At 60.9% G+C, this 57,270-nt stretch carries 54 protein-coding genes (2 of these 54 only partly in view); 21 read left to right on the top strand and 33 right to left on the bottom strand.

The window, feature by feature from the left end; all coding sequences use genetic code 11:
- The 8 genes from ACO07N_RS04490 to ACO07N_RS04525 form a co-directional block, all read right to left on the bottom strand.
- Positions 1-360, bottom strand: partial view of a GntR family transcriptional regulator gene (locus ACO07N_RS04490; RefSeq protein ID WP_421979870.1) — the 5' portion only. It extends 330 nt beyond the left edge of the window; only the first 360 of its 690 coding nucleotides appear in the window; it begins with the start codon at positions 358-360; its stop codon lies beyond the left edge, outside the window.
- A gap of 60 nt (positions 361-420) precedes the next feature.
- Positions 421-1,329, bottom strand: coding sequence for an aminotransferase class IV (locus ACO07N_RS04495; protein WP_421979871.1), 909 nt, complete (start codon positions 1,327-1,329; stop codon positions 421-423).
- A gap of 24 nt (positions 1,330-1,353) precedes the next feature.
- Positions 1,354-2,127, bottom strand: a complete 774-nt coding sequence (locus ACO07N_RS04500; RefSeq protein WP_421979872.1) for an amino acid ABC transporter ATP-binding protein — start codon at positions 2,125-2,127, stop codon at positions 1,354-1,356.
- 2 nt (positions 2,128-2,129) lie between these two features.
- Complete coding sequence (locus ACO07N_RS04505; protein ID WP_421979873.1) at positions 2,130-2,795, bottom strand: amino acid ABC transporter permease; 666 nt, start codon at positions 2,793-2,795, stop codon at positions 2,130-2,132.
- Positions 2,792-3,466: an amino acid ABC transporter permease gene (locus ACO07N_RS04510; RefSeq protein ID WP_421979874.1), complete on the bottom strand. Its 675-nt coding sequence runs from the start codon at positions 3,464-3,466 to the stop codon at positions 2,792-2,794. The genes ACO07N_RS04505 and ACO07N_RS04510 overlap by 4 nt, the downstream gene beginning before the upstream one ends.
- A 16-nt stretch (positions 3,467-3,482) precedes the next feature.
- Positions 3,483-4,319, bottom strand: a complete 837-nt coding sequence (locus ACO07N_RS04515; protein ID WP_421979875.1) for a transporter substrate-binding domain-containing protein — start codon at positions 4,317-4,319, stop codon at positions 3,483-3,485.
- A gap of 2,310 nt (positions 4,320-6,629) precedes the next feature.
- Positions 6,630-7,013: an antibiotic biosynthesis monooxygenase family protein gene (locus ACO07N_RS04520; RefSeq protein WP_421979876.1), complete on the bottom strand. Its 384-nt coding sequence runs from the start codon at positions 7,011-7,013 to the stop codon at positions 6,630-6,632.
- Positions 7,014-7,353: 340 nt separating this feature from the next.
- Positions 7,354-8,274: a hypothetical protein gene (locus ACO07N_RS04525; protein WP_421979877.1), complete on the bottom strand. Its 921-nt coding sequence runs from the start codon at positions 8,272-8,274 to the stop codon at positions 7,354-7,356.
- A 211-nt stretch (positions 8,275-8,485) separates the two neighbouring features.
- On the opposite strand from ACO07N_RS04525, the gene ACO07N_RS04530 reads away from it, so the two are divergent.
- The 4 genes from ACO07N_RS04530 (at position 8,486) to ACO07N_RS04545 (ending at position 13,232) form a co-directional block, all read left to right on the top strand.
- Positions 8,486-8,794, top strand: a complete 309-nt coding sequence (locus tag ACO07N_RS04530; RefSeq protein ID WP_421979878.1) for a hypothetical protein — start codon at positions 8,486-8,488, stop codon at positions 8,792-8,794.
- Positions 8,779-10,629: an ATP-binding cassette domain-containing protein gene (locus ACO07N_RS04535; RefSeq protein WP_421979879.1), complete on the top strand. Its 1,851-nt coding sequence runs from the start codon at positions 8,779-8,781 to the stop codon at positions 10,627-10,629. The genes ACO07N_RS04530 and ACO07N_RS04535 overlap by 16 nt, the downstream gene beginning before the upstream one ends.
- Positions 10,629-12,029, top strand: coding sequence for an HlyD family type I secretion periplasmic adaptor subunit (locus ACO07N_RS04540; protein WP_421979880.1), 1,401 nt, complete (start codon positions 10,629-10,631; stop codon positions 12,027-12,029). Before ACO07N_RS04535 ends, ACO07N_RS04540 begins: the two co-directional genes overlap by 1 nt.
- Positions 12,030-12,161: 132 nt before the next feature.
- The gene (locus tag ACO07N_RS04545; RefSeq protein WP_421979881.1) at positions 12,162-13,232 is read left to right on the top strand and encodes a hypothetical protein; all 1,071 of its coding nucleotides are present in this window, start codon (positions 12,162-12,164) and stop codon (positions 13,230-13,232) included.
- Between the two features lie 12 nt (positions 13,233-13,244).
- Here ACO07N_RS04545 and ACO07N_RS04550 read toward each other — a convergent pair whose 3' ends face one another.
- Genes ACO07N_RS04550 through ACO07N_RS04560 form a run of 3 tightly spaced genes read right to left on the bottom strand, consistent with a single transcriptional unit; the run spans position 13,245 to position 16,131 of the window.
- On the bottom strand, positions 13,245-14,432 hold the full coding sequence (locus tag ACO07N_RS04550) for a GNAT family N-acetyltransferase (RefSeq protein WP_421979882.1): 1,188 nt from the start codon (positions 14,430-14,432) through the stop codon (positions 13,245-13,247).
- Between the two features lie 43 nt (positions 14,433-14,475).
- Positions 14,476-15,411, bottom strand: a complete 936-nt coding sequence (locus ACO07N_RS04555) for an aldo/keto reductase family protein (protein ID WP_421979883.1) — start codon at positions 15,409-15,411, stop codon at positions 14,476-14,478.
- 48 nt (positions 15,412-15,459) lie between these two features.
- Positions 15,460-16,131 (bottom strand): hypothetical protein, encoded by a 672-nt coding sequence (locus ACO07N_RS04560; RefSeq protein ID WP_421979884.1) that lies wholly within the window; start codon positions 16,129-16,131, stop codon positions 15,460-15,462.
- A gap of 323 nt (positions 16,132-16,454) precedes the next feature.
- Here ACO07N_RS04560 and ACO07N_RS04565 point away from each other — a divergent pair, with 323 nt between their 5' ends.
- Positions 16,455-17,222 carry a GGDEF domain-containing protein gene (locus ACO07N_RS04565; protein WP_421979885.1) on the top strand — a complete coding sequence of 256 codons (768 nt, stop codon included), beginning with the start codon at positions 16,455-16,457 and terminating at the stop codon, positions 17,220-17,222.
- Here ACO07N_RS04565 and ACO07N_RS04570 read toward each other — a convergent pair.
- On the bottom strand, positions 17,219-18,121 hold the full coding sequence (locus ACO07N_RS04570; protein ID WP_421979886.1) for a LysR family transcriptional regulator: 903 nt from the start codon (positions 18,119-18,121) through the stop codon (positions 17,219-17,221). The genes ACO07N_RS04565 and ACO07N_RS04570 overlap by 4 nt on opposite strands.
- 81 nt (positions 18,122-18,202) lie before the next feature.
- Here ACO07N_RS04570 and ACO07N_RS04575 point away from each other — a divergent pair, with 81 nt between their 5' ends.
- The 3 genes from ACO07N_RS04575 (at position 18,203) to ACO07N_RS04585 (ending at position 20,224) form a co-directional block, all read left to right on the top strand.
- Complete coding sequence (locus tag ACO07N_RS04575; protein ID WP_421979887.1) at positions 18,203-18,691, top strand: phospholipase; 489 nt, start codon at positions 18,203-18,205, stop codon at positions 18,689-18,691.
- Positions 18,692-18,849: 158 nt separating this feature from the next.
- The gene (locus ACO07N_RS04580; RefSeq protein WP_421979888.1) at positions 18,850-19,263 is read left to right on the top strand and encodes a hypothetical protein; all 414 of its coding nucleotides are present in this window, start codon (positions 18,850-18,852) and stop codon (positions 19,261-19,263) included.
- Between the two features lie 208 nt (positions 19,264-19,471).
- Positions 19,472-20,224 carry an SDR family NAD(P)-dependent oxidoreductase gene (locus tag ACO07N_RS04585; RefSeq protein ID WP_421979889.1) on the top strand — a complete coding sequence of 251 codons (753 nt, stop codon included), beginning with the start codon at positions 19,472-19,474 and terminating at the stop codon, positions 20,222-20,224.
- 94 nt (positions 20,225-20,318) lie between these two features.
- Here ACO07N_RS04585 and ACO07N_RS04590 read toward each other — a convergent pair whose 3' ends face one another.
- Positions 20,319-21,260: an SDR family oxidoreductase gene (locus ACO07N_RS04590; RefSeq protein ID WP_421979890.1), complete on the bottom strand. Its 942-nt coding sequence runs from the start codon at positions 21,258-21,260 to the stop codon at positions 20,319-20,321.
- Between the two features lie 114 nt (positions 21,261-21,374).
- Between ACO07N_RS04590 and ACO07N_RS04595 the strand changes: the two genes are divergently transcribed.
- Positions 21,375-22,010 (top strand): TetR/AcrR family transcriptional regulator, encoded by a 636-nt coding sequence (locus ACO07N_RS04595; protein ID WP_421979891.1) that lies wholly within the window; start codon positions 21,375-21,377, stop codon positions 22,008-22,010.
- A 343-nt stretch (positions 22,011-22,353) separates the two neighbouring features.
- On the opposite strand, the gene ACO07N_RS04600 is transcribed toward ACO07N_RS04595, so the two are convergent.
- The gene (locus tag ACO07N_RS04600; protein ID WP_421979892.1) at positions 22,354-22,638 is read right to left on the bottom strand and encodes a hypothetical protein; all 285 of its coding nucleotides are present in this window, start codon (positions 22,636-22,638) and stop codon (positions 22,354-22,356) included.
- 357 nt (positions 22,639-22,995) lie between these two features.
- Here ACO07N_RS04600 and ACO07N_RS04605 point away from each other — a divergent pair, with 357 nt between their 5' ends.
- Together ACO07N_RS04605 and ACO07N_RS04610 are read left to right on the top strand one after the other, a co-directional pair.
- Complete coding sequence (locus ACO07N_RS04605) at positions 22,996-25,005, top strand: PAS-domain containing protein (RefSeq protein WP_421979893.1); 2,010 nt, start codon at positions 22,996-22,998, stop codon at positions 25,003-25,005.
- A 5-nt stretch (positions 25,006-25,010) separates the two neighbouring features.
- Complete coding sequence (locus ACO07N_RS04610; RefSeq protein ID WP_421979894.1) at positions 25,011-25,733, top strand: response regulator transcription factor; 723 nt, start codon at positions 25,011-25,013, stop codon at positions 25,731-25,733.
- A gap of 278 nt (positions 25,734-26,011) precedes the next feature.
- On the opposite strand, the gene ACO07N_RS04615 is transcribed toward ACO07N_RS04610, so the two are convergent.
- The 4 genes from ACO07N_RS04615 to ACO07N_RS04630 form a co-directional block, all read right to left on the bottom strand.
- Entirely contained in the window at positions 26,012-26,410 is a 399-nt protein-coding gene (locus ACO07N_RS04615; RefSeq protein WP_421979895.1) for a GFA family protein, read from the bottom strand.
- Positions 26,411-26,540: 130 nt separating this feature from the next.
- Entirely contained in the window at positions 26,541-29,207 is a 2,667-nt protein-coding gene (locus ACO07N_RS04620) for a TRAP transporter large permease subunit (protein ID WP_421979896.1), read from the bottom strand.
- Positions 29,208-29,228: 21 nt separating this feature from the next.
- Entirely contained in the window at positions 29,229-30,266 is a 1,038-nt protein-coding gene (locus ACO07N_RS04625) for a TRAP transporter small permease subunit (protein WP_421979897.1), read from the bottom strand.
- Positions 30,267-30,349: 83 nt separating this feature from the next.
- Complete coding sequence (locus ACO07N_RS04630; RefSeq protein ID WP_421979898.1) at positions 30,350-31,450, bottom strand: TRAP transporter substrate-binding protein; 1,101 nt, start codon at positions 31,448-31,450, stop codon at positions 30,350-30,352.
- A gap of 191 nt (positions 31,451-31,641) precedes the next feature.
- Here ACO07N_RS04630 and ACO07N_RS04635 point away from each other — a divergent pair, with 191 nt between their 5' ends.
- The 3 genes from ACO07N_RS04635 to ACO07N_RS04645 all read left to right on the top strand — a co-directional run bounded on the left by ACO07N_RS04635 (position 31,642) and on the right by ACO07N_RS04645 (position 34,507).
- Positions 31,642-33,003, top strand: coding sequence for a cache domain-containing protein (locus tag ACO07N_RS04635; RefSeq protein ID WP_421979899.1), 1,362 nt, complete (start codon positions 31,642-31,644; stop codon positions 33,001-33,003).
- 7 nt (positions 33,004-33,010) lie between these two features.
- Entirely contained in the window at positions 33,011-33,679 is a 669-nt protein-coding gene (locus ACO07N_RS04640; protein WP_421979900.1) for a response regulator, read from the top strand.
- Between the two features lie 69 nt (positions 33,680-33,748).
- Positions 33,749-34,507 (top strand): gamma-glutamyl-gamma-aminobutyrate hydrolase family protein, encoded by a 759-nt coding sequence (locus tag ACO07N_RS04645; RefSeq protein WP_421979901.1) that lies wholly within the window; start codon positions 33,749-33,751, stop codon positions 34,505-34,507.
- Positions 34,508-34,545: 38 nt separating this feature from the next.
- Here the strand turns inward: ACO07N_RS04645 and ACO07N_RS04650 are convergent, their stop codons facing one another.
- Positions 34,546-36,543 carry a DUF1007 family protein gene (locus ACO07N_RS04650; protein WP_421979902.1) on the bottom strand — a complete coding sequence of 666 codons (1,998 nt, stop codon included), beginning with the start codon at positions 36,541-36,543 and terminating at the stop codon, positions 34,546-34,548.
- 207 nt (positions 36,544-36,750) lie between these two features.
- Here ACO07N_RS04650 and ACO07N_RS04655 point away from each other — a divergent pair, with 207 nt between their 5' ends.
- Positions 36,751-37,821, top strand: coding sequence for a Glu/Leu/Phe/Val dehydrogenase dimerization domain-containing protein (locus ACO07N_RS04655; protein ID WP_421979903.1), 1,071 nt, complete (start codon positions 36,751-36,753; stop codon positions 37,819-37,821).
- A 78-nt stretch (positions 37,822-37,899) separates the two neighbouring features.
- On the opposite strand, the gene ACO07N_RS04660 is transcribed toward ACO07N_RS04655, so the two are convergent.
- From ACO07N_RS04660 to ACO07N_RS04680, 5 genes are all read right to left on the bottom strand, one after another.
- Positions 37,900-38,439, bottom strand: coding sequence for a TetR/AcrR family transcriptional regulator (locus ACO07N_RS04660; RefSeq protein WP_421979904.1), 540 nt, complete (start codon positions 38,437-38,439; stop codon positions 37,900-37,902).
- A 149-nt stretch (positions 38,440-38,588) separates the two neighbouring features.
- Positions 38,589-39,485: a LysR family transcriptional regulator gene (locus ACO07N_RS04665; protein ID WP_421979905.1), complete on the bottom strand. Its 897-nt coding sequence runs from the start codon at positions 39,483-39,485 to the stop codon at positions 38,589-38,591.
- A 337-nt stretch (positions 39,486-39,822) separates the two neighbouring features.
- Positions 39,823-40,323: a DUF2937 family protein gene (locus ACO07N_RS04670; RefSeq protein ID WP_421979906.1), complete on the bottom strand. Its 501-nt coding sequence runs from the start codon at positions 40,321-40,323 to the stop codon at positions 39,823-39,825.
- Positions 40,324-40,349: 26 nt separating this feature from the next.
- Positions 40,350-41,327, bottom strand: a complete 978-nt coding sequence (locus ACO07N_RS04675; protein ID WP_421979907.1) for a WD40 repeat domain-containing protein — start codon at positions 41,325-41,327, stop codon at positions 40,350-40,352.
- Between the two features lie 13 nt (positions 41,328-41,340).
- Positions 41,341-42,405: a CobW family GTP-binding protein gene (locus ACO07N_RS04680; protein WP_421979908.1), complete on the bottom strand. Its 1,065-nt coding sequence runs from the start codon at positions 42,403-42,405 to the stop codon at positions 41,341-41,343.
- A 242-nt stretch (positions 42,406-42,647) separates the two neighbouring features.
- Here ACO07N_RS04680 and ACO07N_RS04685 point away from each other — a divergent pair, with 242 nt between their 5' ends.
- Together ACO07N_RS04685 and ACO07N_RS04690 are read left to right on the top strand one after the other, a co-directional pair.
- Positions 42,648-43,817 carry a pyridoxal phosphate-dependent aminotransferase gene (locus ACO07N_RS04685; RefSeq protein WP_421979909.1) on the top strand — a complete coding sequence of 390 codons (1,170 nt, stop codon included), beginning with the start codon at positions 42,648-42,650 and terminating at the stop codon, positions 43,815-43,817.
- 168 nt (positions 43,818-43,985) lie between these two features.
- Positions 43,986-46,148, top strand: a complete 2,163-nt coding sequence (locus tag ACO07N_RS04690) for a diguanylate cyclase (protein WP_421979910.1) — start codon at positions 43,986-43,988, stop codon at positions 46,146-46,148.
- A gap of 19 nt (positions 46,149-46,167) precedes the next feature.
- On the opposite strand, the gene ACO07N_RS04695 is transcribed toward ACO07N_RS04690, so the two are convergent.
- The 3 genes from ACO07N_RS04695 to ACO07N_RS04705 form a co-directional block, all read right to left on the bottom strand.
- Positions 46,168-47,259 (bottom strand): LacI family DNA-binding transcriptional regulator, encoded by a 1,092-nt coding sequence (locus tag ACO07N_RS04695; RefSeq protein ID WP_421979911.1) that lies wholly within the window; start codon positions 47,257-47,259, stop codon positions 46,168-46,170.
- Between the two features lie 142 nt (positions 47,260-47,401).
- Positions 47,402-47,935 (bottom strand): OmpA family protein, encoded by a 534-nt coding sequence (locus tag ACO07N_RS04700; protein ID WP_421979912.1) that lies wholly within the window; start codon positions 47,933-47,935, stop codon positions 47,402-47,404.
- A 42-nt stretch (positions 47,936-47,977) separates the two neighbouring features.
- On the bottom strand, positions 47,978-48,622 hold the full coding sequence (locus ACO07N_RS04705; RefSeq protein WP_421979913.1) for a L,D-transpeptidase: 645 nt from the start codon (positions 48,620-48,622) through the stop codon (positions 47,978-47,980).
- Between the two features lie 624 nt (positions 48,623-49,246).
- Here ACO07N_RS04705 and ACO07N_RS04710 point away from each other — a divergent pair.
- On the top strand, positions 49,247-49,702 hold the full coding sequence (locus ACO07N_RS04710) for a methylated-DNA--[protein]-cysteine S-methyltransferase (RefSeq protein ID WP_421979914.1): 456 nt from the start codon (positions 49,247-49,249) through the stop codon (positions 49,700-49,702).
- A 205-nt stretch (positions 49,703-49,907) separates the two neighbouring features.
- Positions 49,908-50,885 carry a DUF808 domain-containing protein gene (locus tag ACO07N_RS04715; protein ID WP_421979915.1) on the top strand — a complete coding sequence of 326 codons (978 nt, stop codon included), beginning with the start codon at positions 49,908-49,910 and terminating at the stop codon, positions 50,883-50,885.
- Between the two features lie 39 nt (positions 50,886-50,924).
- Here ACO07N_RS04715 and tmpT read toward each other — a convergent pair whose 3' ends face one another.
- Both tmpT and ACO07N_RS04725 read right to left on the bottom strand, forming a co-directional pair.
- Entirely contained in the window at positions 50,925-51,569 is a 645-nt protein-coding gene (gene tmpT / locus ACO07N_RS04720) for a thiopurine S-methyltransferase (RefSeq protein ID WP_421979916.1), read from the bottom strand.
- Between the two features lie 38 nt (positions 51,570-51,607).
- Positions 51,608-52,378 carry a sulfite exporter TauE/SafE family protein gene (locus ACO07N_RS04725; RefSeq protein WP_421979917.1) on the bottom strand — a complete coding sequence of 257 codons (771 nt, stop codon included), beginning with the start codon at positions 52,376-52,378 and terminating at the stop codon, positions 51,608-51,610.
- A 76-nt stretch (positions 52,379-52,454) separates the two neighbouring features.
- Between ACO07N_RS04725 and ACO07N_RS04730 the strand changes: the two genes are divergently transcribed.
- Complete coding sequence (locus ACO07N_RS04730) at positions 52,455-53,330, top strand: LysR family transcriptional regulator (protein ID WP_421979918.1); 876 nt, start codon at positions 52,455-52,457, stop codon at positions 53,328-53,330.
- 27 nt (positions 53,331-53,357) lie between these two features.
- On the opposite strand, the gene ACO07N_RS04735 is transcribed toward ACO07N_RS04730, so the two are convergent.
- On the bottom strand, positions 53,358-53,606 hold the full coding sequence (locus tag ACO07N_RS04735) for a hypothetical protein (protein ID WP_421979919.1): 249 nt from the start codon (positions 53,604-53,606) through the stop codon (positions 53,358-53,360).
- Positions 53,607-53,752: 146 nt separating this feature from the next.
- Between ACO07N_RS04735 and chrA the strand changes: the two genes are divergently transcribed.
- Positions 53,753-55,099 carry a chromate efflux transporter gene (gene chrA, locus ACO07N_RS04740; RefSeq protein ID WP_421979920.1) on the top strand — a complete coding sequence of 449 codons (1,347 nt, stop codon included), beginning with the start codon at positions 53,753-53,755 and terminating at the stop codon, positions 55,097-55,099.
- 62 nt (positions 55,100-55,161) lie between these two features.
- On the opposite strand, the gene ACO07N_RS04745 is transcribed toward chrA, so the two are convergent.
- The 3 genes from ACO07N_RS04745 to ACO07N_RS04755 all read right to left on the bottom strand — a co-directional run.
- On the bottom strand, positions 55,162-55,701 hold the full coding sequence (locus ACO07N_RS04745; RefSeq protein WP_421979921.1) for a MarR family winged helix-turn-helix transcriptional regulator: 540 nt from the start codon (positions 55,699-55,701) through the stop codon (positions 55,162-55,164).
- 153 nt (positions 55,702-55,854) lie between these two features.
- Positions 55,855-56,997 (bottom strand): MFS transporter, encoded by a 1,143-nt coding sequence (locus ACO07N_RS04750; protein WP_421979922.1) that lies wholly within the window; start codon positions 56,995-56,997, stop codon positions 55,855-55,857.
- A gap of 110 nt (positions 56,998-57,107) precedes the next feature.
- Positions 57,108-57,270: the 3' end of a putative metalloprotease CJM1_0395 family protein gene (locus ACO07N_RS04755; RefSeq protein ID WP_421979923.1), read on the bottom strand. The gene runs 788 nt beyond the window's last position; 163 of the gene's 951 nt are visible here — the last part of the coding sequence; its start codon lies beyond the right edge, outside the window — the gene reads right to left on this strand; the stop codon is at positions 57,108-57,110.

Genomic DNA, 57,270 nt, shown 5'->3' on the forward strand with positions numbered 1-57,270 from the left:
CAGTTCGCCCGCGAATGCATCGTCCCGGCGATCCCAGATTTCACGGAACGCGAGCGTCTCGAGCGCTGTCCGAAGCGAATAGATTTCCCGGACATCTTCCGGCGACAGCTTGAGGACGCGTGTGCCCGTATAGGGAATCGTCTCGATCAGGCCTTCTGCCGCAACCTGCCCCATGGCCTCGCGCAGCGGCCCGCGGCTCACGCCGAACCTGGCGGCGAGGTCGGACTCGGTGATCTGGCTGCCGGACTCGATTTCGCCGCTGATGATCGCACGGCGCAGATTGGCGGCAATCTGGTTGCTGAACGTTTCGCGCTTGACGGGTTTGACCCGGTTCTGTGACATCAGTTGCGGTTTGTTCATGGTCCTGTGCACTTGGTCTTCTTCGGCCGGCGTCTTGCTTCGGTTAGCTGTCCCTGCGTTTTAGCGCAAGACCCAGTCCTTGTAAGCTTTTTCAGCTTCCGACGTGACGCTTCCGGGTTGACCGGTGCCGATGGTGCGCCCGTCGATGCGCACGACAGGGGTCACTCCCCCGAGCGTTCCGGTGATGAAGGCCTCGTCGGCCGAATAGGCTTCCGCGAGTGTGAAGTCTTTCTCCCGGACGACATTGCCGCCGTTCAGCCAGCTGTCGATGACTGCTTTTTGCGTCAATCCCTTGAAGGAAAACGAGCCGGTGGAGGTCCACAGTTCCCGCCCCCTGACGATGAAGAAATTCGTCGAGTTGCAGCTGGCGACAAACCCGCGCGGATCGAGCATCAGGGCTTCATCCGCGCCGGCATTGATCGCCTGGATGAGGGCCTGGATCAGGTTGAGCCGGCTGTGGGAATTGAGACGCAGATCGAAGACGTCCGGCCCGCTGGTCCGGAAGGTCGACGTGAACAGGGAAAGCCCTTTCGTCTTTGTATCGGCCCGCGGTGACTTGTATTCGGCCACGACCACGACGGTTGCCTTGTCGATCACGAAGCGCGGGTCCTGGTTCGGCGTGCTCTTGAGCCCGCGCGACACCATCAGCCGGATGTGAACCCCGTCCGTCATGCCGTTGGCATCCAGCGTCCTGCGAAGGGCGGCCTTGAGATCGTCCCGGCTCAAGCCGATGTCGAGCGCGATGGAATTGGCACCTTCGAACATGCGGTCAAGATGCGCGTCCAGCTGGAGAATGCGTCCGTCTACGACCCGCAGCCCCTCCCAGACACCGTCTCCAAGCACGAACCCGCTGTCAAACACGGAGACAACGGCCTCGTGCCGCGGTACCAGCTGTCCATCGACATAGACCAGCACGGTTTCGTTCCGAGGATCCGCGACATAGCTTTGCGCGCTTGCAGAGGTGTTCATCGAATTTTGGTCTCCAGAAATGGTCTAAAACTGAAATCGCCGGTGCTCTGCGAGGAATTGCTGCGTCAGGGGGCGTTTCGGATTCTTCAGAACGTCGTCAGGCGTCCCGCTTTCGTAGATGCCGCCTTCGGCCAGAAACAGGATCCGCGTCGCGAAATGATAGGCAAAGCCGATTTCATGCGTGACGAGCAGCATGGTGCGCCCCTCCGTCGCCAGCTGCTCGATGACCCCGAGCACCTCTCCGACCAGGGCCGGATCGAGCGCGGAGGTCGGCTCGTCGAAAAGCAGGATCTCCGGGTCCATCGCCAGGGCGCGCGCGATAGCGACCCGCTGCTTCTGCCCGCCGGACAGGCGTGACGGGAAGGTCTCGGCCTTGTCGGCAAGGCCCACGCGCTCAAGTTCCGCAACCGCCCTTTCCAACGCCTTCGGAGCCGGAACGCCGCGCACGGTCTTCAGCCCTTCGGCGACATTGCCGGCAACCGTCATGTGCGGGAAGAGATTGAACTGCTGAAACACCATGCCGACCCGCTGCCGCAGGGCGCAGAGTTCGCGTTCCGAAAAGCGCATGTCACCGGATCGCGACGGCTGACCGACGGTGTCGCCATCCAGTTCGAGGCGGCCTTCGCTCGGTGTCTCCAGGACGTTGATGCAGCGCAGCAGCGTGCTCTTGCCGGACCCAGAGGCGCCCAGAATGGCAATCCTGTCGCCCGGCATGACGTCAAGATCGATCTCCGAGAAGACGCGCAGTGACCCGAATTGTTTGCCGAAACCGGACAATCTGAGAACAGGTGCGTTCACGTTCAGTCACTCCGTGCAAGGTGGCGCTCGAGCGCATAGGTCAGGCGCACGATCGGATAGAGAATGATGAGGAAAATCGCGGCGATCACGGTATAGACCTCCAGCGGGTTGAAGCTGAGCGAGGCGATCAGCTTGCCCTGCTGCAGGAGTTCCACGTAGGCAACGACCGACGCCAGCGTGGTCATCTTGAAGATTTCGACACCCCGGTTGGTCAGGGCCGGAATGATGCGCCTGATGGCCTGCGGCAGGATCACCCGCCGCAAGGTCTGAAGACCGTTCATGCCGATCGCGCGCGCGGCCTCCCATTGACCCGGTTCGATGGACTGGATACCGCCCCGGTAGATCTCCGCCGAATAGGCGGCCGAATTCAGCGAAATCCCGAGGATCGCCGCCAGAAACGGCCCGATCTCGATCGGTGCGATGATCGGCAGCGCATAGTAGAACCAGAGGATCTGCACCAGAACCGGCGTGTTCCTGAAGAACTCCACGAAGGCCGTGGAGAGCCAGCGGACCGGCCGGTTTTTGGAGCGCTTTCCAAGGGCGACGATGAGGCCGAGCCCCATGCCGATGACAAGACAGACAACGAACAGCCGCAGCGTTCCGGCCGCGCCGATCGCCAGCGCATACCAGTTGTCGAAGACGTCCTGAAAGTTCCAGATATAGCTCATGGCGTGAACTCGCCGCTCTTGGCAAAGCGGCGCTCCAGGCGCGAGGCAACGAAACTGATGAAGGAAATCGACACGAAGTAGATCAGCGCGACGACTGTGAAGACTTCCAGCGGCCGGAAGGTCTTCTGGGCCAGTTCGTTGGCCTGGAACAGGAGGTCGGCGTAGGACACCGTCGCCACGAGCGTCGTCGTCTTCATCAGCTCGATGGACCGTTCCATCATGGAGGGAAACATCCGCTTGACCGCCTGCGGCAGGATGACCCTGTGCATGCACTGATTATAGGTCATGCCGATCGCCTTGGCGGCCTCCCACTGCCCGCACTCGATCGACACGATGCCGGCCCGGAAGATCTCCGCGAAGAACGCCCCGCTCTGGATCATGAAGGTTAGCGAGGCGGCGAGGAACGGGGTCATTTCAATCGACAACACGATCGGCAGGCCGAAATAGAACCAGAACAGCTGTACGAGCGGAGGAGTCGTCCGGAACACTTCGATGACGACCCCTGCCGGAACGTTGAGCCAGCGCCTGTGAGACAGGCGCGCGAACGCGAGCAGAAGACCGACGACCAGCCCGCCCGAGAGCGCCGTCGCAGTCAGGATCAGCGTGTTGCGGAAGCCGACGAGGAGAAAGCCGCCTTCCGCAAGTACCGGTGAAAAGTCCCACTCGTACATGATCGGTCCGCGCGGTTCAGAGGAGTTCCTTGATGATCGGCGGGGCGGATTTCGGATCGAGACCGAAACCGGAGAGGAATTCCTCGTACCAGGTCTGGATCTGGCCGGACTGGTAGTAGTCCGCCAACTGCGCATCGACGAAAGCGACGAAGTCGGTGTCGCCCTTGCGCACGGCGGCGCTGGTCGGGTTCGACTTGACCGGAGATGGCACGACAATCTTGCCGCGCCCGAGCTTCTGGCGCGCCGCGATCAGCGGCGGGTGAAACAGGCACACCGCGTCGACACGCCCGGACTGGAACGCCGCGATCGCCTCCGTGTTGCCCGGAAAACGCTGGATGTCCGCATTGCCGACATTTTCGGTCAGGAACTTGTCCATGCTGGTCGCCTGCGGCACGGCGATCTTGATCTCCGGCTTGTTGAGATCTTCCCAGGAGGTGACCGGAACGTCATCCTTGGCGAGAACGGCGAGCGAATAGTAAAGCAGCGGATTGTCCGGGAAGCTTGCGGCTTTCTTGCGTTCGTCCGTTGCATCCAGAACGAACATGACGTCGATCTTGTTGCTCTGCAGCGCGGCGACCGCGGTTCCCCAGGTGACTTCGACAGGTTCAAAGTCGACACCGAGTGCCTCTGCCATTGCTTTGCCGGCGGAAACCCCCACACCGGATGACCATTCGCCGGTTGCCGGGTCCTTCGAATACCAGGGGGGCGCCTGGGTCACACCCACGCGGAGCTTGCCGCGCTCCTTGATGTCATCCAGGGATCCGGCGGCAAGCGCCGGTATTCCGCCTGCGACCAGCGCCGAAGCCAACGTGGCTCCCGTGATTGTCAGAACTGTTCGACGGTTCAGTTTCATCTCTTGGTTCCCCTTTTTGCGATCGGCGCCGCTTGGAAAGCGCCCCTCTGAGGTCATAAAAACGACTCTATTGTAGATTGTCAACAATTTACCATTGCGCATGCCGCCATAACCTCCGACAGGAGGCTCCTATTCCGGAATGAAGCGCATTGGACCCGAGATAGTTATGAAACGAGCGAACGCCCCTCGGGATATGCACGTTCGGTTCCGGCCCGAAGAGGAAGCCTTCACCGGATTCGTCATCAAATGCACCGCTTCCGAAGTCGTCACCCCGGGCGACCGAAGTGAGACGCGGGGCCGGGGCGCCCCGGTCCAACGGACCGGCCACCGCAAGAGCCGATACGCCCTGGCTTCTGCCTTTTCCCTCTCCCACTGGGAGAGGGCCAGGGTGAGGAGGCAAACGTCTGAAGAGTGCCGACAGCGCTGATCCCTCACCCGGCCTTTCAGGCCGACCTCTCCCACCGGGGGAGATGACCGGATTTGCGGTGGGTGACATGCATGACGCAATTCCTCGTTGCTGAAGAAGGACCAGGCGAACATGAGCGCCGCCCCGGCCTTGAGCCGGGGCCTTCTGTAAAGTCGTGTTCAGGTCCCGGATCAGGTCCGGGACAGCGCAGGCTGCGAGGCCACCGCAAGAGCCGATACACCAATGCCTCCCCGATCCCGGCGCGCGCTGCGCTTGGCCGGGATGACGCCAGAAAGAGTGAAAATCCACATCCCTCGGAAGCGCGTGAGTGCTGTCACGAAGGCCCCACCTTCCGAATTTGCCACCCGTCCTTCGAGACGGGCCTTTGGCCCTCCTCAGGATGAGGAGAAACTTGCGGGGCATGGGATAGCAAATTCATCCCATTCCTATCAGTCGTCGTTGCCGGACTTGATCCGGCAATCCATGCCCTTGCCTCTCTGCGATCCTCGGCTGTGCAACTGGAGGCGGAACGGCGTGGATGCCATGGTCGAGCCATGGCATGACCTGATGGTTGATCCCGGCACACACTACGCTCGGTCGCACTCTCGATTTAGCCATCGTCACCCCGGGCGAACGAAGTGAGACCCGGGGCCGGGGCGCCCCGATCCAACGAAACGGCCACCGCAAGAGCCGATACACCATTGCTTCTGCGTTTTCCGTCTCCCACGGGGAGAGGGCTAGGGTGAGGGGGTAAACGCCTGAAGGGTGCCGACGGCGCTGATCGCTCACCCGGCCTTTCAGGCCGACCTCTCCCACCGGGGGAGATGACCGGATTTGCGGTGGGTGACATGCATGACGCAATTCCTCGTTGCTGAAGAAGGACCAGGCGAACATGAGCGCCGCCCCGGCCTTGAGCCGGGGCCTTCTGTAAAGTCGTGTTCAGGTCCCGGATCAGGTCCGGGACAGCGCAGGCTGCGAGGCCACCGCAAGAGCCGATACACCAATGCCTCCCCGATCCCGGCGCGCGCTGCGCTTGGCCGGGATGACGCCAGAAAGAGTGAAAATCCACATCCCTCGGAAGCGCGTGAGTGCTGTCACGAAGGCCCCACCTTCCGAATTTGCCGCCCGTCCTTCGAGACGGGCCTTTGGCCCTCCTCAGGATGAGGAGAAACTTGCGGGGCATGGGATAGCAAATTCATCCCATTCCTATCAGTCGTCGTTGCCGGACTTGATCCGGCAATCCATGCCCTTGCCTCTCTGCGATCCTCGGCTGTGCAACTGGAGGCGGAACGGCGTGGATGCCATGGTCGAGCCATGGCATGACCTGATGGTTGATCCCGGCACACACTACGCTCGGTCGCACTCTCGATTTAGCCATCGTCACCCCGGGCGAACGAAGTGAGACCCGGGGCCGGGGCGCCCCGATCCAACGAAACGGCCACCGCAAGAGCCGATACACCATTGCTTCTGCGTTTTCCGTCTCCCACGGGGAGAGGGCTAGGGTGAGGGGGTAAACGCCTGAAGGGTGCCGACGGCGCTGATCGCTCACCCGGCCTTTCAGGCCGACCTCTCCCACCGGGGGAGATGACCGGATTTGCGGTGGGTGACATGCATGACGCAATTCCTCGTTGCTGAAGAAGGACCAGGCGAACATGAGCGCCGCCCCGGCCTTGAGCCGGGGCCTCCTGTGAAGTCCTGTTCAGGTCCCGGATCAGGTCCGGGACAGCGCAGGCTGCGAGGCCACCGCAAGAGCCGATAAACCAATGCCTCCCCGATCCCGGCGCGCGCTGCGCTTGGCCGGGATGACGCCAGAAAGAGAGAAAATCCTCATCCTGAAGCACGCGGCAAAGCGGCTCTTCCAGGCACCGACCCGTGAAAGCGGGTTGAGAGAACATGCAGCTTCGTCAGGAGCGATCCGTCGCAAGAGCCTTCAAAACATCGTCCGGCGTCATCTGGAACCTGTCGGCCTGGTCACGGTCATGATGCACACCGTCGATCCAGGCATAATCGTCGAAGGTTTCCGCGTTCTGGATCCAGAACTCGTGGTAGAGCTTCGGCGCATGTCCCCAGGCACCCCGGTGGGCAATGTCGTCACGCCAGTTCTTCAGATCCGCGCGCGTCCGGAACCGGATAATGCCGATCTGGTCGCTGTCGTCCGCCTTGTAGAACTTGAGAGAGATGAAACCCGGCATTCGGGCAACCGCATGCGCCATGTCTTCGTTCAACGTCCTGTGCAGTTTCCAGTCGATATCGTCGCGATACCGAACGCCGAAAATGCAAATGATCATGCCGATCTCCGTATCCCACGCAGCTGTTGCCGGCCAGAATATCAGCCTGGATTGGGCGTATGCGAGGGCCGATTGCGGAAAACTGGTTTTCTGATGATTCTATTGGTTAAGATCACGAAACGAGTGAATGAAATCAATAGGAAAGCCCTGGAAGCAAAATTTGCGCGACACTTAATATTTATATAAAAAAATCTTAAACTTAACTATGGAATAAATAACACTCTTACTAAATTTTATTTAAAATATTTGAATGCTTCAAACAACAAGGGAAGCATTCGATGCCAAGATCACAAGCAAAACACTACCAATGGTATTCGTGGGGTCGTCAAGATGATGACGATCAGGAAGACAACCATGGCGCCGGGTCGAATGGCTCGGGGTCGAAGGGCTCAGGCTCGAAAGGCTCGGGTACCGGGTCCAAGGGTTCGGGCTCTGGGTCAAAAGGCTCAGGTTCAGGCACTAAGGGCTCCGGCTCCGGTTCGGGATCGAAGGGCTCCGGCTCTGGCTCGGGTTCGAAAGGCTCCGGCTCCGGTTCGGGTTCGAAGGGCTCCGGCTCCGGTTCGGGTTCGAAGGGCTCCGGCTCTGGCTCGGGTTCGAAAGGCTCCGGCTCCGGTTCTGGATCGAAAGGCTCTGGCTCCGGTTCTGGCTCGAAAGGCTCCGGCTCCGGTTCTGGATCGAAAGGCTCTGGCTCCGGTTCTGGCTCGAAAGGCTCCGGCTCCGGTTCAGGCTCGAAAGGCTCTGGCTCCGGTTCTGGCTCGAAAGGCTCCGGCTCCGGTTCAGGCTCGAAAGGCTCTGGCTCCGGTTCAGGCTCTAAGGGCTCGGGTTCCGGCTCCGGATCGAAGGGCTCCGGCTCAGGTTCCGGGTCGAAAGGCTCTGGCTCAGGTTCAGGCACTAAGGGCTCCGGCTCCGGTTCAGGCTCTAAAGGCTCGGGTTCCGGCTCCGGATCGAAGGGCTCCGGCTCAGGTTCCGGGTCGAAAGGCTCTGGCTCAGGTTCAGGCACTAAGGGCTCCGGCTCCGGTTCGGGTTCGAAGGGCTCCGGCTCTGGCTCGGATTCGAAAGGCTCCGGCTCCGGTTCGGGTTCGAAAGGCTCAGGCTCTGGCTCGGGTTCGAAAGGCTCAGGCTCAGGTTCGGGATCGAAGGGCTCCGGCGCCGGTTCGGGATCGAAAGGCTCCGGCTCTGGCTCGGGTTCGAAAGGCTCCGGCTCTGGCTCGGGATCGAAGGGCTCAGGTTCGGGTTCTGGCTCGGGCGGCAGTGGCTCCAAAGGCTCGGGCGACGGGTCCAATGACCACGGTTCGTATCACGACAGCCACAAACACTATGACCATGACGGCGGGCACGGCGGTCAAGGCGGACATGGCGACCACGACGACGGTGACTACTCCTAGTCGGCTTGCCAGGTAGTCACTGCTCCAACAACGGTCCTCGCCGGGCATCGGCGAGGACGAGGGTACGGACCCATAAATGAAACCGATTTGGCGGCAGAAATGGCGAAATCTCGCGAGGAAGCGTGTGCAGAGCGGGCCTTTGCCCGGTCAAGCGCGGTGACGCTGCGAGATAAAGCCATTTTGCCGTCCTTCGGATTTGGCCGTTTTGGCCATCTGCCACGTCGCGAAAGACTTGAAAATGAACCACATTTCCTGCGCTTTCGCTCCTTGCAGCTGATCAAAACGATCCAAACCAAATTGACTTCATTTATGGGTCCGTACCCTAGGACTTTGGCGGGATCCGTCTCGCAGCAATCGATCCGTGAAGGGAATTGGGTTTCGTGTTCAAAGAACTGAAAATAAGCAGAGATTACGTCCCTTACATGCGCTGGATGCTCGGGTTTTCGGTTGCGACCAATATCCTCCTGCTGGCGCTTCCGCTGCACATTCTGCAGGTCTACAGCCGTGTCCTGAAATCAGGCAGCATCTCGACGCTTGTCTTCCTGACACTGATTATCATGGCCATGCTGGCCGTCAGCGCATTCGCCGATTATACGCGCCGCCGGATCGCGCGGCGGCTGGCGAACAGATACCTCATGGATCACCATGAAAAGCTTGTCCGGTGCATGGTGCGGACCGAAGATGAAACACGGAGCACGTCCGGGACAATCAGCAAACTCAGGACGGTTGCGGGTTTCCTGAACAGCCGGCTGTTCATCGGGCTGCACGACCTTCCCTTTTCGCTGCTTTTTCTCGTTGCCCTGTTCCTGCTCAATGTCTGGCTTGGCGTTGTTGCAACCATCGGCCTCGCGGCGATGATCGCCCTGGCGGTTGTGAGCAACCGGTCCGTATCGGCGGCACAGGCCACCGCGGAGAACAGGGAAGCCGACGCCTTCAACTTTGCATCTGCGACACTGCGCGGCACCGATGAGGTGCGCGCCATGGGAATGACCGGAAAGCTTCAAGACCGCTGGAAAAGGAAACTGCGCTCGAACTCGGAGGCCGCCGATGATGTCTCGCAGCTGGCCGTGGGCCATTCGGCCGCCGGTACGTTTTTGAAACAGCTCATACAGGTCATGATCGTCTCGGTCGGCGCGCTTGTGGTCCTGTCATCATCAATGCCGAGCGTCGTGATTTTCGCGGCGATCCTGATCACCAACAGGATGCTGTCTCCCGTCGACCTGACGATCGGCGGTTGGTCGACGATCACGAAAAGCTATGACGCCCATCTCAGCCTCGGCAACCTGCTGGAGACCGCGGATCAGGTGTCCGGGCAGCAGTCTGCCCGCGCCTCCAACAGCCGCGTCAGTGCAGACAACATTTACCATGCGGACACTCGGCAACACCCTCATGTCCGTGTTCTGGACGGCGTCACGCTGGCACTCGACCCGGGCACGCTGACCGTCGTTACCGGAAAGCCGGGCAGCGGCAAGACCGCCCTGGCGCGGATCATGTCCGGGGCGATCGATCCACAGGCCGGTTTCCTGAAATTGAACGATGTGCCGCGGCAGAACTGGAGCGACGACGAATGGGGACGTGCCGTCGGCTATGTTGCCCAGGACATAAAGTTCTTCCCGGTACCGATTTCGGAAAACATCGCGCGGCTGTCGAGGAGCGACAATTCCGACCGTCTGATGCGCGCCGCAAAGATTTCAAATGCGCACGGGATGATCCAGGCACTGCCGCAGGGCTATGCGACCGTTCTGGAACGCGGGAATGTCAGGCTCACGGACAGGCAGAAGATCAAGCTTGCCCTGGCCCGGGCCTGTTTCGGCGGTCCGCGTGTTCTCGTACTTGACGAACCGGACACCGAACTCGACCGGGACGGTCAGAAGGAGCTTGTCGCGACGCTGAAGAAGCTGAAGGAAACCGGTGTGGCGATCCTGGTGATGTCCCGTCGATCGCGTATGCAGGCGGCGGCGGACAGGGTCCTTGAACTTGCCTCCGGCCGGCTCCGCGAGATCAACGGCAAACAGGTCCCCAGGACATCTGCGCCAGACGACCAGCCGGAAACCGGATCGATCCGGACAGAGCCTCCGGAAATTCCCGTCACGGCGGCAACGGCACTGGCCGAGATCCGCAAGATCAGGCGCGGAGACTTTGGCGGAAGGCCCACGAAGCACGCGGAAAATTTCGGAACGGAGCTTGATGCAGGCTTCAAGACCCCCACGCGACAATCACGGATGAACTGATGGCAAGTGACACGAAAAAACGAACCCGGACAAAACCGGATCGCAATTCGCACACGGAGATCGACGGGATTGTCCTGAGGGGCAAGAAAATCGTCTGCACGTTTCTGGGCGTATTCCTTCTGTGGGGCCTGTTTGTTCCGCTCCAGTCGTCGATTGTTGCAGAGGGCATAATCGCCGCGGCCGGCAGGAACAAGCTCCTGCAACACGAGGAAGGCGGCCGCATTCGGTCCATCGAAGTCGCCGAGGGCGCGAAGGTCGCGGCCGGCGATCTGATCATGGTTCTCGACGCGGAGACGAAACGGGCCGAGCTGTCGGAACTGCAGGCGCGGCAGGCGGTTCTGCTCGCGACCAAGGCGCACCTTGAAGCCCTGCGAACCGGTGCCGGTTTCCACGCGGCCGGAACCGGATGGACGCTGCGGACGCGAAAATTCGATGTAGGGGCCGAAGCCTCCGACCGCCTTGTTGCAACGGCGGCTGTCCAGAACCAGGCAGACAATCCGATAAAGGCGATATTCGCCAGCCAGCAACTCGAGCAGAAATTTGCTGACCAGGCCGTCGATGCGGAAATCGAAGCGCTGCGCAACCGAAGCAGCGGTCTGGCGCATGAACGGGCGGGACTTGTTGCGCGCCGCGCGGGTCTTACCGACAAGCTGCGTTTCCTGAGAAAGGAAATAGCCGCGCTCCAACCGCTGGTTCGCGACGGATACGTCGCCCGGTCCCGGGCCTGGAAAAACGAACGCGAAGAAAGTGAACTTGTCGCGGACATCGCATTCCTGAACAGCGAGATTGCCCGCATCGACGAACGCAGAAACGAAGCCGGCAACCGGGTGGAGGCCTATGTATCAGGCCAGCGCCGGAGGGTTGCCGGGGAAATGACGAAGGTGCTGGGCGAACTCGCCGAGATCCGGGACCGTCTGATTTCGGCCGAGCGTGCCTTGTCCAACACCCAGATCAGGGCGCCGGTCAGCGGGACGCTGGTCTCGTTTTCCGCAAATACGGTCGGCGGCGTCGTTCTCGCGGGAGACGTGATCGGCGAGATCGTGCCCGACGACGCCCCCTTGACGATCCAGGCACGTGTACGGCCGCAGGACATTGCCGAGGTCAGGCAGGGTCAATCGACAACAGTCGCGATCACGGCGCTCGACAGCCGCAAATATGCGCCCCTGACCGCTGTCCTGACCTATGTGTCTGCCGATGCGGTCCGGCAGACGCCGACCGCCGCGCCTTATTATCTGGTCCACGCAAAGCCGGAAGACGTGGCCTCGAACGCGGCGATCATCGGCATGCTGAAACCCGGCATGATTGTCAACGCGCACATCAATGCCGGCAGGCAACCGTTCCTTGTCTACCTGCTCGCTCCGCTGATCCGGGGTTTTGACACGGCATTTGCCGAACCGTGAGCGAACGTCCGGCGACAAGAAGGATCTGTCGCGGGCTTCCATCCGCAAATGCCCCAGGCAAGTAGCGGAAAGGTAACTTCGGCAAGCGATACTGACAAAAACAACATTGGCACTTTTAACGGGAACTTACCAATGGCCAAAAGCAAGTCTTCGGACGCGAGCACATTCCTGAAAACGGCACGGCGCGAGGAAATCGAGGCGCTCTGCAAGCGGGCGTTCGGACGCATTCCGAAACGGGTCGCTTTTCCCGGCGGGCGGTCACGGTCCGCATTCATGGCCGAAATCGGCGATGAGCGGTTCGTTCTTGCCAAGCGTGACTCCCCGGGCGACGCGGTGATCGAAGGCATCGTCATGAAGGTCCTGTCTCCGACCGGCCTGGTCCCGCGCGTGGTCAAGGTGGTCGACGAATGGGTCGTGCAGGAATTGGTGGACGGCATCCGGCTTCCGGTCTTTCTCGATGGCCTTGCAGATATCCGCGAGCGAGAGGCAATTCTGGACCAGTCCCTGTCGGCACTGGCAGATCTGCAGGACTATGCGCATGCGCAGAACCTCCACCACAGGGTGCCACGGGTCGGGCCCGACCGGGACTGGTCGGACGGCAATCTGATGCGCGCCAGAAAGATCTCCGAGATCGTCGGCATCGCGCCGCCATTGCTCGACTACGGCCGGCTTGAAAAACTCTTCAGGCTCGATCCGCGCGATTTCGTCAAGGCGGACGCCCGGCCCGGAAACGCCCTTGTCTGCGGCGACCGAACCGTCTGGTTCGACTGGGAAGGCTGCGGCCGGCGGCATGCGCTGGATGACCTGGCCTTCGTTCTCTCGGACGAATGGACCGCAATCGACCCGGACACCGAAACCCGTCTCATCGAAAGGCATCTTTCCAGGTTCGCGCGCAACCGGTCCGAAACGGAAGCCTTCGAGTACCTGATGGCGTTCGGCGTCTTCCACATGCTGGCGCGGATGCACCGCGCAATCCGCTATCGCGACAGGGACGGCAAATGGTGGAGCCGGGACAAATGCCTGCACAATGACAAGATTGGTGTAACGCCGACGGAAGTCGGGCTGATGTGCGACCGCGCACGGCGCTGGTCGCTCCAGGTCACAGCTCTGCACACACTGGCGCCCTGGTGCGAAAACCTGATGGAAAAATATGATCTCGACCTTCCCGATCTCGGCGCGACTGACCAGCGGAAGGCCGTCTGAGCCCGGCAGGCCTCATGCGATCAGCGGCAGCAGCTGTCGGCAGGCGCTGGCAGCCGCATCGGTCTGGTGGCCCTCGATCATCTCGATGGTCTGCCGCATCGCATCTCCCAGATGATCGGGGTTCAGCTGTGCCACGTCACACGAACTGCGGCGGACGATTTCAACATTCGACAGGGTGTGTTCGACGGCACCGTAACTGATTTTGTAAGCCTCGTTGCCGTGGCAGAAATCGTAGGTCTTCACACCGTTGGCGATCGCCCACTTGATGGTGTGGGTGTGAAGCAACAGGCCGATATTCGGTTCACGCGCCGTTTCGTCCCGGCCGGAAACGATGAAGTACAGATACTTCGCGTCATGGTCGACAATGCTGCACATCGCGCCGAGACGTTTGTCACCGTCCCAAAGCGTACTGAGCCGGATCGCATCGATCCGGTGGCTCAAGTCCAGAAATTCCCGGTATTTTGCCGCGGCCCGGAGCGCCGACTTTTTGCCGCGCGCCGGAGCCCAGCGGACCAGCCACATGCCGAGAAGCGCGTCCAGATCGGACGCAAAACTATCGGGTGTGCTGTCTGCGATTTGGAGGTCGTCGCTCCGCTCGTACCGGCGCCAGAACCGCCGCAACTTTTGCCGTGTCTTCGAACTGAGTTGCGACTGGGCATAAAGATCGAAATCGCCCGGCAGGCTCAGCCGCGGACAGACGAGGTTGTCGACCGAACCGTCGTTGATAAGCATCGGGCGGGAATTGATCCGGTAGGATTGCGGATCGGAAAACGCATGAAGGAGAAGGTCGAGCCGCCGCCGGCAGCCATCGTGCTTGAAGCTGATCCGTGCCCAGGGCGTGCCGGCCAGATACGCGGCAATCTCCGCAAGCGCCTCCACCTCGCGGGCCGGATCGCAGACGAGCCCGGTATATTGCGCCCATGCCAGTTTTCCTGCCGGTTTCATCTCCGTTTTGAAACGCTGACCGCTCTCGCTCCAATGCGTGTGGTGGCTCAGGGGCAGGAAACAGCCATATCCCTTTCCCGGCCCCCTTGCCCTGACGGCCAGGACTTTCCAGCGGCCGGGATTGGACCGGAACACCTGATCGAGCCAGCGCCAGGACAGGAAGTAGCCCGCGTCCGGATCAAGTCGGTGAACGCGCTCCCAGTCATCGCGCAATACCGCGAAGCCGTCCGGATCCTGGAAGATTTCGACCGTCATGGCATATCCGCTCCCCTGTCGTTGCCCTTTCCGCTTGAACCGCTCATCGCCGCATGACCTGATCCAGCACCGCGTCGATCCGCTGCAGTACCGTTGCTTCGAGTTCGACACCCGAAGCGCCGCAGTTCATCACAATCTGGTCCGGCCGGCTTGCGCCGATGATCGCAGAGCTGACCAGGTCTCCCCTGAGCACCCAGGCCAGGGCAAGTTGCGGCAACGTCAGCGACAAATCGGCGGCGATCTCCTGCAGGTTTCCAACAGCCTGCAGGACGGGTGGTCTGAAAAATCGGCCCAGGCCTTTTCGCGCGCCCCGCGATCCGGGCGGAGCCGCTTCGAAGGGTTTGTATTTCCCGGTCAGGATGCCCTGTGCGAGCGGCGACCACACGATCTGTCCGATACCCAGGTCCCGGCAGAGCGGAAAGATCCGCCTTTCGTTCTTGCGGTAGAGCATGGAATAGCGGGGCTGGCTTGAAACGAAGGTAACCGCGCCGTCGATTGCGCGCGCGCGTTTGATCTCGGAGGCGGGCCATTCGCTGAAGCCGACATAGCGCGCCTTGCCCGACCGAACGATGTCCGTAAGCGCCTCCATCGTTTCCTCCAGGGGCGTTTCCGCGTCACAACGATGACATTGATAGAGATCGACATGATCGACCCCCAACCGGCGGAGAGACGCGTCGATCTGTTTGAATACCTGGGCGCGGGACAGCCCCCGATCGGCTTCGGACATCGGGTAGTAGAGTTTTGTCGCGAGCACATAGTCGTCCCGCCGGTAGGCACTTAACAGACTGCCAAGCAGGTGTTCCGCCGCACCCTTGCCGTACATGTTCGCCGTGTCGAAGAAATTGATGCCGCAGTCGAACGCGGTGCGCACGCATTGTGCCGCGGTCCCGGCATCCACCGTCGTGCCGAACGTACGCCATGATCCGAGCGAGATTTCCGAAACCTGAAGCGAGCTCGTGCCCAGTTGCCGATATTGCATGTCAGGCTCCGCACATCTGTACGACCGGTCGCTTTTTCCTGCCGGCTCTCATGCCGCGAGCGAGGGATAGACGGAGCCGTCATAGTCATTGCAAATCGGCGCCGACGGCCGGCGGTGCCAGTAATTGATCAGCAGCGTCAGCCGTTTCTCTTCCGGCTCCTTGCCCGGATCGGCATCCGCGTGCGGGATCGAACTGTCCGGCAGCACGCCGTGATAGAGGTTCCCCGGAAAGATCACGTAGTTGTTCCGGATCGCGGCGACGGCAAGCGTCAGGTTCGGTTCCGTGGGGACTTTTGACTTGCCGTCCGGACCCGGCACCTGATCGGTCAGCACCGTCGGGCTTGAGGGAAAGTCGTTCAGGTAGAAGACGCTTCCGAGCAGCGGAAAGATACTCTCGCCCGTTTCCCGGCTGAGCACCAGGTCGCGGTCGAAGTGAAAATTCAGTTTCTTGCGATAACCGAGACGTCCCAGCCACCATTCCATTCCGATACAGTCCTGCGGAAGTGAAACCTTTTGCATCAGGACGGATATCGCCTCTTCCGCGACATTCGCCGGTGCAGCGCCCCGCGGATACCAGAAGGTCGTCGAATAGCTCGACTTGCCGCTCTGCTTCTCCCTGAAGGCGTTCCGTACGGCATCATCGACTTTCCGGAACAAGGTCTCCGGGAGCGCCGCTTCGCACAGGCGAACTCCGGAAAGGGGTATGTTTGAGCTGGACAAGTTCTTCACCTCCATTTTTGAACAAGAATGGAGCGAATATTTTAAGATTGGATTGAATTTAGATTTTTAAACTTGAATATACGCTATTGTGTTGAGTCAATTGAGATTTCATATTCTTTTTTGCGACAAAACGAAATAAAAACTGCTATTTATACTGATACATTTTGCGCAAACGGAGCGAAACGATCTCCGTCGCTCGCGACCGTCAGCATCCGGAACGTCTCTCCGCGTCAAAGGCCGCGCCAGCACCCTGTCAGACTTAACACTCGCACAACGCATTGGATCTATGCTGATATTGGAGGGAGGGCCGAAGGGTTTCAGTCATGAAGGTAACGTCGAGATTTGAAGCATGGAGACTTGTTTTTCTCGTCTCGATCGCCTCGCTCTTTCTTTCGTTGCTGTTCACATACCTCCTGTCGCCCCTGGGTCTCACGAAGGAGGCTCTCGTTCCGGCAACGATTGTTCCGCTGGTGGTTGCGCCGAGCGTCTCCTACGTCGTCGCGAACATGATGCTCAGGCTGAATGCCCTCAACCAGCGTCTCGAGTACCTCGTGCAATTCGATCCGATGACCGGGCTGCTGAACCGGGCGTCCTTCTTCGACCGTTTCGAAGTCTCCCGGCACACGGGATCGATCCTGATCTGCGACCTCGATCACTTCAAGACGATCAACGATACATACGGACACCGGGCCGGTGACGCCGTCCTGCGCCAGATCGCCGACATTCTTCAAAAGCAGGTGGGCACTGATGGAATTGCGGCCAGGTTCGGCGGCGAGGAATTCGTGGTCTTCCATCCCGCGAAACCCGCGGAGGCGGCCCGCGGCTGCGCAGAAGCGATCCGGTCGGCGGTGGCCGCGCATGTGACCGTCTTTGAAGACAAGCGCATTCACTGTACGATTTCCATCGGGCTGAGCGCCCTTGACCCGCAAACGCGGCTGGACGATGCCCTTGAGGCGTCCGACCGGGCGCTGTACCAGGCCAAGAAATCCGGCCGCAACAAGGTGGTACAGGCAACCGGTACCGGCGTCCCCGATCGCCGCAATTCGGATCTCGAGCCTGAGATGCAACAGGCGGCAACGAAAACCTCTTAAGCGATAGTCGCGAAGGTGTCCGCTATCCGCGTCGCCGCAAACTCGTAAAACGCGTTCACACGCGCGCTGCGGCGCACGTCCGGATGGGCGAGCAGCCACAGATGCCAGCCGGCACTCGCATCGGGCTCGTGAATGCGGACCAGTTCGGGATGCCTTTCGCCCAGATAACAGGGCATGACCGCGACGCCTGCACCGACCCCCACCATGTCAAACACGCTCATCATGGTGTTGACGATGATCACGTTCGCCTTTTCGGACCGGCAACGGGATGCGAGCCTGCTCATCGGCGATGGTTGTAGATCATCGCCGAGCATCACCCATCTCAGGCTTTCTGGAGACAGCCCGCAGGCGTCGCGCCAATAGTCACGGTGTGCGTAGGCCGCAAATGAAAGTGGCGCCAGCCTGCGTCCGACCCAGTGCTCCGGCGGATCTGGCGTCGGCCGCAGGGCGATGTCGGCATCGCGTTGCATCAGGTCGAGCGCACGGACATCCGACAGGAGCCGAAGCTCGATGTCCGGATGCCTTGCCTGGAAAGCCGCAAAGGCCGGCGCCAGGCAGTGCAGCAGGGAGTCCGTCGTGGTAATCGTCAGCGGGCCTTCAAGTCTCAGGTCCTTGCCGCTCAGTTCCCGCTCGATCCCGTCCATGCCCTCGCACAGCACAAGGGCGCGTTCGTAAAACAGTTCACCTGCAGGGGTCATGACATAGCCGCGGCGGCGGCGCTCGAACAGACGCACACCCAGTTTCGTCTCGACGCTTTCGACCCTGCGAAAAACCGTGGAATGGTTGACGCCCAGGAGCCGCGCCGCTCCAGCCAGGCTTCCGGCTTCGCAAACGGTCAGGATGTATGGAATGTCCGACCACTCGAGATTTTGGTCCAGACGCGATCTCTGTGCTTTCATGCAAGTTCTGTTTGCTAATTTGACCATTTTCTTTGCAGCAACAGACAGACATATTGGGCGGGAACAAGCAATGGGGTGATCATGAACACCGAAGCCACCTGGCCCGCTCGAAGGGGGCCGCGTCCGGAGACGACACGCCGGATTCCACATTCCCAACTCACCCAGCACGGGCCGGATGCGATCGTCGCCAAGCTGCATGACTGGTGTTTTGCCCTGCCCGGTGTGAACAATGAGCACAGCGGCATTTCCGTTCCGGGCGCGCGTGCCCTGGTCCTCCACGAAGGCTGCGCCTGCAATCCGGACGCTTTCATGGTCGGTCGCGAATTCGCGCATATCCACCCGCATCCGGACAGTGGCAGCATGCATGTGAAGCTCGCGGCAGAAGACGCGCGGAACATCGTCGAGGCAGGCTGGGGCGAAGACCACTTCCTGGTCACGATGGGGCGATACCCGCCGGGCCTGATCATGGTTTTTTCTCCCCGCGATGACGAAGAGCTCGAGGTCGTGAAGAGGATCGTCGCGCGTTCCTACGAACATGCGACAGGCAAACCACCCGAACAGAAAATGTGACTTGCCCGGATCCTGCCGTGCGCGCGGCTGCCTTCGCGCCAGGGCGAATGGGGGAATGACCCCATGGGGCGATCGCACGGAGCTGCTTATCTCTTCCTCATACCGGTCAACGGAAAACGGGCTTGATCCCCGAGTCCGTGACATCTTGAGGACGAACGATGCAGAACCAGACTATTCAGACTTCCCGGTCGCATGACAATCCGAACGCGGGACCCTGCCGGAAAAGACGGCAGTTTCTCGCCCTGCTCGGCGGCCTGGCTGCCGGTGCCGTTCTGGCGCCAGAGGGGGCAACTGCCCAGCAGGGTTTCATTCAGCCGCTCCAGAGCGGGATGTATCTCGGCTATTGGAAGGACGGGCGTGCCATGATGGATCGCGTCCAGGTCAGCGGCAACCAGATCTACATGACGCGCGTGGCCGGCGGCGATGTTCAGGGGAAGACGGCGGTCTTCATCCGGAGCGGCCAGAACACCTATAACACGCCGTCCGGCCACCAGATCTTCATAACCGGGCCCCGGTCCTTTACCTGGACCAACAGGCACGGCCAGAACGGCGTGTCCTATGTCATGCAATAGACCGCGGGGCCGGATGATTCGATCCGGCACGGCAGGCTGACGACGAGACACCGGCCGTGACAGCCCGAACGTCACTCCTGGCGACGGCATGTTGATCGAACAGATCAAATCGTCGTTGTTTCCGGACAGCTGAACTTGCAAGGCATGTGTCGATCGTGGTCTTTGGTCGCAAACAGCCGACCACTTGCAGACCTGGACAGGAAACATCATGCCCGATTTCGCCATATACCCGAGCCTGAAAGACAAGAGCGTGATCGTTTCGGGCGGGGCGCAGGGGATCGGGGCCGAGATGGTCAAGGCCTTCGCCGGACAGGGCGCCCGGGTCGGGTTTCTCGATCTCGACGAGACGGCAAGCGCCACCCTCGCCGGCACGGCGGAAAACATCGACTACGAGATCTGCGACCTCCGGGACATCTCCGCGATGCGGGCTGCCCTTGCAAGACTGACCGGCCGCACGGGCCCCTGTCAGGTCCTGGTCAACAACGCCGCGCGCGACGACCGCCATGACTGGAAGGACGTGACACCCGAATACTGGGACGAGCGCCAGGCCACCAACATCCGCCACATGTTTTTCGCGATCCAGGCCATCGCCCCCGACATGATCGCGAATGGCGGCGGTTCGATCATCAACATGGGGTCGAATTCATGGTGGGAAGCCGGAGGCGGCTTTCCGGCCTATACGACGGCCAAGGCTGCTGTTCACGGACTGACCCGCACCATGGCGCGGGATCTTGGAGACCACCGCATCCGGGTGAACACGGTGGTCCCCGGCTGGATCATGACGGAGCGGCAGAAGGAGCTCTGGGCGACACCCGAGGCCCTTGAGGCGCACCGCAGGCGTCAATGCCTTCCGGACCTGATCGATCCGGTTTATGTCGCGCGCATGGTTCTGTTTCTTGCCTCCGACGATGCTGCCATGTGCTCGGCCAACAACTACATGGTCGAGGCCGGCTCGATCTGAACCCCGCTCCGGCAAGGACACGTCGCGGCGGGCTGCAGCGTGAACCGGCCGCCTGCCCGCGGACCGGACAGGGCCGTATCGGCCGAACAGTCGCCTAGACGGTCAGCTGAACACCGGTCTTCGTTTCCGAAAGCGCCCACAGGTCCCTGGCTTGTTGCGGGTCGAGGACGAACGCCTTCAGCGGGCATGCGCCTACGGGACCGACCATCTCGAACCGGGTCGGGCCGTAATAGGTCGCAGGTTCCAGCCCCTCTTCGGTGGCGCACATGACCTCGGGCCAGGAGCCGCGCTCGGCGGATTGCGCCAGGGGCGAGAGAAGAACCGCCAGAACCCGCGTGACGGTTCCCGCCGTGTCCCGGATGAGACCGGTTCGCGACGCGCCCGGATGACAGACCTGGACTTCCACGCTCTTGCCCGCCGCCTGCACCCGGCGCTGCAATTCGTAACCAAACACCATCTGTGCCAGCTTGCTCTGGGCATAGGCATTCCAGGCGGAATAGTTCTGATCGTAGTTCAGGTCTTCGAACCGGATCCGGTTGTCGCCCATCTTGTAGCCGTTGCTGCCGACCATGACGATCCGGCCCGAAGACGCCTCGATCCGCTCAAAGAGCAGGGCGCATAGCAGAAAGTGGCCGAAATGGTTGACGCCGAGCTGGCTTTCAAAACCGTCCACGGTGAGCTGCTGCGTAGCAACCTGTGCAATCGCCGCATTGCAGATAAGGGCATCTATCCGGGGCTCGGCTTCCAGAAGGTTTGCTGCCGCGTCGCGGACACTGGACAGCTCGGAAAGGTCCATGCGCACGAAGCTCACCCCGGCATCGGGCCCGAATTCCCGCTTCAGGGTGTCAATGGCGGCCGATGATCGCTCGTCGCTCCGGTTCATCATCACCACCCGGGCACCCTTGGAAAGCAGGATTCGCGCCGCCTCGAAACCGGCGCCTCCGTTGGCGCCCGTGATGACATAGGTCTTGCCCGTCAGGTCGCCGATGCGCGCGGGCGTCCAGCCTTCCGGACCGAAGGGGGTCTTGCCAGACATGAGTTTCTCCTGGGCTGAAGTTGCAAAAGTAAAATCGTGTATTTACATTTAGGATGCGCATCAAAAAATGTAAACAAAGAATTTTACTTTTCTTGGCGAAAGTGATGAAAAATCGTGAAACTGACTGAAAAGAAAAGAGAAAATATAATCGAAGCCGCGATCGCAGAGTTTCGCGAACAGGGTTTTCTCGGGGCGAACACGACACGGATCGCGAAACGGGCCGGCGTTTCGAGCCGCACCCTCTACAATCATTTCGAGAGCAAGGAAGAGCTATTCGATGCGATCACGGACATCATGCTTGCCCGCAACTGCGCCATGGCACCGGTCGACTACGACCCGGACCGCCCGTTGGCCGGCCAGCTGACAGAGGCTCTCGAGCGCTATGTGGCCGTGATCACGGACAAGGAGGCGATCGGGGTAAACCGCATGATCATTTCAGAGTTCCTGCGCGACCTCGACCGGTCGCGCGCGTTCCTGGCGGAGGCAGCCGCGCATGATTATCCGGTCACCAAGCTGATCGCCGATGCGATGGAAGCCGGGGCGCTGAGAAAGGCGGATCCGGCATTCGCCGCAAGCCAGCTTCTTGCCCTGGTGAAAAACTTCTTCTTCTGGCCGGAATTCCTGATGGGCGAAAAACCGGAAACGGACGGCATCATGAAGGACTGCGTCGCGATGTTCCTGTCGCACTACGGGACGGACAGCGGACCTTCTGCCTCGCCGACGGCCCGGCCGTCACGTGCGGGACACTGATCCCGGCCCAGTTCGACCTGGGGCCGCATTCGCTGCGCGGTCCCTCGGGGCTGACGGTAGAGATGTCGTGAAGCGGTCTAGGCTCAGGACTCACTAATTTGGTTGAATTGGCGCAGCAAACGGCGATGAGCTGCAAGGAAAAGCGCGACAAGCGGGCTTCCTGCCCGGTTGAGCGGTTTGACGAAGCAGATCGAAGCCGTTTTTGCGTCCCGGAGGGATAGGATGAATTTGCCCGGCAACGTCGTTGCAAATCTTTGGAAACCGGACGGTTTCCTGCAGCATTGCGCCTCGTATCCGAACAAATTCATCCCTACCAACTCATCCATATTGATGGGTCCTGAGCCTAGTAGGAGATTGCGACCGAACCTGATCTGGGCTTGATCGAGGCGCCGTCGATCACGCCGGCCTGCACCATCTTGCCGAAGGACGCTTTTGCGAGCCCGGCGGACGCGTCCATGGCGGCCTCGTCCCCGTATTTCGCAACAACAAGACCGCTCCCGTCGCCGAGATCCACGATGTCGATGAAGATCGCCCCGGCCTCGGCCAGGTCGGCCCGCAGGTCTTCCGCTGCAACCATTGCTGCAGACATGTCGGGCGATGTGAATTCGGTAATCCGATAGACGGCCATGATGCTTCCCCCTTCATTTGTTTTTGATCAGACAACAATATGACGTAAGGGAAATATCACAAGAAACATTCAGACAAGAAGCGGCACTTGAGGCAAGAGGGACCCGTCATTCATCAATATTTTCCACTTAAGGGTAAAAACGCAGATGTCGGCAATCACACCGTGTTTGACACTTTTCCCTATTGAGATCTCAATCCTGCACTCCCAATTCAAACGCACGTTTGTCTGACGCTGGGCAGGTCAATGAACGCGCCGTGCGAGATTGCACCTGTGTTCTTCACCTTTCGGATTAGACAGTCCCGGTTCAGTCTCTTTCCGTTTTGATCTAGTCTTGCCCTCATGGAGGAGACTCGGCATTTGAAGGCGCAGCTTGATCTGATGCAGGCGGCGCTCGACCACATCAATCAGGGCTTCACCGTGTTCGACAGCGACCTCCGTCTGGTCGCCTGGAACCGCGGCCTGTCCGACATGCTCGACATGCCGGAGGAGATCATCCAGCGTGGCTCGCATCTGGAAGCCTTCATCCGGGTGAATGCCGAACGCGGCGAATACGGCCCCGGCGACATCGAGGGCAAGATCGCGCGCCGCATCGAACGCGCCAGGCTGTTCGAACCGCACTTTTTCGAGCGCGTGCGTCCGAACGGCCAGATCATTGCCGTATCCGGCACCCCGCTTCCCCAGGGCGGGTTCGTCACGATCTATTCCGACGTGACCGAAGAACGGCGAAGACAGGAAAAGCTGGAGCGGACAGTCGAGGAACGCACGCGCGCGCTGCAGCAGAGTGAAGACTGGCTGCGTCTGGTGACCGACAACATTCCGGCCCTGATCGCCTATCTGTCTCCCGGCCCGGTGTTCCGCTTCGCAAACCGCCGCTACGCGGACTGGTTCGGGCATTCCGTCGCCTCGATCGCAGGCCGCGCTGCTGCGGATGTCGTGGGTGCCGAGCTATTTGCCGAACTCGAACCGCATATCGACCACGCGTTCAAGGGAAACGCCGTCAGCTACGAGTATGAGCGCAAGCGGCCCGACGGAACCCAGGCCTATATGCGGTCCACGCTCATTCCAGACATGACTGCGGACGGGCGCACGCTGGGAATTTTCGTCCTGTCGCTGGACGCGACGGATCAGAAGCAGGCGGAAGCCACCCTGGTGCAATCCCAGCGCATGGATGCGGTCGGCAAGCTGACCGGTGGCCTCGCCCACGACTTCAACAACCTGCTGGCGATCCTGATGGGCAACCTGCTCTCCATCAGCCGCATGGAAGCTCCGTTGAAAAAGGAGGATCTGGACAGGAAGCTGGAACCGGTGCTTGAAGCCACGAAGCGGGGATCGGATCTCATCCAGAGACTGCTCGCCTTCAGCCGCGGCAAGGCGATCGATCCGCAGGCCGTCGCCCTGGCCAGGCTCGTGTGCAATGCCGAAAGCCTCCTCGAAGGATCCCTGCCGTCGTCGATCCGGCTCGAGACCGAGGTCGCCGACCCCAGCATCGGGGCATGCATCGACCCGACGCAGATGGAGACCGCCCTGATCAATCTGGCGTTCAATGCCCGCGACGCCATGCCGGACGGCGGCACATTGCAGATCGCCCTGAGCGAGACCAGCATCGAAAAACGGGAAGCGGACGAACTGGGCGTTCCCGAGGGCCGCTATTCGCGAGTCACCGTAACCGACACCGGCAACGGCATGGACGAGGAAACCCGCCTCAAGGTGTTCGAGCCCTTTTTCACGACCAAGACCTTCGGCACCGGCAGCGGCCTCGGGCTCTCCATGGTCTACGGCTTCATCCGCCAGTCCGGAGGCGCGGTCGCCGTGAACAGCAAGCCGGGCAGCGGAACGTGCCTGACGCTTTATCTGCCCTATCGCCGGATTGTCTTGTCCGGCGATGCGCAGGACGGGGCAATCCGTGACACCGATCTGAAGCGCGGCGACGGCGAGCTTTTGCTGCTTGTCGAGGACGACCCTGATGTTGCCAACGCCGTGACGGACCAGCTGCAGAGCCTGGGATACGCTGTTCTCAGGGCCGAAAGCGCGGACGACGCGCGCGCCCTTGCGCTTGACCTGCCTGAGCTAAAGGCCGTTCTCAGCGATATCATCATGCCTGGCCAGATGAACGGTCTCGTGCTCGCGAGGGAAATCCGGCGGCAACGCAAGGACCTGGGAATAGCGCTCATGACAGGCTATGCAGACTGGTCCGATCTTGCCGGCAACGAGCGGGACTGTCAGTTCCCCGTCCTGGCGAAACCCTTCACCGATGATCAACTGGCGCAGACGCTCCAGGAGATCCTCCACAGTTCAACGGATGTTCAGCCGGGACCGGTTGACCGGCCGGACGTTGATCGGATCCGATCCGATTCCATGAGTGAGTGATTGCCTTGCAGAAGAGCTTCGCACCATCGGCAAAACTGACCGTCTTCATCGTTGACGACGAGCCTGAGATCGGTCAGCTCCTGCGCGAAGCCATGTCGCATTTCGACATGACCGGCGAAACCTTTTCCACCGGCAGCTCCATGCTGGCGGCGCTCGCCAATGAAAGTCCCGACGCCTGCATCGTCGACCTCGGTCTGCCCGACATGGAAGGCATGGCGCTGATCAACGAGATCCGCAGGATATCTTCGGTGCCGATCATCGTTCTGTCTGCCAGGGGCCATTCGACCGACCGGGTCATGGGGCTGGAACTGGGCGCGGACGACTATGTCGTCAAACCGTTTGATCCGCGCGAAGTCGTCGCGCGCATCCGCTCGATCCTGCGGCGGTCCTCGGACCGGACACCGGCGCGCGGTGAAGTCGACCTGGCACGGTTCGAGGACTGGTCATACCGTCCCTCCTCCCATTGCCTGACCTCGCCGGAGGGGGAAGAAACCTTCCTGTCGACCGGGGAAGCCACCTTGCTTGAAGCCTTGCTGCGCGCGCCCAAGCGCGTCCTGACCCGGGACTACCTGCTCGAACATGGCGGACGGGACGAAAGCCTCGACCGGTCGATCGACGTCCGCATTTCAAGGCTCCGCAAGAAGCTGAACCGCAAGAACGAAGCCGCGCATATCAGGACGATCTACGGCTCCGGTTACATGTTCGCGACAGCGGTGACATGGAGTTGAGGTTATACCAACCTTCATAGATAGAAACCCATTTCATGGCATCAAACCGGTCCACTCGGTCAGGCGTGGTGCGCAGCGCGATGCCGGCGCATCGGGCAAGCGCCACAACGCAGCCGATGGCCGGTTTCATGCCACCGGAGGCCGGGTTCTTTTGCCCCAATGCCGCGTTGCGATTTGCTTGTAGTGCCGACACTACCGCGCAAACCGCGCCTTGCCTTGTGGCAAAACAATCCCGGTGAAATGGGTTTCTATCTATGAAGGTTGGTATTACGTACGGCTCAGCCGGACCGGAACTTCGTTGCGAACTCCTCACCTGTCATCTTTCGCGTATCGTCTGAAAACGCGTAACAGGCCGGTTTCTGGTCAATGAAGAATTCAGCCTTGAACGGCAAGTCCGGTTGAGCGTCAAACAGGCCGTAAGGAATGCCGTGAAGGTCGCTTCCTTGCGGATGAAAGAAGAGACTGGAGCCGCATTCGGCGCAAAACCCGCGCTCGAACCCGTCGGATGACCGGTAGCGTTTGACCGGACCTTCAAAGACCGCACCGGTGCAGGGCACCGCCATGAAGGGTCCGCCCACCCATTTCCGGCACATCGAACAGTGGCACGCCTGCAGGCGCGGCAACGCATCAGCCGAGACGGTCACGCTTCCACATAAACAGCTGCCGGTCAGGGTCATGTCTTCAACCTTTCGATTTGCCGTCTGGGGATGGCGGCCTGGCCCGAACGGTAGATCCTCTGAACGGTGAAATCAAAAAAAGGCGGGAGGATCGCTCCTCCCGCCGTCTTCAAGTCCAGCCTCTCGCTTCTTAGAAGCTCAGGGAAACGTCCCTGTGGCTGGAGAGGCATGCGGCAACGTCCAGCGCCATGTCGGTCGGCAGTCTGGCCTGTTGCCTCAGGCCGATATTGTTGACGACTGCCGTGTCGTATTCCTGCAGTGCCGGCAGCAGTTCCTTTGCAGCACGTTCGCGCCACGCGAGATCGGCCTGGAGCGCGGCAATCGACTTGTCGATCTCCGCAACGGCCTCTACTGCATTCGGCTCGCGGCTGCGCATGATCTTGCGGGCTTCGGTCAGGCCCTTGCGGATATCGCTTGTGCCCTCGGCCTCCCCCACTTTCGAGCGCATGGCCGCGATGGCCTCGACGGCCGCTTCCGGTTCGAGTTGCGGTACCTGAGCCTTGAGCTCCTCGAGTTCAGGCCCGAAGGCCGCGACCGTGTCGGCATCCGCGAGAATCGCCTTGACCTCCAGGATTGGCTCGTAGGCCTGGTCGACCGTGCGGCGGTACTTTTGCCGTGCGGTGGTCTCCGCTTTCTGGATCTTCGAAAACTCCCCGTAGACCTCGTCCCAGTTGTCCGGGATCCTGGCGAGGATCGCATCGTGTTCCAGTTGGAGCGCATCGATCTGTTCCTGCGCACGCTCACCCTGCGCAGCAGAGTAGACCGCGCCGTCGCCGGACCGGCTGACAATCACCTTAAGTTCTTCGATACGGGCATCGATCCGGCGCGCGTCACGCTCCAGAGCCCTGACTTCCGTATGGATGGGCTTGAAGGAACCCGAAGCCTCTGCGACAGCGTCTTCGGCATCCCGGATCGCCATCATCAGCGGCAGCGCTTCCTTTGCCGTTTCGAAGCCTTCGGCAAGATCGTCCTGCAGGTCTTCCGGCAGGTAGCTCAGGTCGACGCCCTCGACCTTGTCGATCGCCGCAAGGATGCTGTCACCGTTTTGACGGAAATCCTCGTAGACGAGCGTTTCCATGCAATATTGCAGGCGCGGGTTCTTCGGCGGCGGTGCGGTCTCCGACAAGAGCGAGGACCGGTTCGGCAGGTAGTTCACCAGCTGCGGATAGAACCCGACGATGCCGAGTGCAAACAGCTGCAGTGCAATGAACGCGATCACGCCCTTGTACATGTCAATGGTCTTGACCACCGCCGGCGCCACACCACGAAGGTAGAACAGCGCGAACCCGAATGGCGGCGTCAGGAACGATGTCTGGATGTTGAGGCCGATCATGACACCGAGCCAGACGGCGGTGACATTCGCTCCGGGATCGGAGAGCAGGATCGGCGCCACGATCGGCACCACGACCACGGCGATCTCGATGAAATCGAGGAAGAAGCCGAGGATGAAGATCACCAGCATCACGATCAGGAACTGCGCCCAGAACCCGCCGGGCAACCCTTGCAGGAATTCCTTGACGAGATGCTCGCCACCGAAGGCGCGGAAGGCCGAGGTCAGCATGGCCGCACCCAGCAGGATGATGAAGACAAGCGACGTGGTCTTGGCCGTCTCGACCATAACGCCGCGCAGCGTGTCATCCAGTTTCAGCGTTCGCCAGCCGGACCAGAAGATCGCCAGGAGGACAAGCGACACCGCGATGAGCGCGAGGATGAGGCTCAGGACGTCCTGCGAATTCTCGATACGCTTGATGTTGACTTCGCCGAAGAAACTGATGACGACGGCGAGACCGAGAAGCGCGAGGATTGCGAGAATAGCAGGCGAATAAGCGCCCTTTTCGCCTTCCTTGAGGCGGTAGCCCGCCATGACCATCGCACCGACAGCACCGATTGCACCAGCCTGGTTGACCGTTGCGATGCCGCCGATGATCGATCCGAGCACGAGGAAGATCAGGGCCAGAGGCGGCACCAGCGTGATCACGACCTTGCCCGCGAACTTGCGCGTGAAGGTCCCTTCCTCATGGACGGCCGGCGCGGCCTTCGGGTTCATCAGCGCGAACCCGAGAATGAACAGCATGTAAAGTCCGACTAGAACAAGGCCCGGCAGGAAAGCACCCAGGAACATTTCGCCGGCGCTGGTCGAGACCACGGAAAAGTCCGACGGCATGGAGAGTTCGCCGGTGCTGTCCTTGAACAGTGTCTGGCGGAGCGATCCCGCCTGGTCGACGGCGCTTGCGAGCTGGTCGGCAAGAATGATGAGAACGATGGACGGCGGAATGATCTGGCCAAGCGTGCCGGACGCGGCAATCGTTCCGGTTGCCAGCGGAACCGAATAGTTGTTGCGAAGCATCGCGGGCAGCGAGATCAGACCCATTGCCACGACCGTTGCACCGACGATGCCGGTGGTCGCGGCCAGCAGCGCGCCCACGAACACGACCGAAATGCCGAGGCCGCCGGGAACCGGACCGAAGAGACGGGCCATGGTCACCAGAAGATCTTCGGCAATCTTCGAACGCTGCAGCATGATCCCCATGAACACGAACAGGGGAATGGCGATCAGCGTGTCGCGTTCGGCTTCCCAGTAAATACCACGGAAATTGGTGACGCCGGCGCTTAGCCATTGCCCGGGCCCGCCGGAATCGAAGAAGGCATCGGTGCCGGTTGAAAACAGGTAGCCTGCCCCGGCCGCAAGTCCGATTGTCAGGATCGCCGCTCCGGGAAGGGCGAACGCGACCGGGAAACCGGATCCCAGTGCAAACGCCATCAGGACAACGAGAAGAGCTAGAAAGAAAAGTTCCATGTCAGAAGATCTCGTCAGGCGTTAGTTGACTGGATGGTTTTCATGGTCCCGGCCACCCGGCTCACCGCGAATATCCGCGATCGCGTCCAGGAAATAGGACACGAACTGGATCATCATGGTGACGGCGAACACGCCCAGGAATCCTGCCATGAGGTATTTGACATAGAGCCCGAACCCGGCCTGCGTGGTCTCGTAGGACAGGATCGGCGCGTTGATCACGTTCTGCTTTCCGGCCATACCGATCAGGATGATCACGGCGCATAGGGACATGCCCAGCACGACGGAACCGATGGCGTTCACGTATCCCTTGGTCCTTGCGGACATTCCGGCATAGAAGACGTCGACCCGCACGTGCCCTTCCTCAAGCAGGGTATAGGCACTTGCGAACAGGAACAGCGCCGCGTACCAGAACCGGACGAGATCGGCCATGAAGGCCTGTTCGTAGGAGAGGATGAACCGGCCGACCACGATCAGCAATTCGGCCACGACCACCAGCAGCGCCAGCCAGATGAAGCCGAGGGTTCGCGTGAAGGCGGCGATCACGAAGGACAGTCCGATGAGCGGCATGTGCACATACCCGCCGCGGAACTGGGACCGGCCGAGATTGGCGGCCATGTCCGGGCCGACCACGGCCTCAAGCAGTCCTTCGACGCGCAGGAAGGAAATCACGGCATCGATGAGACCAACGATCAGAACGGCGAAAAACATGGCCCTGATCAGGTAGGCGTTGATGTCGCTGATTTTTTTGCTGTCTTCGCGCAGCGACCTGTCCTTGCTGCGCTGAACGAGCAGCACGGCCCACACGATCGCCCCGCCGTAAATCGCGAGTTGGACCCAGGACCAGACAATCGGCATCGACCCGTTTGCCGGCCCGCCGAAAATCGGAGCGATGCCGGGAAGGTCCTGCCAGAAGGTCAGATAATTGTTGACCAAAAACGCTGCCATGATCATGAGGATCAGCCAGCCGAATGTCCGATACGATACCGCGCTTTGGTGTTGCCCTGCAGGAATGTCCCCACCTGCCGAGACGTCGTCTCCAACCCCGCCTACAGCCGCCATGGCGAATGTGCCCTATTTTTTTGTCAAACAAGAAAACGGGGGCGGGACTTCTCCCGCCCCCACCTTAGCTTTGCCGGAAGGGCTTAGACTTCGATGCCGAGCACGCGGTTGCGCTGCTGCGTGTAGCCGGTATCGGCGAGCAGCATCCAGCGGCCGATCTCCGAGCGGGCCTTCGCGAAGCTTTCGTGCGTCCGCGCTGCAAGGTCGGAGTGAGAAATCGTCTCTTCGAAGACCTCTTCGGCAGCTTCACCAAACGCGTCGTAGACCTCGTCGTTGAACTGTTTCAGTTCAACACCGTGCTCGTTGATGAGACGGTCGAGATAGACACCGTTGTTGGCGTTGGTCTCAGCCATCTGGCGGGCGTTTTCTTCGTTACAAGCGGCCTGGATGATGGCCTGGTCTGTCGGCGACAGCTGGCTCCACCAGGACTTGTTCATGCCGAAGGCGAGCTGGGAACCCGGCTCGTGCATGCCCGGATAGTAGTAGTACTTGGCTGCTTCGTAGAACTTCATGAAGTAGTCGTTGTACGGACCGACCCACTCGGTAGCGTCAACAGCGCCGGAAACAAGGTTTTCGTAGATCTGGCCGCCCGGCAGGGACACCGGAGACGCGCCGAGTTTCGCCATGACGTCGCCGCCGAGGCCCGGAATACGCATCTTCAGACCCTTCAGGTCGTCCGCGGTTTCGATTTCCTTGTTGAACCAGCCGCCCATCTGAACGCCGGTGTTGCCGCATGCGAAGTTTTTCAGGCCGAACTCGTCAGCAACTTCGTCCCAGAGCTCCTGGCCGCCGCCAAACTTGATCCAGGCATCGATCTCGGCATAGGTCAGGCCGAACGGAACAGCCGTGAAGTAAGCCCAGGCCGGGTGCTTGCCCTTCCAGTAGTAGTCGGCCGCGATGTAGGCCTGCGCGTTGCCGGATGCGACTTCGTCGAAGGAGTCGAATGCGCCGACGCGTTCGCCGGCCGCGAAGTACTGAACATTGATGCGGCCATCGGTCAATTCGCCGATACGGGCTGCCAGGCGCTGAGCCGAAATCCCGAGGCCCGGGAAGTCACGCGGCCACGTGGACACGATCACGAGATCCGTGGTGCCCTGCGCGATCGCCGGAGCGGCGAGCGCGGAACCTGCGGCGATACCACCGGCGCCAAGACCAGCTTTTTTGATAAACGAACGACGATCCATTAGTTTCCTCCCTAATCGGACCCAATATTTCCGGACCGGTCTGCAACCTTGCACCGATCTCGCCGTATGTCTAGTTGACGTGACGGACGGAAAGCTATTCGTGGTTCTGCGCACTTTCTCAGTAGTACTACCGAGAATTTCGCAATAGATGATGGCTTAGTGGACACCTGCGCAACGGGAAAGCAACTTTCGTGACCTTCAAGACCAAATTGCTACTCATCACGATCCTGCCGCTCATCGCGGTATCCGTTTTGATCGGCGGCACGACCTATTACCAGTCGCGAAAGCTCATTGACGCCGAGACGCAATCCGTCGAACAGCGGATCCTTGCAGCGAAACGGCAGGAGATTCGCAACTACGTGAGCCTGGCGCTGACATCGATCGAACAGATCTACAAGAGAGAGCCGGGCGGACGGCAGGCTGCCCAGGAAGAGGTGAAGGAAATCCTCACCAACCTCACCTTCGACCACGACGGCTACTTCTTCGTCTACACGCTTGACGGCACCAATGTCGTTCACCCCAAATTGCCGCATCTTGTCGGCGAAAACTGGTGGGACCTGCAGGACAACAACGGCGACTACGTCATCCGGAACCTGATCACCCAGGCCAAGTCGGGCGGCGGGTTCCACCAATATGTCTGGCACAAGCCCTCCACCGGATCGGTCGAGGAAAAACTCGGTTACGCCATCTTGCTGAACAAGTGGGGCTGGATGCTCGGCACCGGCCTTTACACCGACGACATTCAGAAGGAAGTCGCCACGATCAGGGCCGAGTTCGCGCAGAACATCCGCCAAACGCTGCTCGTGACCTTTCTGATCACCTTGGCCGGAATTGCCGTCGCCGGAACGCTGATCGCGGGTGTCCGCTTCTCCGAACAGCGATTTGCCGACAGCAAGCTGAAGGAACTGACGAACCGCATCTTCCAGGTCCAGGAACAGGAACGCAAACGCGTCTCCACCGAGCTGCATGACAGCATTTCGCAGCTGCTGGTCTCCGTTCGCTATGGCATCGAGATGATCCACAGCGAAGCCACCCGCGATCCCGATCTTCAGGTTCAGGCGGCGAAGTGCCTCAAGACCCTTGATGGCACGATCGCCGAGGTCCGGCGCATTTCCCGGGATCTGAGACCGAGCGTGCTCGATGACATGGGACTGGCGGCCGCACTGGGCAGCCTCGGCAAGGAGATCCAGAGCCAGTCGGGCATCGAGGTGAACGTGGATGCGCAACAGTGCCACAGCCGCTTGTCCGACGGCGCCAAGACAGCGCTTTACCGGGTGGTCCAGGAGTGCATGACCAATGTTGCCCGGCACTCGCGCGCCAACAGGGTCAACATCGACCTGAAGGTCGGCGTCCACGATCTGACCCTGTGTGTCGAAGACAATGGTGTCGGCCTGCCGAGACCATTGCCCAAGACCGGCGGCCTGGGATTCCGCAACATGCGCGAGCGCATCGAGACCTATGGCGGCAAGTTGATTTTGAGCCGGCGGTCATCGGGAGGTACAAGGATCAAGGTACAGATGCCGCTCGACAACACGTCGGCAAAGGCTGCTTGATTTGACCATGACATCGGATTCCACGGGTTCTCCTTCGCTTGAAAAACCCATTCGCGTCCTGCTTGCCGACGACCACGAACTCGTCCGCGACGGCATTCGGGCGCGCCTGGAAAAAGTGCCGGAGCTTGAAGTCGTCGGCGAGGCGACCAACGGCCGCGAGGCCGTCCGGATGACCCGCGACCTGAAGCCGGATGTGCTCCTGATGGATGTCTCCATGCCGGTCATGAACGGTCTCGAGGCGGCCATGGAAATCCGCAAGACCCAACCCGGGGTCGGTGTCCTGATCCTGTCCGTCTACGACAATCCCGAATATGTGCGCGGCGTGGTCCAGGCAGGCGCGCGCGGTTACATCCTGAAGGACATCTCCGCACAGGAGATGATCACCGCGATCACCAGCGTTGCGTCCGGCGGCTATTTCTTTTCGTCCGCCATCGGACCGACCCTTGTCGGCGCGAGCGCTTCCGCGCCCGTGGAAGACCCTTATGGTCTGACCGAACGCGAGCGCCAGGTCCTGACAGCGATCGCAAAGGGGCAGCCGAACAAGGAAGTCGCCAAGGCGCTGGGGATCAGCGTCCGCACGGTGGAATCGCACCGTCTCAACCTTCGCGAAAAGGTCGGCACGCGCAACGCGGCCCAGCTTTACAAGGTCGCGCAGGAATTGGGATTGCTGGACTAGGCGTCTTTCAGGTACATCTGCGTGCGGGGCCCCGCGCCCCGTGCCTACCTCTTCCTCGCAAGGTCCAAAATGACAAAACCGCTTGTCCTGGTAACAGCCGACGTCAAACCCATCGACGGGTTCAACTGGCATGCCGTCAACGCAACCTACCTGCACGCCGTCCTGAAGGGCTCGGACGCCATCCCGATGATCCTGCCCTCACTCGGATCGGAGCTGGATCTGGATGCGGCGCTCGATCAGGTCGACGGAGTGGTTGCCACCGGATCGCGCTCCAACGTGAACCCGGCCCTTTACGGCCAGGAACCGACGGAGGCAAACGGCCCCTACGACCCGGACCGGGATGCGACCACACTGCCCCTGCTGAAAAGGGCCGTGGAGCGCGGCATTCCCGTTTTCGCAATCTGCCGCGGCATGCAGGAACTGAACGTCGCCATGGGCGGCACGCTTCTGACCGAAGTCCAGGAACTAAGCGGCCGCAAGGATCACAGGGCACCGGTTTCCGAACAACAGGACGAGCGTTTCCGGATCGCGCACCCGGTCGACGTTGCCGAAGGTGGCAGGCTTGAAGACGTGATCGGTTCAGAACCGTTCGACGTCAATTCGCTGCACCGTCAGGCCGTCGGAGATCTCGGCAGCGGTCTGGTGATGGAAGCACGTGCCGAGGACGGAACGGTCGAGGCAATGTCCGTCAGGGACAGCGCAGGATACGTGCTCGCGACGCAATGGCACCCGGAATACTGGGTATCCACGGACGGGCCCTCGCAAAAACTCTTTTCCGCCTTCGGGGACGCGGTCCGCGCTTACCGGGTCAAACGGCTCGGGCTCTGACCTTTCAGCGGCAATGCACCCGGCCTTGCCCGGAACAATCAGCCCCAGCCGAGCGCGGCGACGAGCAGCGTCAGTCCGAGCAGGAACACGATGGCTGCGCCGAAAATCTCGATCGACCGGTGCACCCGGATCGCCATCGGGCTGCCTTCGCCGAAGAGACGCACGGCAAGGTCCTTCGCGCCGACAGCCAGTGCGGCCAGCAGCGAAACCGTGATGCCGGTCCCGACCGCCATTGCCAGCGTTGAAGCGACGCCCGCCACAATCATGCCCTGCGACAGGGCGAATACCAGAACCACCAGGGCTCCCGTGCAGGGACGCAGACCGACGGCCAGAACAATGGAAATGGCCCGGCCGAAGGTGATCTCGCCCTGAACCATATCTGGCGTCGGCGCATGCGCGTGACCGCAGGTGGTACACACGCCATCCGCACCAATTTCGTGATGATGATGGCTGTGCCCATGATGATCATGGTGGTGCCCGTGACCGTGCCCGTGATGGTGATGTCCATGGTCGTGATGTGCGTGATCGTGCCCATGCACACCGGCCAGCGCGAGACGGTTTCCGGATAGGCGGTTGGCAATGCTCATCGCAATCGGCTTTCCGGCCTTTTGCCAGAGCAGCCACCCACCCAGCCCCGTGATCAGGACATAGGAGCCGATCTCGAACCAGCGCGCCGTGTCCTGGATCGCGAGGCTCGTCAGATTGAAGACAACGGCGAGCCCTCCGACAAGAACGATGGCCGTGACGGCCTGCGCGAACGCGGACGCGAATGACAGCACAATCCCTTTCTTGAGGGTTTCGTTGTTGGCAACGACATAGGACGTGATGATTGCTTTTCCGTGTCCCGGCCCAGCGGCATGAAAAACGCCATAGGCGAAGGACAGACCGATCAACAGCCAGCCGGCGCTCGGATTGTTGCGGAAGGCACGCAGACTGGCAACCAGCCTCTGATAGAACTCTTTCTGCTTGATCGCGATCGTGCCGAAGAAGCGGTCGAGAACACCGACGCCAACGGCGGCCGCTTCCGGGCTGTTGATGACGGCAACCTGTGTCGAGGCAGCGACCTCGTCCGAGCGCGCGGAGGGAAGTGCGGAAGAATTGCTTTCGGCAAGCGTTTCGGTGTCCGCGCCGGTTCCGGCATCGGCAGACGCGATCTGCGTCTCGGCCTGCCCGGTGGTGCCCGGCGCGGCTGCACCGGCTGCCACGCCCGCGCAGTTGACGATCATCTGGTTGATCTGCGTGGCGGCGGCCGACTGCAGTTCAGGTGGCAGATCCCGCTGCTCGGGTCCGATCTGTGCCAGCGCATAGGCCGTAGCTGCGTCGAGCGGCGGCGGTTCCTTGCGCGTCACCTGGCAGGTGCCCGGCGCATTCTCCGTTCCGACCGCATCCGCCTCCTGACCGAACCTGAAATCCACGTAGTAGGTCGGATCATAAACATCGAGTGTTATCGGCGCGCTCGCATCGCTGGGATCCTTGAGTGGAAGCACGAAATGAAGCTCCAGGAGATCCACTTCCTTAATTGCCGTGCCGCCGTTCAGCCGGATGTCTTCCTCGATCGCTTCGAAGTCTTCCGGCTTCATCATCCAGTAGTCCCCAACGGGAAGCGTCGTGACCTCGAGCCAGTAATCCGTCGGTGTGGAAAAATCGAGTTCGACGCGCGTGTTGTCGCCGAACGTGAAGTAGCCGAAATCGGCCATGCTCTCGACATTGACCTTGGCGAGTTCGCCAAGCTCTTCGCGCGAATAGACGCCATCCTGGTTTGTGTCGAAGCCCTGGATCGCGAACGCGGAAAAAGCGTCGTCGAAACGAAAGACATGCTTGACGGCAACCGCTCTGCCGTCATCGTCGAAGATCAGTTTGGATCTCGCCTCGACGAACACATGCGGATGGGCCGCAGCGCTTGTCACGCTGGCGATCAGCAGAACCAGGACTGCCGCAAACCGGCTGGAAACCTGAATGGCGGCTTTTCGCAGGCGGTTGGAAAAACGGCGCAACGGATTCACCTTCTTCGTCGGACGAATGGGTTCACATGACATGATTTGTCCTCTGTGAACACAGAACACGGCAGCAAAATGACTGAACACGTTGCCGCAGCGCAAAATCAAGATGAAAATATTTTCACACTTTGCGCTGAATGAGAGAACGTTTGTTCCTCTCATTGCATTCTGATTGGGAGAAAAGAGACAAAATTCTCCGATCTCCGACTAAATTATTCATAGAGATAACGACCTGTAGAGCCAATCATGAATGCCTTGAACCCTTCCGCCCTGCACAGCGCCGTCTTCGACCATCCCGAAATGGGCGAACACGAGAACATCGTTTTCGTCAAGGACCGCGACAGCGGACTGAACGCGATCATCGCGGTCCACGACACCACGCTCGGCCCCGCGCTGGGTGGTTGCCGTGTCTGGCCATACGAAAAACCGGCCGACGCACTCACGGATGCGCTGCGCCTTTCCCGCGGCATGACCTACAAGAACGCGCTTGCGGGATTGAACCTGGGCGGGGGCAAGGCCGTCATCATCGCGTGTCCGCGCAAGGACAAGTCGCAGGACATGATGGAGGCGTTCGGCCGCCATGTCGACCGGCTGTCGGGCACCTATATCACCGCCGAAGACGTCGGTGTCTCGCCTGAAGACATGGAAGCCGTTGCCCGCCGCACCGATCACGTGCGCGGCACCAGCGCAACCGGACTTGGCGATCCGTCTCCCTATACGGCGCTCGGTGTCTTCGAGGGAATCAGGGCCTCGGCCCGGCATGTTTTCGGAAGCGCGGAGCTGGACGGCAGGACGGTGTCGGTGCAGGGGCTCGGGCATGTCGGTTTCGACGTTGCACGCCAGCTGGCCGATGCCGGCGCGCAACTGGTTGTCTCCGACATTCATGCCCCCGCCGTCGAGCGGGCGCTCGATGCATTCGGTGCAGCTGCCGTTGCCGCCGATCAAGCGCATTGCGTGGATGCCGATATCTTCGTTCCCTGTGCGCTGGGAGCCGGTTTGAACGCCCGCACGATACCCCAGATCCAGGCGCGGGTCGTTGCAGGTGCGGCGAACAACCAGCTGCAGACGCCTGCCGACGGCATCGCGCTCAAGCGGCGCGGCATTCACTACGCGCCCGACTACGCGATCAACGCTGGCGGCGTCATCTCGATTGCCCTTGCCAAACCGGGCGAAGACGATGGACGCGTCCGGGAGAAGACACTGGCGATCGGAGACACGTTGACGCGCATCTTCGAACGCGCCGCGCGCGAAGACACGACCCCTGAACGGGTTGCCGACAAGATGGCCGAGGAAAGGCTGGCACAATCAGGAAACTGACAGGGTGTCCGCCTGAGACAGCCCGGCGGATCGTGACCGGCGGGCCGGCTTCAGAACAATAATGCTCCGGGCCAGGCCTCAGGAATAGCGTTTTTCGGAGGCCGCCCTGAACATCAGCCGCACCTGGCTCTTGGCGTCTTCGACAGCCCGTTCTCCCATTTCCGCATAACAGGCGGTTACGCCCTCATGCAGCAGATAGAGCGTCGTTGCGAAGACTTCGTCTCCGCTCAGCACGCCAAAAAATGCGAGCAGTTCGCCCTTGTGCCGGGTAACCGTGTCCTTGATCTGGGAGCTGTCCGGGTTCGCTGCCAGGGCCTGACGGAAAAAACACTCCTTGCCCTGGGTCACGCGCATCCACCCGCCCAGCTTGTCGAACAACTGTTCTGCCGCGGCCAGTCCGGGTTCACTCACCCCCTCGCGCACATAGGCGAGATACCTTTGGTGACGAAACTCCAGCGCACCCAGGATCATGGCTTCCCGCGAAGGGAAATACCGGTAGAGCGTGCGCATGCTGACACCGACGCCCGCTCGCAGTTCCGGGACGCTGGGTTCAGCGAACCCGCGGCTCCAGAAAACCCGTTCCAGGCCGGCAGCAATCTGTTTTTGCGCGTCGTTCATCTGGTCAGACTGAAACGTATACGTTGCATTTGCAACAAGAAACTGTCCGCTGACGGGATCACGTTTTTCCGGTTGCCGAGCGGCACGCAAGCGGCAGCCCCGCCGCCCTCGATCCTGCTGGATAAAACGCGCCTTGAAGGCTTCGGCCGTTAGCAGCCCGGGTTCTTCAAGGACCAGTCCACCAGGAAATCCACGAACGCCCGCACCTTCGCACTGAGATGGCGTCGATGCGGATAGACCGCGTAGATACCACGCTGCGGTTCTTCGTAGTCTTCCAGCACGACGACGAGATCACCATCTCTGACATCCTTCGCGACGAAAAACAGCGGCGTCCTGAGGAAGCCCAGATCGGCCAGTGCGGCTTCCCGGGCGGCCGTGGCACTGTTGACTTCAAGAGGGCCGTTCACGGCGACGGACAATCGCTCGCCCTCGGACTGGAACGCCCAGTTCTGCTTGTAACGGTAATTGGTGTCGATGATGCAGGGCCGGGTCGTGAGATCGGCCGGAACCACTGGCGCACCATGTGTCTTCACAACATCGGCCGTTGCGCAGACAACGGTGCGGAAGGGCGCGATTTTCCGGGCGATCAGGCTTGAGTCTTCCAGTTGCGTGACGCGGATCGCGAGATCGAAGCCCTCTTCGACAAGATCCACGAACCGGTCTTCCAGGCGCAGGTCGAGCCTGATGTCCGGATACTGGGCAAGAAACTGCATCATCGGTTTGTTGAGCATATCATCGCCCATTGATCTGGGCGCCGATACGCGCAAGCGGCCGCGGACTTCCTGGTGCGTGGACTGCACGGAAGCCTGGAGATCGTCGATCCGTTGCAGGATTTCCGCCGCTTCCTTGTAATATGCCTCCCCCACTTCCGTCAGGGAGACCTGCCGGGTGGTGCGATTCAGCAACCGGACGCCGAGTTCATCTTCAAGTTCGCCGACATATTTCGAGACGAGAGCCTTGGACCGCCCCATTTCCCGGGCAGCGGCGGAAAAACCATTCGAGTCGACCACTTGAATGAAGCAGCGCATCCGCGTGATTGCGTCCATTCGGCATCCTTCCAGCTTGGGCAACGCATTAAGACGTGATTACCCGATTTGTTACGCGGTGGTCAAAACCACGGCTGTCCGGTTTAGGGTCAGGACCCGGTAACCACTGGTTTTTCCTTCTTCTTTCAACCTTCGGCCTTAGGGAGTGCTGGTTCCCGGTCTTGCCGCGCACGCGGCAAACCGGGATGACAAATCCAGGAAGCAATTCCGTATCGCGATTTGGCGATGCACGGAACTACTTCGGTTCCTCGAAGACATAAGTTCGACAGTCGTTTCCGAACCGGACAGCACTGGGTCAAAGAAGGTTGCTCTGAAGGGCAACAGTCAACAGATCCGACTATCGATGAGAGGTGGTTTTCCGGCGGCCAAGACGCACGAGACCGGCAAGCAGCCGCACCAGCACGAACCCCGCCAGTGCGCCGATGGCGGCGCTGACAAACCCGGCTATCGTCACCGGAATGGCGGGCTCGTAATCTTCCGCCGTTGCCTGTGCAAGCTGGGGATCAAATCCGCGCGCAACCACGAACATGCGCCCGACCGGCCCCGCCGCCTCAAGCGTCTCGCGCTGCCGCTTGAGGTCCTCAAGGCGCACACCGGCAACCGCCATGCTGTCACCCCGCGCCCGGATGAAGGGGTCATCGGAAGACCTCTGGCGATCAATCGCTTCGGCAACGGTCAGGCCGAAAGCCGATGCATCGCGTCTGAAATCGGCGAGGATGCCCTCAAGGGCGTCGATCGCCCCGCCGAGCCGCTGCCGGTATTGTTGCGAAAATTCGGGAAACTGCGACGTTGCCGTACCGCTCACCAGCATGACGAGTATGATCAGGGTTCTGAACATGAATGTCTCCGGTCACGGTTTGCCGGTCAGTCCTGCAAGCTTATGATACCCGCGTCGCCGGTTTCGGTTCCGAAGGCCAGCCGCAGGCCGTCCGCGTCCCAGTCCATCGCAGAAACAGGGCTATTTCCGGGCCGGCGCAATTGCACCTCCGCCTTGTCCTCGAACCGGCACATCGTTACCGACCCGTCCTGATACCCGATGGCAACGACATCCTCCTTCGGATGACAGGCCACTGCTGAGACCAGCAGGTCCGTCCTGGCGCCGAGTTGAAGCGGTGTTTGCCCCATCGGCCCGGTTTTCCCGTGGAAGGGCCACAGGATCGCGGAATTGGCACCCGACGTGGCCAGGTACCTGCCCTTGAAGGACCAGCTGAACGACTTGACCTTGGCCGGATAGCCGGACATGCGCATGTCCTGGGCATCCGACAGCCGCCAGCCATGCAGGGCATTTTCCTGCATCGCCGTGACAAGGAATTTTCCGTCGGGCGAAAAACTGATCCCCAGATGGGCGCCTTTCCAGGAAAGCTCGGTCGGCTGCCCATCGGTTCCGGCCCACCAGAGGGTTGCGCCGTCATACCGGGACACTGCCAGGCGCGTGCCCTTCGGCGCGAACGCCAGTCCGCCCACCGCACGGTCGTGACCGAATTCCCTTTCCCGGCCGTCGCTGAGATGGGCCCAGGCAACCCGGCCGCTGGCATAGGCGATTGCCCCGGACGGACCTGTGGCAATCAGATCGATCCATTTGCGCGGCCGCTCCGCAACGCATTCGGCGGAGGCATCGGCACCGCATCGGTAAATGCAGCCGTCATCGCCGGACGTGACAAGACCGGTTCCGTCCTTGAGCGGTTCGGCGGCGAGCAGACCTGCCTTGTGCGGCCGTATCTTTTTCTCGCCTGTTCCGGAAAAGGTGACGTCGCCCTCTCCGGATGCGAAGAAGGCGGACGCCTTCAGGAAACCGGCGCGGACCACGAAACCGTCCACGTCCACTGGTGCTATTGTCGGCACGCGTTCTTCCCTGTTATGCCGCGCAGGCTTGGAAACTCTGCTTCAGGACATCCCAGTTGAGGTCCCGCCCGATGAAGACAAGCCGGCTTTCGCGTGGTTCGCCTTCTTTCCAGTCCCGCTGGTGATCGCCCTCGACGATCATGTGAACGCCCTGGATGACATAGCGCTGGGGATCATCCTTGAAGGACAGAATACCCTTGAGGCGCAGGATGTTCGGGCCCTGGACCTGCGTGACCTGGCTGATCCAGGGAAAGAACATGTCCGGATTGAGATCCCCTGCCGTGAGCGAAATGCTCTTCACGGAGTGCGGGGCGTCATCGTGGTGGTGATGGTCATGCTCGTGGCCATGGTGATGATGGTGATCATGGTCATGGTCGTGATCGCAGTCCGGGCCGCATTCATGGGCGGCATGGCCGTGCTCCAGGAAATGCGGATCCAGCGACAGGATCCGGTCAAGATCGAAGGCACCCCGGTCCAGCACCTTGGCAATCTCGATTCCGCATCGCTCGCTCCGGTGCAGGACGGCGTAGGGATTGATCGAGCGGATGCGTGCCTCCACCGTTGCCAGTTCCTCCGGCGTGACGAGATCGGTCTTGTTGATCAGGATGACGTCGGCGAAGGCGACCTGGTCCTCGGCCTCCTCGGTATCTTCCAGACGCTGCAGGACATGGCGCGCATCGACGACGGCAATGACGGCATCGAGCCTGGCGGAGGCGCGCACATCATCGTCCATGAAGAAGGTCTGGGCGACGGGCGCCGGGTCGGCCACACCCGTTGTCTCGACAATGATGGCGTCGAAAGCGCCCTTCCGTTTCATCAGGTTCTGAACGGTCCGGATCAGGTCGCCGCGGACGGTGCAGCAGATGCATCCATTGTTCATCTCGAAGATTTCTTCGTCGGATTCGACCAGCAGGTCGTTGTCGATCCCGACCTCGCCGAATTCATTGACGATCACGGCGTACCGCTGTCCATGGTTTTCAGTGAGGATGCGGTTGAGGAGCGTGGTCTTTCCGGCACCGAGATATCCGGTCAGAACCGTGACCGGAATCTGTGCCTGGGCGTCCTGGGTCGCGGTCATTGCGAGGGTTCCTGGCCTTGTTGGATGTGCTCAGCCTGTCGGGAAACAGGTGCATTGGCCGCGAATATAAGCATATCGCGCGGCAATTTGGAGAGAGCGCACAAAAATTCCTGTGATGGCCGCCGGCAGGCTGGGGAAGGGCGAACGCCTCTGCCGCCTTCCGGTCTTTTCACGGAAAGGGTCGGGCGTTAGGTTACGGCCCAAAATCAACGGTCAGGACGACAAAAGAAAGCGAGCAGCGCATGTTGAAAACGATCAGCGGATTTGACCGCATTGGCGAGGAAAATGCGTTCGCCGTTCTCGCACGGGCGACCGAACTTGCCGGCCAGGGCCGGGACATCATCAACCTCGGCATCGGCCAGCCCGATTTCCGGACACCGGACCACATTGTCGAAGCGGCAATCAAGGCGCTGAGGGACGGGCAGCACGGCTATACCCCGGCGACCGGAATTGCGCCCTTGAGAGAAGCCGTATCGGCAGATCTGCTCAAGCGGCATGGCGTTGAAACCGACCCCGGCAATGTGCTCATCGTGCCCGGCGGCAAGGTCACCATGTTCATGGCGATCCTGATGTTCGGGGAACCGGGAGCCGAGATCCTCTATCCGGACCCGGGCTTTCCGATCTACCGGTCGATGATCGAATTTACCGGGGCGCGGCCGGTCCCCGTCCCGATACGCGAGGAGAACGACTTTGCGTTTTCCGCCGAGGAAACGCTGTCCCTGATCACGGACAGGACGCGCCTGATCATTCTCAATTCACCCGCCAACCCGACCGGCGGCGTGACGCCGAGGTCGGAGATCGAAGCCCTGGTCAAGGGCCTGGAGAACCATCCTGATGTTGCGGTGATGTCGGACGAGATCTACTCGCAGATGACCTATGACGGCATGGAGCATGTCTCGCTGCTCGGGTTCGAGTCGATCCGGGACCGTCTGATCCTTCTCGACGGCTGGTCCAAGACCTATGCCATGACGGGCTGGCGCATGGGTTTTTCCGTCTGGCCGGACAGCATTGCGGACAAGGCGCGCAAACTCGCCGTGAACGCCTGGTCCTGCGTCAACGCGCCGGCGCAGTTCGCCGGCCTCGCCGCCTTGACCGGCCCCCAGACGGCTGTCGAGGCGATGGTGTCGGAATTCGACGCACGCAGACGTGTGATTGTTGACGGCCTCAACGCGCTCTCCGGTGTGTCCTGCCGCACGCCGCTCGGCGCCTTCTACGCGTTTCCGAACATCAAGGACACCGGCTGGAAGGCCAAGGCACTTGCATCGGCCCTGCTGGAGGAAACCGGCGTTGCAACTATTGGAGGGCCGGACTTCGGAATTCTAGGAGAGGGATACATCCGCCTTTCTTACGCGAACTCCACAGAAAACATCCTCGCCGCCCTTGAACGGATCGGAACATTTCTGGATCAATAGAAAAAATGCCAGTGATTACTGCCATATAGGAAAAAATCACGGTTTTTTACTATTAAAAACACTCTTCCATGAGTGAAATAACATGCTGATGTATCGATTTTTTAATTCTTTCCTTGTCAGAATTTACGTAGGGGCATCAAACGGTGCCTGAATGACGGGAGGAAGTCGGTGGAGTCTGTCACACTCGATCTGCAGCAGTCTTTCGGCGGATTGAACGAGGCTGTTCTGGTCACGAATCCGGACAGGATCATCGTGTTTGCGAACGCCGCCATGGAAAAGCTCCTGCGCGTCGGTCAGCACGATCTGATCGGCAACACGACGAAGCCTTTTTTCGCCGACCCGGCGCAGTTCGACCGGATGGCGGAGCTGTATCAAAGACCGGCAGACCAGAAAAACCGCAGGATGTATGCCATCGAGGCTGTGCTGGGCGACGGAACCCGCAAGCAGCTCGAAGTGGTCAGTGCGCCGCTGTTCGACACCTCCCAGACCCTGGCAGGTCTCCTGTTCATCTCGCGCGATGTCAGCGATCGCAAGCAGCTCGAAACCCAGCTGAGCGATCTGGCACTCACGCTGGAAGATGCCCTTGACGCGATCCTCGAAGGCTTCGCGATCTACGATGCCGACGACAGGCTGATCATCTGCAACGACATGTACCGCGAAATCTACGCTGAATCGGCGCCGGCGATGTTCCCCGGAAACCGCTTCGAGGATATTCTTCGGTTCGGGCTGCGAAAGGCTCAGTACAACACCGGCGGTCTGGATGATGAAGCCTGGCTTGAAACCAGACTGAAACAGCATCAGGCGGCCGATGGAGCCGTGATCGAGCAGCAGTTGGAAACCGGACGCTGGCTCCGGATTTCCGAGACCCGGACGAGCACCGGCGGCATTGTCGGCATCCGGGCGGATATCACCGAACTGAAAGACGCCAAGGCGCTGGCGGAGAAAGCCTACCGAAACCTTCATCTCATGGCGGACAGCATGTCCGCCTGCGTCGGCGAAGTTGATCTTGAAGGCAAGTGCCTGTTCCTGAACAAGACCGGCTGCGCCTGGTTCAACGGAACGCCCGAGGAGCTTTTGGGAACCCGCCTCAGGGAAAAGCTGCCCTGGAATGAACGCGACAGCGTCCGGTCTCTGTTCATGGAAGCAATGAGCGGTGAGAAAGCCTCGGGCGAAATCGGAATGCACTTTCCCGACGGCGTCACCCGCGAATGCCTGATGGACTGCAATCCGCGGTTCAATGAAAACGGGGAGGTGGACGGTCTTGTGGTGGTGATTTCCGATATCACCGACCGCAAGAAGACGGAACGCACGCTTGCGGAACTCTACGCCATCACCTCGACGAGGGAACTCGGGCACGAGGACAAGATCGCCGAAATCCTGCGGCTCGGATGCGACCATTTCGATCTGCCGGTCGGTATCATCAGTCACGTGATCGGCGAGAACTACACGATCACGCACGCCCAGAGTCCGGGCGACACGGTCCAGCCCGGCCAGTCGTTCGAATTGAAGGACACCTACTGCACCCTGACGCTGCAGGCGGACGAACCCGTCGCGACGGGCCACGCCGGCCAGTCGGAATTCGCCGCTCATCCCTGTTACAGGCTGTTCGACATCGAAACCTATATCGGCGCGCCGCTGCTCGTGGACGGGATCGTGCACGGCACGATCAACTTCACCGGCCGGGATATCCGCAGGCGGCCCTTCACCGCCGCGGATGTTCAGATCATCCGACAGTTCGCCGACTGGATCGGCCACGAAATCGCACGCCAGCGTGACCACCAGGCGCTGATGGATGCGAAGATCCGCATGGAACGCATTGCGAGCATCGACGATCTGACGCAGATCCTCAACCGGCGCGCCTTCCTCGAAAAGGCAAACACCGAGATTCAACGGTTCCGCCGGACCAGCCAGGTGTTCACGGCCGTCATGATGGATATCGACCACTTCAAGAGCATCAACGACCAGCACGGTCATGCTGCCGGCGACGATATCCTGAAGCTGTTTACACGTACGATCAGCAGGGAATTGCGCTCCGTCGACATTTTCGGGCGGGTCGGAGGCGAGGAATTCTGCCTGATACTGAGTGGCACGGGCCTGGAAGACGCGTTTACGGTTTGCGAGCGATTGCGCAAGAAGATCGTCCGCTCCTGTCAGGACCCGAGGCTGTCCCAGGTGGTGACCTGCAGCATGGGGCTGGCCGTCTCCAGCCGCGAGGATGTCGAGTTTTCGACACTGATGCAGAAGGCCGACACGGCACTCTACCAGGCGAAATCCTCCGGACGAAACAAGTGCGTCATGCACGACGCCTCACCCGACTCGATCGCCGTCTAGACCGTTCTGAAGGCTTGACCTAGTCGGCGAGCCGCTGTGCCAGGCGCACCCCGGGCGGGGGCGAACTCTCGCGAATGCGGAGCTCCGGCTCTATCACGATCGGCTTGTTGGGAACCCGGTCGCCGGCGATCTGGCGCAAGAGGGTCAGCGCGGCGAGGCGGCCGATCTTCTCCGGCTGGTTTGCAACGGTCGTGAGCGCAGGCGTTCGTGCGTCGGCACCGTCGATATCGTCGTAGCCGGTAATGGCCATATCGGGTCCCGGTTCGATGCCGGCGCGCCGGAGCGTTGTCATCATGCCGAAGGCGACAAGGTCATTGAAGCCGACAATGGCTGTCGGCCTTTCCTCCGCTTCCAGAATGTCCGGCACGGCGGCCCGACCGTCCGCCTGCGTCATCAGCTCCGGCAGGTCGACCTGGCCGGCCGGGTCGATCCCTGCCTCCTCCAGGGCCTTTTTCCAGCCCTCGTGACGGAGCTTGCCGGTGGAACTCTCCCTGCGTCCGCCGACCATGCCGATCTTGCTGTGTCCCTGCGCCAGCAGATGCTTCGTGATCTGGTAAGTGCCGGCAACATCGTCACCGCGCACGCATGGCGCCCAGACGCCGGGCACTTCGCGCGCAACCAGCGTGACCGGAATGCCCTGATCGACGAGCCTGTTGATTTCTTCCGCCGTCGTCCCGACCGACGGACACAGGATCAGCCCGTCCGCCCGGTGCTGCAGCAGCGTGTTGACGAAACCGCGCTGGCGTTTCGCGTCATCGCGGTGATTGCAGATGAAGATCATCTGTCCCTGCTCTTCCAGCACATCCTCAAGAGCGGAAAAAACCTCTGCGAAATAAGGGTTCAGGATGTCATGAACCGCAACACCGACGATCTGGCTGCGCGAGGTGCGCAGAGAGGCCGCGGACCGGTTGTAGATATAGCCGATCTCTTCCGCGGTCTGCTTGACCTTCTCGCGGGTTTCTTCGGCCACGAGCGGACTGTCCCGCAGGGCGAGCGACACCGTCGCGGTCGAAATGCCGAGCTGATCGGCGATATGACCGAGTGTAAGTCGCTTGCCTGGTTTGGGCGGTAAATCCCCGGAGGAGGGCGTGGAGTCTTTGTCTTCGGACATTCAGTGGTCTCTATTCCCGCAGCGGCGGCGTTATCGAGCGATAATGCTCCCGGCCGCTGCGGTAAACAGAAAAATGATGGCGACGAGTGACCGGACGCCGAAATGCGTACCGATTTCGGCAAACCCGGAACGGACTTCAGCGCTAGCGCGCCTGCGGGGCGGATTCGTCGTACTCTTCCCTGAGGTTCACGACAACGCGCCTGTTTTGGGACTGACACTCGATCGACGAGCAATCCGTCACGGGCCGCTCGACACCATAGCCCTTGGACCACACGCGTTTCGGGCTCACGCCGAGGCTGACCAGTTCCGCCATGACGGCATCGGCTCTCTGGCTGGACAGTGTTTTCTGGGCCGCTTCGCTGCCCGGATCATCAGCATGCCCCTGCACCTTGACGAGCCACTTCTTGTTCTGTTTCAACCAGTCGGCCTGGTTCTTGATCGTCATCTTGGCTTCTTCGGTCACCACCGCGGAGCCCCGGTCGAAATACACCCGGCGACCGACATTGATGATGAATTCTTCTTCGGAACCGTTCGAAATCTGGCCGAACCCGGCGGCCGGCGCATTGGTGACATTCGGCGACGAAATTCCCCCTGCGGAGTTACAGGCGGCAAGCCCGGCTCCGCAGAAGGCGATGATCATGAAATTCCGGCCCCAATGGCCAATCCGATTAAACAAGAACGCCCCCCAAGACTAAGCTATTCCCCAAGCGTGCCGGCCTCAGCCGGCACTTGCGCCAAGATGTTCCAGAACCAGAACGCCGGTTCCTTTCGGGCATCTCTGGTAAAGATCGATGATGTCCTCCGGCAGCATGCGGATGCAACCGCTGGAGACATCATGACCGATACTCCAGGGTTCCAGTGTCCCGTGCAGCCGGTATCCGGTGTCGCTGCCGTTGTTGTAGAGATAAAGCGCCCGCGGCCCGAGCGGGTTGTTCGGCGCACCGCCCTCCACCCTGCGCGGCAGATCCGGCTGACGCTTGAGCATTTCGGGTGGCGGCACCCAGCGCGGCCAGAGCGCCTTGCGGTCGATCCGCGCGCGGCCGTACCATTTGAAGCCTTCCCGTCCCACTCCAACGCCGTATCTCAGCGCCGTGTTGTTCTCCCAGACCCAGTAGAGAAAGTGGTTCTGGGTATCGACCACGACCGTTCCCGGAGGTTCGTCGCTGAAATACTTGACCATCTGGCGGCGCCAGACGGGGTCGATGCGGTTCAGGTTCGTTCGACGGTACTGAAAGCCGTTGTCCTGCTCGTACCCGTTGAAATAAGCATTGGCTGCAGCATTGGCCTGCGCCAGCTGCGGCATTGCGAAGGTGCCCGCGACAGCTGCGGCTCCTCCCAGAAAAGTTCGGCGATCCATTGCCATCCCATTCCTCCTAGACAGGTTGGTGACCAGTTGTCACCCGGGGTCCACGCCAGGGGCCATTAAGAGGGAAACTCACGCGACCCGTCAACCGCCTAGCACTTTTTCCACCTAACACACGGGCGGCGAAGCACCCGCATCGGCAACAAATCCAGAGCCCTGACCCGACGCCCACCATCCAGACGATCTTCGTTTGGACGAACCGCGCAGGAACCGCTGCCGTGTCCAATCTGTGTCTTACAAACCGGGAATGCGGGAAATCGTCCCGATGCCTGTCGCTTTTCACACCGGTTTTGTGAGAACGTACGGCTAGGGTACGGACCCATAAATGAAGCCGATTTGGCGGCTGAAATGGCGAAATCTCGCGAGGAAGCGTGTGCAGAGCGGGCTTTATGCCCGGTCAAGCGCGGTGACGCCGCGAGGCAAAGCCATTTTGCCGTCCTTCGGATTTGGTCGTTTTGGCCATCTGCATCGTCGCGAAAGACTTGAAAATGAACCACATTTCCTGCGCTTTCGCTCCTCGCAGTCGGTCAAAACGATCCAAACCAAATTGACTTCATTTATGAGTCCGTACCCTAAGGTCCTGACCCTGGGAATGCATGTATGTGACGGAAAGCGGAAAACGCGATGCCGGTAACGGAAATTGACACCTGGCTTGGACGATTGTCCATCTGCGAAGCCGAAGCGGCCATTACCGAAGTTCACTGGAACGGCCCTGCGGGCCGGGATGAAACACCCCTGCTTCGGGAGGCCGCTGCACAGGTGAGCGCCTATCTCGACGGCAAACTCGAGACATTCGACCTGCCGCTCGCGCCGAAAGGCGGCGACCTGCACCAGTCTGTTTTCCAGGCAATGCTGGCCATCCCCTACGGCCGGACCCGCACTTACGGCGATGTCGCGAAGGAACTCGGCACCTACGGCCAGCCGGTCGGCCAGGCCTGCGGAGCCAACCCGATCCCGATCATCATCCCCTGCCACCGCATCCTGTCCGCCAACGGCCTCGGCGGATTTTCGGGCGCAGGCGGGCTCGATACCAAGATCGCATTGCTGAAGCTCGAGGGCGGGTATCCATTCCTTGTCTGACCGCGCGCGTTTCTCCTTGCCCGGCTCGAGCGTCAATGCGCACCTTGTGGACGTTTTTCGGGACCGTGTTGAGAATAGTCCCAATGCCTGAGACTATACGGCGATTGAATTTCAGGCGGAAAGCAGCCGCCCTGAAACGCATTTTTGCCACCGCGCAGCCAGACTGTCGTCGCGTCGCGCAAATCTTACCGGCCCGGGAGCAGCCATGAGCGGACTACTTGCCTTACTCGATGATGTCGCGGCGATTGCGAAAGTTGCCGCCGCCTCGCTCGATGACGTTATCGGCCAGGCCGCCAAGGCAGGCTCCAAGGCCGCGGGCGCGGTCATAGACGACGCGGCTGTCACGCCGAAATACGTGACCGGCTTCAAACCCGCCCGCGAACTGCCGATCGTCTGGCGCATTGCCAAGGGATCGCTCAAGAACAAGCTGCTCTTCCTGTTGCCGGTCGGCCTGGCGCTGAACGAGTTCGCGCCATGGACGATCACGCCGCTGCTCATGCTCGGCGGCGCCTATCTGTGCTTCGAGGGAGCGGAAAAGATCCATCACCTGTTCGCCCACAAGGAGAGCCCCGCGGATCTGCCTCTGGAGGAGGCGGTGGACGCGGTGCATCTGGAAGAGCAGAAGGTTTCCGGCGCGATCAAGACCGATTTCATACTCTCGGCCGAAATCATGACGATCGCCCTGTCGGAAATCCCGGAAAGCAATATCTGGATGGAGGCCGCGACGCTCGCGGTCGTCGCCATCGGCATCACGGTGATGGTCTACGGTTCCGTCGCGCTGATCGTCAAGGCGGATGATGTCGGCCTTATGATGTCGAACAAGGGACGCTTGTCCGTCATCCGCGCGATGGGCCGCGGCATCGTCAAGGCAATGCCCGGGTTCCTGAAGGTCCTGATGGTGGTCGGCACCGCGGCCATGCTCTGGGTCGGTGGCTCCATCGTGATCCACGGCCTGAAGGAACTCGGCGTCAAGGGCATCTACAACACGATCCATGACATCGCCCATTCCGTTGCCCATTCGGTCGGCCAGTTCGAAGGCTTCGTCGCCTGGGCGATGACGGCCTCCCTCGACGGTGTCCTGGGCCTGATCCTCGGACTGATCCTGATCCCGATCGTGGCGAAGATCATTCTGCCGGTTTGGAACATGTTCCGGAAAAAGCCGGAGGAAGCAGGCGAACACTGATTTAGGCACCGAGCCGCGAAAGCAGTTCATACCTGGCAGTCAGGTGATGGCAGGCCGCAGAAACCACGATTGTTCCTTTCCGGAACACCGGTCCGCCAGCGGTCCGTATATGTCGACGCTCGAGAGCGGAGTTATCTCGTATGGGTCTTGGTAGAGCGCACGAATATCCGCTTCCGGAACGGCGAACGGAGGCCCTTCCATGAGCGCCTGGTCATAATCATAGGTGACAAGCAACTGCGGCAGGCCATTGCAGAGCCGGCGCAAGTGGTCGGCATAACCGCCGCGCATGCGGGGCGGCATCGCAACTAGAGCCGCGCGATCGTAGACGGCGTCGGCGGGACCGAGATCCGCGCTCCGGAGCGCGAAGAAATCGCCCTGCCACAGGTCGAGCCCGTGGCTGGAATAGCACCGAAGGCCCCGCACATCCCGGATCTCGGGCGTGACATCCAGCCGTGCGAAAACGGCTTCAACTGCCTCCGCGCTCAGCTCACTGCCGCTGACACGGCAGCCCTGCGCAAGCAGCCAGTCGATGTCCACACTCTTGCCGCAGAGCGGCACGAACACATGCGCGCCCCGCCCGAGTTTCAGGACCGGAAAATGCCGCTCCAGATGAAAATTGACAGCACCTTCATGAAACGCGGTCTTGCCCTCGCGCCAGCGGTTTTCCCAGAAAGTCGGTTCCATCTGTCCATCCGTTCGGTTCGCCTTGCAGCGGAAGCCTGTCAAAATACATGAGGGCCGAAGATACGCCAGAAATAGACAAGCGACAGCAGTCCGCCGAAACCGACCACCAGAGTGCGTAGCAGCCGCTGGTTCACGGATCGCGCCCAGTGTCCTCCGGCATAGCCGCCGGCGGTGCTGCCGGCCATCATCGTGACTGCCGCGCTCCAGTCGATCAGCCCGCCGATCCCGAATATCACGATGCTGATGATCGTGAAGTTCGTTGCGAGCAGGTTTTTCATGCTGTTCGCAGCATGAAAGTCGGAATGGCCGATGATCTGTGCGATGGCGAGCAGGATGATCCCGAGGCCTGCTCCGAAATAGCCGCCATAGATGGAAACCAGAAACAGCACGCCATAAACGGCAAGGGAGGTTTGCGAAGCCCCCGCAAATCTGACGAATGCCCGGCGCATCGGCTCTCCGAAGGCAAACAGCAAGGTCGCCGCCAGAAGCAGGAACGGGACGAGAAACAGAAAGGTCTGCGGGTCGGAGACAAGCAGCAGGACCGAGCCGACAGCAGCGCCCGCGCCGGAGACCACGCTCAGTTTGACGAGCAAAACGCCGCCATTGCGCAGCTCCTCCCGGTAGGCCATCAGCGCGGCTGCATTGGACGGCAGCAGGCCGAGAAAGTTCGTGGCATTGGCAACCACCGGCGGCAGCCCGGCGGCCATCAGCGCCGGAAACGTGAACAAGGTGGCACCGCCCGCGATCGCGTTCCACGCCCCGCCGACCAGTCCGACGCCCAGCAATATTGCAAGATTCGTGAAATCCATGTCCCGGCCCCATCAGTTGACGGCAAAGCTAGGCGAGGTATTTTCATTAATAAAATGAATTGATTTGAAGCTCATCATGAAAAAAATCGAACAGATCTCCCTGAACAGCGACCTGCTGCGCGCCTTCGTGACGATCGCCGAACAGGGCCATCTGACCCTGGCCTCCGAACGATTGAACCGGACGCAATCCGCATTGAGCGTCCAGCTCAGGAAACTTGAATCCGGCATCAATGCGAAGCTGTTCGAGCGTCATCCCAAGGGCATGAAACTGACGCCCGATGGCGAGAAACTCCTGCCGATCGCGCAAGGCATCCTGGCGGATCTCTACCGGGCCCAGTCGCTGTTCGAGCATCCGTTGCACGGCAAGGTTCGCGTCGGCATCCCCGACCACTACGATGACATGATTTTTGAAACCGTCCTTTCGGATTTCGGCAAGTCCTACCCGCTTTTGGACATATTCGTGAAATCCGGCTGTTCCGCCGGTTTCCCGGCCGCGATTGAGGACGGGCGGCTTGATATCGCCGTCGTTGCCACACCCGAACCGGGTGCGCACGACCTACTTGAGATCGAGGCAAATCACTGGGTGGAAAGCGACACCTTCGACCACGATCCGGGCGAGCCGGTGCCGCTTGCGGTTCTCGACAGGGGATGCTGGTGGAGCAGGCTGCCGGTCGTTCTCCTGTCGAAACAGGAGCGCGCCTTCAACGTCAAGTTCAGGAGCGAGAGCTTTTCGAACCTGCGCTGCGCCATCCGGGCGGGCCTTGCGATCGGTGTGCTGCCCGCGCGCGCCGTTCAATCGGGCATGCGCATCGCACGGCCAGAACGGGGCCTCCCGAAACTGCCGGCAATGACCCAGTCGATTGTGGTCTCGCCGGATGCTCCCGCCGAGATCACCGGTGCGATCGTCACTGCGCTCAGGCAGGGGCTCTTTGAAAACGGCAATGCTGCCTGACAGCACATTGCCGCCGTTCTATGCGGTTCAGAACAGCATGAACCCGAAGAAGACGATCACGGCAGCCATCGTGACCCAGATCAGGAATGCGTTGAAATACTCCTTGCGCGACCCGAAGCCGGTCCTCAGAGCATCAAATTTCGCTGGTCCGAATCCGGACGCCCGGCCCGGATTCCCCGAGGCCTTTTGAAACCGGCGGCGCAACTCCGCCGCCTTCCGGGCCCCCCTTTCCTCGTTGATCGTCTGGTAGGTCATGGTCACTCCGATCTCCTTCAAGACCATCTCTGCATGTCCAATGACATGGGTTGAAGGCCGGACCATTGCAAATGAGCGATTTGTAATCTTCCGGTGAACACGCGTGTACTTGCGGCTGTCACAAAGACATCTTAGGAACGGGAAGCCTTCACCAAGACGACTGCAGTATGCGCCCAGACCCCTCCCCCGAACCTTCCTCCGGCGATGTCAACGCCGCGAATGCGTCTTCAGGTCCGACGCTTTCGGAAATCAGTTCGGTGTCGCTCAAGGTCGGCCTGCTCTCGTTCGGCGGCCCTGCGGCGCAGATCTCCGTCATGCACCAGGAATTCGTCGAGAACCGCAAGTGGCTGTCCGAGGAGCGCTTTCTGCACGCGCTCAACTACTGCATGCTGTTGCCCGGACCGGAAGCCCAGCAGCTCGCGACCTATTGCGGCTGGCTGAGCGGACGCACTCTTGGCGGGCTGGTCTCGGGATTGCTGTTCATTCTTCCCGGTGCCATTGCCATGGCGGTCGTCAGCTACATCTACGCCGCATACGGCGAGACCTCGTTTGTTTCGGCGCTCTTTTACGGGGTCAAGGCGGGCGTGCTCGCCATCGTGCTTCAGGCTCTGATGAAAATCGGCAGCAAGGCGTTGAAGACGCGCCTGGCTTGGTTCCTCTGCGCCGCGTCCTTCTGCGCGCTCTTCTTCGCCTCCATTCCCTTCCCGATCGTGATCCTCGGCGCCGCGGTCATCGGCCTGCTGGCAGGCCACGGCTCCGGGCCGCTGCCTGCGGGCGATCCGGGCGGGGCTCCGACAACATTCGCCAGGACGGTGAGGACGGTTCTGATCGGCGTCCTGCTCTGGGTCGCCCCGCCGTTTGCCGCGATGCTGTTCCTTTCCCCCGGAAACGTTTTCGTGGAGATAGCCGAGTTCTTCTCGCTTCTCGCGGTGGTAAGTTTCGGAGGTGCCTACGCGCTGTTGAGCTACATGGCGCAGGTCGCCGTGGAAACGAAGTCCTGGATCACGGCAGGCGAAATGCTCGACGGGCTCGGCCTGGCTGAAACGACACCCGGTCCGCTCATTCTGGTCACGCAATTTGTCGGCTTCCTCGGCGGCTGGCGCGACCCTGCTCCGTTTTCACCGCTCGCAGGTGCCTTGCTGGCCGCGGCGATGACGACCTGGGTCACGTTCGTGCCGAGTTTTCTGTTCGTCTTCGCCGGGGCGCCCTGGATGGAAAGGTTGCGCGGCAACAGGAAGCTTGCGCGAGCCTTGTCGGCTATCACGGCAGCCGTTGCGGGTACGATCCTCAACCTTGCAGTCTGGTTCGCCCTGAACGTCCTGTTTGCCGAAACCGGGACCCGGATTTTTGGCCCCTTCGAGATCACCTGGCCCGTGCCCGGGTCTCTCGATCCGGTGCTGGCGGCAATTGCTCTGGTGGCCGCGTGTCTCGTCTTTGTTCTGAAGCGGGGTATTGCCACGGTTCTGGCCGTGACCGCCTTGCTGGGGCTGCTGGCAAAAATGGTTTTGCTCTGAGGATACGTTCGGAGTACCTGGCTGGCACCGCTGGCCTGGAGACTGAGGCCGGGTTCCTTAACTCAGGCGGCGGTCAGTTCCTTGTTCTTGCCTGAACCCGTCTTCTTGTCGGCATCCGGGGTGTCGTCGCCATCGGTGTCAAAGTCGTTCTCATGCTCCGGATCGTCGTCAACGGCGAGCGACAGGTTCTTCTCCACCTGTCGAAGCAATTTCCGCAGCTTCTTCCGGTCCTTGTCATCCAGACCCGACATCGCCTCGCGCTCCAGGCGCTTCCAGGCCTTGTCGACCGAGGTAACCAGTTCGCGGCCCTCGTCGGTCAGAAAGACGCGCGCAAGGCGGCCGTCGGTATCGGACACCTGCCGGCGCACATAGCCTTGCGCGGACAGGCGGGTCACCATCTTCGTTACGGTTGGCGGCTGGACGCCCAGCGCTAGTGCCAGCTGGCTCATGGTGCGGCCGTCGGAGTCGGCCAGGACTTTCAGCACGAGTTCCTGCCCCGGATGCAGTCCGATCCGCATGAGATGTGCTCCGGATCTGGCTCTCTGGGCTTTCGCCGCCTGGACCAGCCGGAACGTGATGCTCTTTTTGTAGTTAAAGGCCATTGCCTGTCCCCATTCCAAGATCAGCCCGAATCAATCGGCTTTGCAACGTGGCGGAAACCTAGCCGGAGAATTTAACCGTCAAATGACATTATCAAGATGCGTGAATTTTTTGCAAAGCCACGTCATCGGACGATCCATCGCCGGCTAAGCAAATCAGGGATCCACCTTCAGCGAACCCGCAAGGAAAGGGATCACGAGCGTCAGAAACGCGACAACGGCGAAAGAGGCTCCCAGCGTAAACACCTGTCCGATGAACCCGAGGATCGGAGGACCGAACAGAAACGCGCCGTATCCGAGCGTTGCAACGGAGGCCAGTGCCTGCCCTTTCGAGACATGCCGGTCCGCGGCGGCGCGCGACATGGCGAGCGGAAACAGCACCGCATAACCGATGCCCATGATGAAACATCCGGCCCAGACGACACCGATGTTCCATCCCGACACCAGCAGGAGACCGCCGACAAAGGCAACAAATCCGCTGACACGCGCCACCGGCACGGGCCCGTATCGGGCGATGACGCGGTCTCCGGCAAGCCGCATGATCACCATCGCGATCGAGAAAACGGTGAAAGCCGTCGGCGCAATCGCCTCGGAGTATCCGAGATCGGTAATCTGGTAGAGCGCTGCCCAGTCGGTCACGGCCGCCTCGCCCAGCGCGGCGATCAGCGCGATCAGCCCGGCAAGAAGCAGCGCGCCCCTTGGGATTGCAAACAGCGGCGCCTTGCCCCGCTCTTCGTCCGGGCCGGTTTGCGGCGGCCAGGCCTGACGCAGGCTCCAGAAAAGGACGGGAAGTGAAAGCACCGCCCAGAGACAGAAATGCAGGGCAACGCTCAGCTCCAGCTTTATGGCAAGTCCGCCTGCCGCCGCGGCGGCACCAGCCCCGAGACTGAACAGGCCGTGAAACGACGACATCACGGGCCGCCCGAGCACCGTCTCGACTTCCGCACCCCACCCGTTCATGGACACATCCAGCGAGCCGAAGGCGAAACCGGCAAGAAAGAGTGCAACTGCCAGCAACGCGACGGAGGGTGACACCCCGACAAGCGTGAACGTGACGACCGTTGCGACAGCCGACGCCTTTGTGACCGTCGCCGGACCCTTTTTGTCGATGAATGCACCAGCGATCGGGAAAGCGGCAAAAGCCCCGAGCGCCAGAACCAGCAAAAGGACACCGAACCAGCCTTCGCTCAAGCCCGTCGCCGCCTTGACATCGGGGATACGGGATGCCCAAAGACCAATGAAAGTCCCACACATGAAAAACACCGCCGAGACAACCCGGCGTGCTGCGATCGCCTGCATGATGTGACCTGATACCCGGGACCTGAAATGCCCCCGAAAAGAAAATGCCTTCCTTCGGCTCTATCCTGTCCCGGCAGACCTTTCAACGCAAATCACGGCGGCAGGACGGATCAGGCCACGAGGGACGCCAGCAGGGCGTCGGCGTCGCGCGCTCTTTGAAGTGCGGACTGATAGGCCGAGGCAGCTTCCTGGCCGCGCGTGTCCGCACCGGAGGGATCGCCGCCGGATCCGCTGGAGGATCCCTCTTCACCTCCGGGCTTTGCATCCGGCCCG

Origin of the sequence: Roseibium sp. (assembly GCF_965229775.1) — a bacterium.
Lineage (GTDB): Bacteria > Pseudomonadota > Alphaproteobacteria > Rhizobiales > Stappiaceae > Roseibium.

Coding starts and splice junctions, on each gene's coding strand:
- ACO07N_RS04495 (WP_421979871.1), bottom strand. CDS start 1,329: ATGAACACCTCTGCAAGCGCGCAAAGCTATGTCGCGGATCCTCGGAAC.
- ACO07N_RS04505 (WP_421979873.1), bottom strand. CDS start 2,795: ATGAGCTATATCTGGAACTTTCAGGACGTCTTCGACAACTGGTATGCG.
- ACO07N_RS04510 (WP_421979874.1), bottom strand. CDS start 3,466: ATGTACGAGTGGGACTTTTCACCGGTACTTGCGGAAGGCGGCTTTCTC.
- ACO07N_RS04515 (WP_421979875.1), bottom strand. CDS start 4,319: ATGAAACTGAACCGTCGAACAGTTCTGACAATCACGGGAGCCACGTTG.
- ACO07N_RS04520 (WP_421979876.1), bottom strand. CDS start 7,013: ATGATCATTTGCATTTTCGGCGTTCGGTATCGCGACGATATCGACTGG.
- ACO07N_RS04540 (WP_421979880.1), top strand. CDS start 10,629: ATGGCAAGTGACACGAAAAAACGAACCCGGACAAAACCGGATCGCAAT.
- ACO07N_RS04545 (WP_421979881.1), top strand. CDS start 12,162: ATGGCCAAAAGCAAGTCTTCGGACGCGAGCACATTCCTGAAAACGGCA.
- ACO07N_RS04550 (WP_421979882.1), bottom strand. CDS start 14,432: ATGACGGTCGAAATCTTCCAGGATCCGGACGGCTTCGCGGTATTGCGC.
- ACO07N_RS04555 (WP_421979883.1), bottom strand. CDS start 15,411: ATGCAATATCGGCAACTGGGCACGAGCTCGCTTCAGGTTTCGGAAATC.
- ACO07N_RS04565 (WP_421979885.1), top strand. CDS start 16,455: ATGAAGGTAACGTCGAGATTTGAAGCATGGAGACTTGTTTTTCTCGTC.
- ACO07N_RS04570 (WP_421979886.1), bottom strand. CDS start 18,121: ATGAAAGCACAGAGATCGCGTCTGGACCAAAATCTCGAGTGGTCGGAC.
- ACO07N_RS04575 (WP_421979887.1), top strand. CDS start 18,203: ATGAACACCGAAGCCACCTGGCCCGCTCGAAGGGGGCCGCGTCCGGAG.
- ACO07N_RS04580 (WP_421979888.1), top strand. CDS start 18,850: ATGCAGAACCAGACTATTCAGACTTCCCGGTCGCATGACAATCCGAAC.
- ACO07N_RS04585 (WP_421979889.1), top strand. CDS start 19,472: ATGCCCGATTTCGCCATATACCCGAGCCTGAAAGACAAGAGCGTGATC.
- ACO07N_RS04590 (WP_421979890.1), bottom strand. CDS start 21,260: ATGTCTGGCAAGACCCCCTTCGGTCCGGAAGGCTGGACGCCCGCGCGC.
- ACO07N_RS04600 (WP_421979892.1), bottom strand. CDS start 22,638: ATGGCCGTCTATCGGATTACCGAATTCACATCGCCCGACATGTCTGCA.
- ACO07N_RS04615 (WP_421979895.1), bottom strand. CDS start 26,410: ATGACCCTGACCGGCAGCTGTTTATGTGGAAGCGTGACCGTCTCGGCT.
- ACO07N_RS04620 (WP_421979896.1), bottom strand. CDS start 29,207: ATGGAACTTTTCTTTCTAGCTCTTCTCGTTGTCCTGATGGCGTTTGCA.
- ACO07N_RS04625 (WP_421979897.1), bottom strand. CDS start 30,266: ATGGCGGCTGTAGGCGGGGTTGGAGACGACGTCTCGGCAGGTGGGGAC.
- ACO07N_RS04630 (WP_421979898.1), bottom strand. CDS start 31,450: ATGGATCGTCGTTCGTTTATCAAAAAAGCTGGTCTTGGCGCCGGTGGT.
- ACO07N_RS04640 (WP_421979900.1), top strand. CDS start 33,011: ATGACATCGGATTCCACGGGTTCTCCTTCGCTTGAAAAACCCATTCGC.
- ACO07N_RS04645 (WP_421979901.1), top strand. CDS start 33,749: ATGACAAAACCGCTTGTCCTGGTAACAGCCGACGTCAAACCCATCGAC.
- ACO07N_RS04650 (WP_421979902.1), bottom strand. CDS start 36,543: ATGTCATGTGAACCCATTCGTCCGACGAAGAAGGTGAATCCGTTGCGC.
- ACO07N_RS04655 (WP_421979903.1), top strand. CDS start 36,751: ATGAATGCCTTGAACCCTTCCGCCCTGCACAGCGCCGTCTTCGACCAT.
- ACO07N_RS04660 (WP_421979904.1), bottom strand. CDS start 38,439: ATGAACGACGCGCAAAAACAGATTGCTGCCGGCCTGGAACGGGTTTTC.
- ACO07N_RS04665 (WP_421979905.1), bottom strand. CDS start 39,485: ATGGACGCAATCACGCGGATGCGCTGCTTCATTCAAGTGGTCGACTCG.
- ACO07N_RS04670 (WP_421979906.1), bottom strand. CDS start 40,323: ATGTTCAGAACCCTGATCATACTCGTCATGCTGGTGAGCGGTACGGCA.
- ACO07N_RS04680 (WP_421979908.1), bottom strand. CDS start 42,405: ATGACCGCGACCCAGGACGCCCAGGCACAGATTCCGGTCACGGTTCTG.
- ACO07N_RS04685 (WP_421979909.1), top strand. CDS start 42,648: ATGTTGAAAACGATCAGCGGATTTGACCGCATTGGCGAGGAAAATGCG.
- ACO07N_RS04695 (WP_421979911.1), bottom strand. CDS start 47,259: ATGTCCGAAGACAAAGACTCCACGCCCTCCTCCGGGGATTTACCGCCC.
- ACO07N_RS04705 (WP_421979913.1), bottom strand. CDS start 48,622: ATGGCAATGGATCGCCGAACTTTTCTGGGAGGAGCCGCAGCTGTCGCG.
- ACO07N_RS04710 (WP_421979914.1), top strand. CDS start 49,247: ATGCCGGTAACGGAAATTGACACCTGGCTTGGACGATTGTCCATCTGC.
- ACO07N_RS04715 (WP_421979915.1), top strand. CDS start 49,908: ATGAGCGGACTACTTGCCTTACTCGATGATGTCGCGGCGATTGCGAAA.
- tmpT (WP_421979916.1), bottom strand. CDS start 51,569: ATGGAACCGACTTTCTGGGAAAACCGCTGGCGCGAGGGCAAGACCGCG.
- ACO07N_RS04725 (WP_421979917.1), bottom strand. CDS start 52,378: ATGGATTTCACGAATCTTGCAATATTGCTGGGCGTCGGACTGGTCGGC.
- ACO07N_RS04730 (WP_421979918.1), top strand. CDS start 52,455: ATGAAAAAAATCGAACAGATCTCCCTGAACAGCGACCTGCTGCGCGCC.
- chrA (WP_421979920.1), top strand. CDS start 53,753: ATGCGCCCAGACCCCTCCCCCGAACCTTCCTCCGGCGATGTCAACGCC.
- ACO07N_RS04745 (WP_421979921.1), bottom strand. CDS start 55,701: ATGGCCTTTAACTACAAAAAGAGCATCACGTTCCGGCTGGTCCAGGCG.
- ACO07N_RS04750 (WP_421979922.1), bottom strand. CDS start 56,997: ATGCAGGCGATCGCAGCACGCCGGGTTGTCTCGGCGGTGTTTTTCATG.